The 57550-nt window shown below is 70.4% G+C and carries 48 protein-coding genes and 1 pseudogene (2 of these 49 only partly in view); 26 read left to right on the top strand and 23 right to left on the bottom strand.

The genetic code is table 11. From position 1 onward, the window contains the following. Nucleotides 1-840, top strand: the 3' portion of a protein-coding gene (locus WME90_RS11830; protein ID WP_437281203.1) for a hypothetical protein. The gene continues 555 nt to the left of window position 1, outside the view; 840 of the gene's 1395 nt are visible here — the last part of the coding sequence; its start codon lies off the left edge, out of view; the stop codon is at nt 838-840. 174 nt (nt 841-1014) lie between these two features. Here WME90_RS11830 and WME90_RS11825 read toward each other — a convergent pair whose 3' ends face one another. Beyond that, nucleotides 1015-1233: a heavy-metal-associated domain-containing protein gene (locus tag WME90_RS11825; protein WP_437281202.1), complete on the bottom strand. Its 219-nt coding sequence runs from the start codon at nt 1231-1233 to the stop codon at nt 1015-1017. Between the two features lie 231 nt (nt 1234-1464). Between WME90_RS11825 and WME90_RS11820 the strand changes: the two genes are divergently transcribed. From WME90_RS11820 to WME90_RS11800, 5 genes are all read left to right on the top strand, one after another. Continuing rightward, nucleotides 1465-1836: a cupredoxin domain-containing protein gene (locus WME90_RS11820; RefSeq protein WP_437281201.1), complete on the top strand. Its 372-nt coding sequence runs from the start codon at nt 1465-1467 to the stop codon at nt 1834-1836. A 299-nt stretch (nt 1837-2135) separates the two neighbouring features. Then, nucleotides 2136-2531 (top strand): four-helix bundle copper-binding protein, encoded by a 396-nt coding sequence (locus WME90_RS11815; protein ID WP_437281200.1) that lies wholly within the window; start codon nt 2136-2138, stop codon nt 2529-2531. Nucleotides 2532-2767: 236 nt separating this feature from the next. Then, complete coding sequence (smpB, locus tag WME90_RS11810) at nt 2768-3256, top strand: SsrA-binding protein SmpB (protein WP_437281199.1); 489 nt, start codon at nt 2768-2770, stop codon at nt 3254-3256. A 140-nt stretch (nt 3257-3396) separates the two neighbouring features. Then, nucleotides 3397-4908: a pyridoxal phosphate-dependent decarboxylase family protein gene (locus WME90_RS11805; protein WP_437281198.1), complete on the top strand. Its 1512-nt coding sequence runs from the start codon at nt 3397-3399 to the stop codon at nt 4906-4908. 185 nt (nt 4909-5093) lie between these two features. Then, nucleotides 5094-5975, top strand: coding sequence for a hypothetical protein (locus WME90_RS11800; protein WP_437281197.1), 882 nt, complete (start codon nt 5094-5096; stop codon nt 5973-5975). Nucleotides 5976-6061: 86 nt separating this feature from the next. On the opposite strand, the gene WME90_RS11795 is transcribed toward WME90_RS11800, so the two are convergent. From WME90_RS11795 to WME90_RS11755, 9 genes and pseudogenes are all read right to left on the bottom strand, one after another. Then, nucleotides 6062-6922, bottom strand: coding sequence for a heme-binding protein (locus tag WME90_RS11795; RefSeq protein WP_437281196.1), 861 nt, complete (start codon nt 6920-6922; stop codon nt 6062-6064). Nucleotides 6923-6954: 32 nt separating this feature from the next. Continuing rightward, nucleotides 6955-8049, bottom strand: a complete 1095-nt coding sequence (locus tag WME90_RS11790) for a ferritin-like domain-containing protein (protein ID WP_437281195.1) — start codon at nt 8047-8049, stop codon at nt 6955-6957. A gap of 52 nt (nt 8050-8101) precedes the next feature. Next, nucleotides 8102-9895, bottom strand: a complete 1794-nt coding sequence (locus WME90_RS11785; RefSeq protein ID WP_437281194.1) for a GMC family oxidoreductase — start codon at nt 9893-9895, stop codon at nt 8102-8104. Then, complete coding sequence (locus WME90_RS11780) at nt 9896-10759, bottom strand: lipocalin-like domain-containing protein (RefSeq protein ID WP_437281193.1); 864 nt, start codon at nt 10757-10759, stop codon at nt 9896-9898. It lies immediately after the preceding gene. Beyond that, complete coding sequence (locus WME90_RS11775; RefSeq protein ID WP_437281192.1) at nt 10749-11801, bottom strand: sugar phosphate isomerase/epimerase family protein; 1053 nt, start codon at nt 11799-11801, stop codon at nt 10749-10751. The genes WME90_RS11780 and WME90_RS11775 overlap by 11 nt, the downstream gene beginning before the upstream one ends. A gap of 61 nt (nt 11802-11862) precedes the next feature. Further along, the gene (gene iolE, locus WME90_RS11770) at nt 11863-12783 is read right to left on the bottom strand and encodes a myo-inosose-2 dehydratase (protein ID WP_437281191.1); all 921 of its coding nucleotides are present in this window, start codon (nt 12781-12783) and stop codon (nt 11863-11865) included. A gap of 109 nt (nt 12784-12892) precedes the next feature. After that, entirely contained in the window at nt 12893-14899 is a 2007-nt protein-coding gene (locus WME90_RS11765; protein WP_437283596.1) for an amylo-alpha-1,6-glucosidase, read from the bottom strand. 651 nt (nt 14900-15550) lie between these two features. Continuing rightward, nucleotides 15551-16663: pseudogene (locus tag WME90_RS11760) on the bottom strand (ferritin-like domain-containing protein); the annotation flags it as partial. A gap of 14 nt (nt 16664-16677) precedes the next feature. Further along, complete coding sequence (locus WME90_RS11755; RefSeq protein ID WP_437281190.1) at nt 16678-18531, bottom strand: GMC family oxidoreductase; 1854 nt, start codon at nt 18529-18531, stop codon at nt 16678-16680. Between the two features lie 537 nt (nt 18532-19068). Between WME90_RS11755 and WME90_RS11750 the strand changes: the two genes are divergently transcribed. After that, on the top strand, nt 19069-19731 hold the full coding sequence (locus WME90_RS11750; RefSeq protein WP_437281189.1) for a hypothetical protein: 663 nt from the start codon (nt 19069-19071) through the stop codon (nt 19729-19731). A 95-nt stretch (nt 19732-19826) separates the two neighbouring features. On the opposite strand, the gene WME90_RS11745 is transcribed toward WME90_RS11750, so the two are convergent. Further along, nucleotides 19827-20258 (bottom strand): DUF1810 domain-containing protein, encoded by a 432-nt coding sequence (locus WME90_RS11745; RefSeq protein ID WP_437281188.1) that lies wholly within the window; start codon nt 20256-20258, stop codon nt 19827-19829. A gap of 150 nt (nt 20259-20408) precedes the next feature. Here WME90_RS11745 and WME90_RS11740 point away from each other — a divergent pair, with 150 nt between their 5' ends. Beyond that, nucleotides 20409-21569: an amidohydrolase family protein gene (locus WME90_RS11740; protein WP_437281187.1), complete on the top strand. Its 1161-nt coding sequence runs from the start codon at nt 20409-20411 to the stop codon at nt 21567-21569. Nucleotides 21570-21802: 233 nt separating this feature from the next. Here WME90_RS11740 and WME90_RS11735 read toward each other — a convergent pair whose 3' ends face one another. After that, nucleotides 21803-22288, bottom strand: a complete 486-nt coding sequence (locus WME90_RS11735; RefSeq protein ID WP_437281186.1) for a DUF6691 family protein — start codon at nt 22286-22288, stop codon at nt 21803-21805. Next, nucleotides 22285-22719 (bottom strand): YeeE/YedE family protein, encoded by a 435-nt coding sequence (locus WME90_RS11730; RefSeq protein WP_437281185.1) that lies wholly within the window; start codon nt 22717-22719, stop codon nt 22285-22287. The genes WME90_RS11735 and WME90_RS11730 overlap by 4 nt, the downstream gene beginning before the upstream one ends. 307 nt (nt 22720-23026) lie before the next feature. On the opposite strand from WME90_RS11730, the gene WME90_RS11725 reads away from it, so the two are divergent. Together WME90_RS11725 and WME90_RS11720 are read left to right on the top strand one after the other, a co-directional pair. Beyond that, nucleotides 23027-24826 carry a protein kinase domain-containing protein gene (locus WME90_RS11725; RefSeq protein WP_437281184.1) on the top strand — a complete coding sequence of 600 codons (1800 nt, stop codon included), beginning with the start codon at nt 23027-23029 and terminating at the stop codon, nt 24824-24826. A 4-nt stretch (nt 24827-24830) separates the two neighbouring features. Next, nucleotides 24831-27731 carry a TonB-dependent receptor domain-containing protein gene (locus WME90_RS11720; protein WP_437281183.1) on the top strand — a complete coding sequence of 967 codons (2901 nt, stop codon included), beginning with the start codon at nt 24831-24833 and terminating at the stop codon, nt 27729-27731. A 9-nt stretch (nt 27732-27740) separates the two neighbouring features. Here WME90_RS11720 and WME90_RS11715 read toward each other — a convergent pair whose 3' ends face one another. Beyond that, on the bottom strand, nt 27741-27881 hold the full coding sequence (locus WME90_RS11715; RefSeq protein WP_437281182.1) for a hypothetical protein: 141 nt from the start codon (nt 27879-27881) through the stop codon (nt 27741-27743). Nucleotides 27882-28156: 275 nt separating this feature from the next. Between WME90_RS11715 and WME90_RS11710 the strand changes: the two genes are divergently transcribed. Together WME90_RS11710 and WME90_RS11705 are read left to right on the top strand one after the other, a co-directional pair. Beyond that, complete coding sequence (locus tag WME90_RS11710; RefSeq protein ID WP_437281181.1) at nt 28157-29908, top strand: ATP-binding protein; 1752 nt, start codon at nt 28157-28159, stop codon at nt 29906-29908. Then, nucleotides 29892-30269 (top strand): response regulator, encoded by a 378-nt coding sequence (locus WME90_RS11705; protein ID WP_437281180.1) that lies wholly within the window; start codon nt 29892-29894, stop codon nt 30267-30269. Before WME90_RS11710 ends, WME90_RS11705 begins: the two co-directional genes overlap by 17 nt. A 79-nt stretch (nt 30270-30348) precedes the next feature. On the opposite strand, the gene ribB is transcribed toward WME90_RS11705, so the two are convergent. The 5 genes from ribB to WME90_RS11680 form a co-directional block, all read right to left on the bottom strand. Continuing rightward, nucleotides 30349-31488, bottom strand: coding sequence for a 3,4-dihydroxy-2-butanone-4-phosphate synthase (gene ribB, locus WME90_RS11700; protein WP_437281179.1), 1140 nt, complete (start codon nt 31486-31488; stop codon nt 30349-30351). 58 nt (nt 31489-31546) lie between these two features. After that, on the bottom strand, nt 31547-32527 hold the full coding sequence (locus WME90_RS11695) for an ABC transporter substrate-binding protein (protein WP_437281178.1): 981 nt from the start codon (nt 32525-32527) through the stop codon (nt 31547-31549). A gap of 300 nt (nt 32528-32827) precedes the next feature. After that, on the bottom strand, nt 32828-34069 hold the full coding sequence (locus WME90_RS11690; RefSeq protein WP_437281177.1) for a methyltransferase: 1242 nt from the start codon (nt 34067-34069) through the stop codon (nt 32828-32830). Nucleotides 34070-34259: 190 nt separating this feature from the next. Beyond that, complete coding sequence (locus WME90_RS11685) at nt 34260-35765, bottom strand: glycoside hydrolase family 30 protein (protein ID WP_437281176.1); 1506 nt, start codon at nt 35763-35765, stop codon at nt 34260-34262. A gap of 250 nt (nt 35766-36015) precedes the next feature. After that, nucleotides 36016-36219 carry a hypothetical protein gene (locus WME90_RS11680; protein ID WP_437281175.1) on the bottom strand — a complete coding sequence of 68 codons (204 nt, stop codon included), beginning with the start codon at nt 36217-36219 and terminating at the stop codon, nt 36016-36018. 93 nt (nt 36220-36312) lie between these two features. Here WME90_RS11680 and WME90_RS11675 point away from each other — a divergent pair, with 93 nt between their 5' ends. The 7 genes from WME90_RS11675 to WME90_RS11645 all read left to right on the top strand — a co-directional run bounded on the left by WME90_RS11675 (nt 36313) and on the right by WME90_RS11645 (nt 44899). Then, the gene (locus WME90_RS11675) at nt 36313-38364 is read left to right on the top strand and encodes a serine hydrolase domain-containing protein (RefSeq protein WP_437281174.1); all 2052 of its coding nucleotides are present in this window, start codon (nt 36313-36315) and stop codon (nt 38362-38364) included. 371 nt (nt 38365-38735) lie between these two features. After that, nucleotides 38736-39296: a pyridoxamine 5'-phosphate oxidase family protein gene (locus WME90_RS11670; RefSeq protein ID WP_437281173.1), complete on the top strand. Its 561-nt coding sequence runs from the start codon at nt 38736-38738 to the stop codon at nt 39294-39296. 69 nt (nt 39297-39365) lie between these two features. After that, nucleotides 39366-40772, top strand: coding sequence for an amidase (locus WME90_RS11665; protein ID WP_437281172.1), 1407 nt, complete (start codon nt 39366-39368; stop codon nt 40770-40772). 307 nt (nt 40773-41079) lie between these two features. Next, nucleotides 41080-41247 carry a hypothetical protein gene (locus WME90_RS11660; protein ID WP_437281171.1) on the top strand — a complete coding sequence of 56 codons (168 nt, stop codon included), beginning with the start codon at nt 41080-41082 and terminating at the stop codon, nt 41245-41247. A gap of 31 nt (nt 41248-41278) precedes the next feature. Continuing rightward, the gene (locus WME90_RS11655) at nt 41279-42487 is read left to right on the top strand and encodes a pyridoxal phosphate-dependent aminotransferase (protein WP_437281170.1); all 1209 of its coding nucleotides are present in this window, start codon (nt 41279-41281) and stop codon (nt 42485-42487) included. Between the two features lie 185 nt (nt 42488-42672). Beyond that, nucleotides 42673-43509, top strand: coding sequence for a hypothetical protein (locus WME90_RS11650; protein ID WP_437281169.1), 837 nt, complete (start codon nt 42673-42675; stop codon nt 43507-43509). Between the two features lie 202 nt (nt 43510-43711). After that, nucleotides 43712-44899, top strand: coding sequence for an ATP-binding protein (locus tag WME90_RS11645; protein WP_437281168.1), 1188 nt, complete (start codon nt 43712-43714; stop codon nt 44897-44899). A gap of 41 nt (nt 44900-44940) precedes the next feature. Here the strand turns inward: WME90_RS11645 and WME90_RS11640 are convergent, their stop codons facing one another. From WME90_RS11640 to WME90_RS11630, 3 genes are all read right to left on the bottom strand, one after another. Then, nucleotides 44941-46509, bottom strand: coding sequence for an FAD-dependent oxidoreductase (locus WME90_RS11640; RefSeq protein WP_437281167.1), 1569 nt, complete (start codon nt 46507-46509; stop codon nt 44941-44943). Nucleotides 46510-46525: 16 nt separating this feature from the next. Further along, on the bottom strand, nt 46526-47674 hold the full coding sequence (locus tag WME90_RS11635; RefSeq protein WP_437281166.1) for a polysaccharide pyruvyl transferase family protein: 1149 nt from the start codon (nt 47672-47674) through the stop codon (nt 46526-46528). Between the two features lie 519 nt (nt 47675-48193). Continuing rightward, the gene (locus tag WME90_RS11630; RefSeq protein ID WP_437281165.1) at nt 48194-49048 is read right to left on the bottom strand and encodes an SDR family oxidoreductase; all 855 of its coding nucleotides are present in this window, start codon (nt 49046-49048) and stop codon (nt 48194-48196) included. Between the two features lie 173 nt (nt 49049-49221). Here WME90_RS11630 and WME90_RS11625 point away from each other — a divergent pair, with 173 nt between their 5' ends. The 6 genes from WME90_RS11625 (at nt 49222) to WME90_RS11600 (ending at nt 56280) form a co-directional block, all read left to right on the top strand. Then, nucleotides 49222-50136 carry a LysR substrate-binding domain-containing protein gene (locus WME90_RS11625; RefSeq protein ID WP_437281164.1) on the top strand — a complete coding sequence of 305 codons (915 nt, stop codon included), beginning with the start codon at nt 49222-49224 and terminating at the stop codon, nt 50134-50136. 166 nt (nt 50137-50302) lie between these two features. Beyond that, nucleotides 50303-51622 carry an ATP-dependent 6-phosphofructokinase gene (locus WME90_RS11620; protein WP_437281163.1) on the top strand — a complete coding sequence of 440 codons (1320 nt, stop codon included), beginning with the start codon at nt 50303-50305 and terminating at the stop codon, nt 51620-51622. Between the two features lie 65 nt (nt 51623-51687). Continuing rightward, the gene (locus tag WME90_RS11615) at nt 51688-52173 is read left to right on the top strand and encodes a hypothetical protein (protein WP_437281162.1); all 486 of its coding nucleotides are present in this window, start codon (nt 51688-51690) and stop codon (nt 52171-52173) included. Between the two features lie 304 nt (nt 52174-52477). Then, the gene (locus tag WME90_RS11610; protein WP_437281161.1) at nt 52478-53983 is read left to right on the top strand and encodes a hypothetical protein; all 1506 of its coding nucleotides are present in this window, start codon (nt 52478-52480) and stop codon (nt 53981-53983) included. 7 nt (nt 53984-53990) lie between these two features. Then, nucleotides 53991-55409 (top strand): hypothetical protein, encoded by a 1419-nt coding sequence (locus WME90_RS11605; protein WP_437281160.1) that lies wholly within the window; start codon nt 53991-53993, stop codon nt 55407-55409. Next, nucleotides 55402-56280 (top strand): class II glutamine amidotransferase, encoded by an 879-nt coding sequence (locus WME90_RS11600; RefSeq protein WP_437281159.1) that lies wholly within the window; start codon nt 55402-55404, stop codon nt 56278-56280. The genes WME90_RS11605 and WME90_RS11600 overlap by 8 nt, the downstream gene beginning before the upstream one ends. Nucleotides 56281-56353: 73 nt before the next feature. Here WME90_RS11600 and WME90_RS11595 read toward each other — a convergent pair whose 3' ends face one another. Then, the gene (locus tag WME90_RS11595; protein ID WP_437281158.1) at nt 56354-56728 is read right to left on the bottom strand and encodes a zf-TFIIB domain-containing protein; all 375 of its coding nucleotides are present in this window, start codon (nt 56726-56728) and stop codon (nt 56354-56356) included. 345 nt (nt 56729-57073) lie between these two features. On the opposite strand from WME90_RS11595, the gene WME90_RS11590 reads away from it, so the two are divergent. Next, nucleotides 57074-57550, top strand: partial view of a glycosyltransferase family 39 protein gene (locus WME90_RS11590; protein WP_437281157.1) — the start only. It continues 1239 nt past the right edge of the window; only the first 477 of its 1716 coding nucleotides appear in the window; the start codon lies at nt 57074-57076; its stop codon lies off the right edge, out of view.

Here is a 57550-nt window from a genome sequence, read left to right as displayed (position 1 = left end):
GGCGGCTCGGCCGAACGCGGGGTGCGCGACAGCGGGCCGGACGAGCGCGGGGCGCGCGGCAACGGATCGGCCGAGCGCCGCTCGCCGGACAAGGCCAGGTGGGCGCGGGATGGGGCGGCGCAGCGCGGCCGGACAGGCGCCGGGGGCGCTTCCAAGACCCGTGCGCCCGCGGCCCATCCAGCAACAGGCGCCGCCACGCGAGAGCAGCGCGCGGCCGCCGCCGCGGACCCCGCGCAGAACGAGGCGGAGCGCAGCGCCGCGTTCGCCGAGGCGAAGCGCTCGCCTGCCGCCGGAGAGGCCAACGCCTCCTCCTCCCGCAAGGCGTCACGACAGCCACAGCACGCCGAGACGCGCAGCGCGGCGCCGACTCCGCCGGCGCCGGCGCCGGAGGCGACGGCGCCTCCCGAGCCGCGCCGGGACGCCGCGTGGGTGCCTCCCCCGAGCGCCGCATTCCCGCGGAAGAAGAAGCCCGCGCTCACCGCCAAGGAGGCAATGAAGGCCAGAGTTCAGGCGCAAGCCGAAAAGAAGGCGGGAAAACAGGCACCGAGCCGATCGGCCGAGCGCACCGCGGACCAGCGCGCGGACGCCGCCCATGAGGAGCCCATGGCGCCTGCTGCGGCAAAGCCCCGTGACGCCGCTGCGACAAAGCCCCGTGACGCCGCTGCGGCGAAACCCCGTGACGCCGCTCCGGCGAAACCCCGAGACGCCGCTGCGGCGAAACCCCGAGACGCCGCGCCGAGGTCAGCACGGCGCGACCAGGCGGAGCCGGCGGCGGGCGCACCGGCCGCGAAGCCGGGGCTGCTCACGCGGCTGGTGAACCTGTTCCGGCGTTCCGGCTAGAAGCCCGGCCTCCGCGCCCAGGATACTTCGTGGCGATCGCTCCTCGCTGGCCGGTCCGCGGTCCTTGGAACCGGCTCGCAGGCGAGAAGACACGCCCTCCAGTCTACCATGACGGCCCGCCGGAGCGCGTGACGTGATCCTCATCAGGCCACGAGCCCCGGGCGCGGCGGGCGCTCAGGCGGCCCGGGGGCGCACGTCGTAGCCGGCCCCGCGCACGGCCTCGACGAGGGCAGCCACGGGCGCGCTCGCGGGGTCGTGCTGCACAACGACGATGCCCTCGCGCAGGCGCACGTCGATCTCGTCGACGCCGCCGAGCCGGCGAAGCGCGCTGTCGATGTGACGAATGCAGGACGGGCAGCTCATCCCGCCCACCTGGAGCGTGGTCTCTTTCATGACGCCTTCCTTTCGGCGACCCACGGGCCGCTCATCCCCGAAGACGCGGCCATCGAGGTTCATTACACGGCGAAGGAGCCGCCGCGTTCGTCGAAGGAGCCGAGCGATCCCGCTGCGCCCCTGAGCTCCCTCCGGCTGCGCCGATCCCGGCAGGCGAGCCGAGCTCCCACGCTCGACTGTAATGCCGCGGAGGCCTGCGCGTCTTCCCGCGGCACCTGAAAGGAGCTTCTCATGAAGATCACGCACGCAATCTTCTCGATCGCGCTCGGCATCACCTCGGTCGCCTCGGCGCTCGGCTGCTCGCAGCCCGCGAGCGCCGAGCCACAGAAGGCCCCGCGCGTGGTCGAGATCATGGTCCACGGCGCGTTCGTGCCCGACAAGATCGCCGCGGTCGAGGGCGAGCGGCTACAGCTCAGGCTCGTCCGCCACGACAGCGGTGAATGCACGAGGGAGGTCGTCTTCCCGAGCCTCGGCATCCGCAAGGAGCTGCCGACCGGACAGCCGGTGACCATCGACCTCCCCGAGCTGAAGGCAGGGGAGCTGAAGTTCGAGTGCGGCATGGGGATGATCAAGGGCACCATCGCCGTCGCGCCGAGGAAGTGAGCAGCGGACGGACGCGCTCCCTCCCGTCGTCCCTCTAGGATCCGATCCGCCCAGCCCTGGTCCAGGCGCCGCCCTGGGAGCAGCCCAGACGCACGAACGCGCAGGATGGCACGAACGCATCCGGGATATGGGATGCTCGTTCAGCCTCCTTCCGAGCCGCGGTTGCGGAGCGCTCCGACATGACGAGCCCGGTCGGCTCGGCAATTCTGTTGGATCGCCGGCCGGCCTCACCTCGTGCGAGCGCGCAGGAGATGAGCTCACGAGACACCGAGAATCCTCGTTGAACAAGGGAGGGATGCATGCCGCACAAGGGGACCACCGTGGTCGACGCTTTCGTGGACACGGCCAGCGAGGCCCAGAGCTGTCAGTTGATCTGCGTCCAGTCGATCCAGCACTGCCTCCAGATGGGAGGCGCCCACGTGGAGCCCTCCCACATGCAGCTCATGCAGGATTGCGCGGAGATCTGCGAGACGGCCGCGACGTTCCTGCTGCGTGGATCGCCGCATCACAACCAGGTCACGGCCGCGTGCGCGAGCGTCTGCGAGCTCTGCGCCGAGAGCTGTGACAGGTTCAAGGGGGACGCGCAGATGAAGGCCTGCGCCGAAGAGTGCCGCCGCTGCGCCGCCGCGTGTCAGCACGTCGCACAGATGCGGCCGGGTGGGGCTGCCGTCGCGGGGCTCGGCGGCGTCCGCTGAGGCCAGCGAGCACGGCGCGCTGGCGGACAGCCGCCCGGACGCCCTCTTCGATACCTAGGCAATCCGAGTTTACGAGCGGCGACGACACCCGCTGTTGAGGCGACCCCGCCCGCGCTCAGCTGATGACGTCGCGCGTCCCTCGCTCCTCGCGCGCAAAGGTTCGGGATAGCCGGACAGGATGGCTTGCGCGGCCGCACGGTCGCCGGGGCACGGGCGCGTCGTGCTAAGATGCCCTCGTGCCGAAGGAAAAGGCCAGACCGGGCGAGACGCTCATCGCGCGCAACAAGCGCGCAGGCTTCGATTACGACCTCGGCGACCGGTTCGAGGCGGGGATCGTCCTCAAGGGGAGCGAGGTGAAGATGCTCCGCGCCGGCAAGGCCGATTTGACCGACTCGTTCTGCACGGTCCTCCGGGGCGAGGTGTTCTTGCACGGTGTGAGCATCGCCGCGATGGCCAGCGCCGCCTTCGGCCACTTGCCGAAGGGCGCCCGCAAGCTCCTCCTCCACCGGCGCGAGATCGAGCGCATCGACCTCTCGATCGGCCGCGAGGGGATGACCGCCGTGGCGACCCGGCTCTATTTCAAGAGCGGTCTGGCCAAGGTCGAGATCGCGCTGGCGAGGGGGAAGAAGAGCCACGACAAGCGCGAGACCATCAGGGAGCAAGACGCCGAGCGCGAGATGCGCGCGGTGGTCGCGCACGGAGAACGAGGGTACGGACGCGCGTGACATTCCGGCCAGCTCGCGGATGACCGAGCTCGGGCGTCGATCGCAGGCCGGCGCCCCCTGACGACGCGGTTCGTGTTGCTGGACGTCTTCGCCGGAGCGCCGCGCGACCCGGAGCGCGCGATGAAGTAGGATGGCGCGCGTTGGCCCGCCGGAACCGCCCGCAAACAAGCCCGCCCCCGCTCGAGCTGCCTGGCGACGTCATGCGCGAGATGGTCGAGCTCGCGATGGACCGCATCGTGCAGCACGTCGAGAGCCTGCCGGAGCAGCCGATGCACGCGACGCGGGGAGGCAAGCGGCTCGCGCGCTCGCTCCGCGAGCCGCTGCCGGAGCGCGGCGTGCCTTATGAAAAGCTCCTCCGCAGGCTCTTCGGAAAGCTCATCCCGATGAGCCTGAACACCGCATCACCCGGGTACATGGGGTATATCCCGGGCGGCGGGCTCTTTCACGCGGCGGTGGCCGATCTGATCGCCGGCGCGGTGAACAGGTATGTGGGCGTCTTCCAGGCCGCCCCCCTGCTCGTGCAGATCGAGGCCAACGTGATCGCCTGGTTCTGCGCCATGCTCGGCCTACCCGAGGGCTCCGGGGGGATCCTTACGACGGGAGGCTCGCTCGCGAACCTCGTCGCGGTGATCACCGCGCGCCGCGAACGCCTCCCGCCGGACTTCCTGCGAGGGACCCTCTATGCGTCGGAGGAAGCGCACCACTCGGTGACGAAGGCCGCGCTCCTCGCCGGCTTTCCGCCGGAAGCCGTGCGCGAGATCCCCGTGGACGGGCGCTTTCGCATGCGGCCCGACGCGGCGGCGGAGGCGGTCGCGCGCGACCGGGCGCGCGGGCTCTCGCCCTTCCTGCTCGTCGCCTCTGCGGGCACGACGGGCACCGGCGCGGTCGACGATCTGCCCGCCCTCGCCGACCTCGCCGCGGCCGAGCGCCTCTGGCTGCACGTCGACGCGGCGTACGGCGGCTTCTTCGCGCTCACCGAGCGAGGGCGCGCGGCGATGCGCGGGATCGAGCGCGCCGACTCGGTGACGCTGGACCCGCACAAAAGCCTCTTCTTGCCGTACGGGACGGGCTGCCTCGCGGTGCGCGATCGCGAGGCGTTGCGGCGCGCGCACGCGCTCTCCGCGTCGTACATGCCGCCGATGCAGGCAGAGGACGATCTCGTCGACTTCTGCGCGATCAGCCCCGAGCTGTCGCGCGACGCGCGCGGGATGCGGGTGTGGCTGCCGCTGAAGATGCACGGGGCCTCCGTCTTCCGGGCCGAGCTCGACGAGAAGCTCACGCTTGCGCGCGGCGCGGCCGACGCCCTCCGGCAGATGGCGCACGTCGAGGTCGTGGCGGAGCCCGAGCTGTCGCTCCTCGCGTTCAGGGCGCGCCCGCCCGGCGTCGACGACGGGCCGGCGCTCGACGCGCTGAATCGGCGCCTCCTCGCGCGGGTGAACGCAAAACAGCGGGTGCTGCTCACGGGGGTGGTGGCCGGGGGGCGCTTCCTGCTGCGGATGTGCATCCTGAGCTTCAGGACGCACGCGGACCGGGTGAACACGGCGCTCGCCGACATCGCGTCGAGCCTCGCGGAGGTGCTGGAAGAGCCCCGCGACGGGCGGCTCTCGCCCGCGCGCGGGGGCGATCAGCGCGGAGGAGCGGACGACGACTGAAGGGACGCAACAGCCCCGCTCGTCCGGCGCTGGCTCAGCTCGGTCGAGAGCAATCATGAGGTTGTGGCCCGATGAACAGCCAACACGCTCGACCCCCACCGACGAGGAGACGCCGAAGCTCTTCATGGCTCTCACGCTGGCCTGGCTCCGGCGATCCATCTACGATCGGATCAAGGAGGTTCTTCATGCACACGCATCGATCTGTCTTGCCCGCGACGCTCCTATCGGCCGTCGCCGTCGCGATGTCCGCCGTGCCCGGGTGCGGGGACGACGAGACGCGGGCGCGGACAGGCAGCGACTTCCTCTCCACCTATGCGAAGGCCCTCTGCGACCGCACGTTCGCGTGCTGCGACGCGGCGACCCGGGCCGCGCATGGCTTGGACGCGAGCTCCGCCGACGCGTGCGCCTCGGAGCTCGAAGCGATCCTCGTTGCCGTCAGCGACGGGGGCAACGTGAAGGGCACCTTCGTCCCGGAGAAGGCGGAGGCGTGCCTCGCCGAGGTGGACGCGGCCCCCTGTGCCGAAATTGAAATAGTGGGCGTGCTCTTGGGGGTGAACGCCACGTCCACGCCGTCCTGCCGCGATGCGTGGGACGGCTCCGTGCCCGAGGGCGGGACGTGCAGCACGAACTGGGACTGCGTCCGGGACCGCTGCGTGTACACTTCCGACGCGAGCGGGCAGGCGACATCGGCGTGCAGAGCGAGGGGGGCGGTCGGCGAGCAATGCTCGTCGAAGTTCGATTGCGAGGAGGCGCTCCGGTGCGACCAGCCCTCGCCGCCCGACGCGGGGATGTGCGCGCCACGGCTCGCCATGGGCGGGTCGTGCAAGGGAAGCCTCGACTGCCAAGAGGAGCTTCGCTGCGGCGAGGACGGGACGTGCCAGGCGCGCGAGCAGGCGGGCGGTCCATGCGCGTCGGACGACGACTGCGCCGCCGGCACGGCGTGTGATGGCGCCGAGTGCACGCCGCTCGGCGCCGCCGGCGCGCCCTGCTCCGCCGATTCGGACTGCGCGTCCTTCACGTGTGGTGAGGCGACCGGCACCTGCGCCGACGTCTGCAAGGAAAGCTGATCTGGATCTCACCGGCGCCGAACGGGCCAGACTCGCGGAGGCGCTGGAAGAGCTCGACGGGCGGCTAGCTTCGGAGCGCAGGTAAACTAAAATGCCTTGACCAGCGTTCCCACCGTGACGTGCGGGAAGCTCAGGCCACCGAAGCTCAGCAGCGCGGTCTGCGAATACTGCAGCTGCAACACCGTGGCGCCCGAGCAGGTCCTGACCCGCTCGATGGCGAACACCGACTCCACCGTCACGGTGTTGGCGTTGCTGACGATGAAAGGGATGTTCACCACGCCGCCCGGGGAGCTCGTGGTGATGAGCCGGGTGATCTGGATCGGCTCCTGATTCTTGAGCGCCTCACGCAGCGCGCTGTTGGGATCGTCGATGAGATCCTGGGTGATGCCGGCGGGCAGCGGAGCCGTGCGGAAGCGGGTCGAGCGGCCGAGATCGTACTCCGGGAAAGGGTTCTTCGTGCCCGCCGGGGGCGCCTCGCCGCCGATCTTGAAGGGCACGGTGTTCGCCGGCGGGATCGTGGGCGGCAGCTCCGCGATCTCCGAGCCGCCGACGAGGCAGATCGAGTTGCCGTGGGGGATGGTGGCCAGCCGCGCGATGCTGCCGCTCGCCGCCGGCTCCTGCGTCGGCGGCACGTTGAGCCAGGTGCCGGGCTCGATGTGAAGGCCCGCGCCCGTCGCGGCGTCGGTCACCCGGTGGAGGTAGGTGACCCCGCCCATGGCGATGTCTGCCTGGCGGCTACCTCGGTTCATCACGGGAGCGCCGATGGCCGTGAACTCGATCGTCTCGCGCAGGAGGTTCAACTGGAGAAAGAACCCATTGTCGCTGCCCGAGAACTGCGGGCGCGCGATCAGGCTGAAGCCGGTGCCCTCCCAGAAGCCGGGGAGATCCGCGAGCGGCCCCAGATCGACCTGCTCGCTGCGCGGCGACGAATCATAGCTGGCTTTCATGAGTTCTCCTCTCTGATCGACAAGCTCAGGGATCACGAACGCACTGCGCCGGCGGCCGCCGGCTCGAAGGTGGGGGCCGCGTGGAGCCCGCCGGCGCCCGGGAGCGGATTGCGCAGGAGCAGGTCGAGCCGGTCGCGGACGCGGTACATCGCTGGCACGGCGTCGAGCAGCAACCGCGGCTGCCCGGTATAGGCCGCGGTGAGCAGGCGAAGCAGGCCCGCGTAAGCCTCGTTGAACGCCACCGCCGCCGCGCGCAGCTCCGATCCAGCCTCGTAGTCCTCCAGGTGGACGTTTTTCTTGATCGGGTAGACCGCGTCCCATTCGACGTGCAGCGCCGGGCCGGTCGGCTCGCCCGGAAGGTCGGCCGTGCCGCCGGCCTTGCGGTAATAACGCCCGAGCAGGAGCTGCTCGAAGCGGTAGTAATGCGACAGCTCGCCCTCGCGGTCGTAGATGCTCAGCCCATGGCCTTCCCCCTGCTCCGCGATCAGGCGAATCGCCGCGCGCGCCGAGGCCAGATCCGTCACCGTGAGCAGCTTGCCGCCGGCCGCGTAGTAATACTCGGAGGAGACTTGCCGCGACCGATCCCCGATGAACAGCGCCCCCGGCTGCGCCGCGTCCAGGTACTCCATCCCACGCAGGATCTCGTCGTAGAACTCGCCGATGCTGTAATAGCTCCCGACGATCTCGTAATAGCCCGGAGCCGCGCCAGACGGGCACGCCGCCGCCGCGTCGGCGCCGCGATGCCGCGAGGCCTCGTCAGGCGCTTTGCGGGGACGCTCGATCTTGAGGAAGTTGTTGACGGCGTCGACGGAGAGGCGCTGCACGTCGACCTGGAAGTCCGTCTCGCCGTCGGGGAGCACGGCGGGGTAGCGCGGCACGAAGTCGGGCCGCGTCAGGTCCGGCGTCCCGCCCACGGCGTTCAGCAGGTTCGCGGCGAGCGTGAGGTGCAGCATCTCCTCGACCACCACCGCGCGCAGGATCTGGACGGCGTCCAGGTTGGTCCCGGGGCGGATCGAGTAGAGCGCCGTCAGGTAGGGAGGCAGCGTCGCGTGCTCCAGCTGCAGCGCGGCGTGGAGATACGAGTGAAGCTGCGCGATCGACGTAATGCGGGACGTTGTCTTCGACAAACTCAAGGTGTCCTCCGATCGCTCGACATCGCCGGACGTCGCCGGCGGCAGATCACGTCGATCCGAGCTGCGCGATGAGCCGATCGGCGCTGCGGATCGCCAGCGCCGCCAGCGTCAGCGTGGGGTTCGAGGTGCCCATCGTGGGGAAGCTGCCGCTGCCGATCAGGTAGAGGTTGCGGTGCTCCCACGAGCGCTGATCACGGTCGACGACGGACTGGCCAGCGTCATCCCCCATGAGGTGCGTGCCCGCGAAGTGCCCCATTCCATGGTAATGGAACACTTGGTCCTGCCAGCTCACCGACGGAAACCAGCTGCCCTGCTCGGGATCCGTGCAGTCGATGACCCCGGCGCGGCGGAACACCTCGCGATAGACCGCCGTGGCCGCGGCCATCCCGGCAAGGGTGTAGTCACCGATGCGGTATCGAATCACCGGACGCGGGTTGCCCAGCGGATCGAGGCAGCGCGGATCGATGCTCACGCCGTTGTCGGCGTCGGGGAGCTGCTCGATCGCCAGCGAGAACCGGACCTGGCGCGACAGGGTCGACACAAGGTGCTCGCGGAGCCGGCGGCCGAACAGCCGATCGCGCTGCACCGCCGCGGCCACCGTCGTCTCCGGCGCTCCCGCCGACGCCTTCCAGCCGTCGTTTCCGATATCGAAGCGGAACGCGGCGTGTCTGGCGCGGAAAGCGCCGCCGCGCAGCTCCTCGATACCCGATGTCGAGAGCGGGCCGCGAAAGGCGCCGATCGGGACGGGCGAGAGCCCCCAGGCGTAGAGGGTCGGGTGGTCCATCAGGTTCCGACCCAGGAGCCCGCTCTTGCCGCCGAGCCCCGAGGCGAGCATCAGCTTGGCGTTCTCGACGGCGTGGGCCGCGAGCACGTAGGCGCGCCCCGTGACCCGCTCGACGAGGTGGCGCGGCGACGACGGGTCGTCGTAGCGCTGGCACTCGATGCTCTGCACCGCGCCGCTCTCCGGGTCGACGTGGATCCGGGACGCCACCGCCTGCGCGCGGATCTCCAGCCGGCCGGTCCGGCGCGCCTGGACGAGCGTCTTCTGCGCGTTGTACTTGGCCTGGATGGGACAGATGGGCGTACACGAGGTGTTGCCCGAGCAGCGCTCGCCGAGGTCGGTCGCGATCGCCGCGCCGTCCCGCTCGTCGACGGCCCCGACCGGCCGGTAGTCGCCGCGAGGGATGGAGTTGCGCGCCGCTGGATAGCTCCGCACCTTGAGCGTGAACCGCTCCTCTCCGAGCGTCACCGCCATCCCGTCGACGGCCCGGGCCAGCACCTGATCCGAGTAGCTCGGCGGGATCCGCCGCATCGGATAGTCGTAGCCCTCGGGGAAGGTCAGGCCGTGATGGCGCTGATCGGCGACGTCGGCGGCGACGCCGATCTCACGCTCGGCCCGGCGGTAGTACGGCTCGATCTCATCATAACCAAGGGGCCAGTCGCGACCGACGCCGCGGAGCGAGCGGAGGCGAAAATCTTCGGGGAGCATCCGCAGCGACACGCCGAGCCAGTGCAGCGTCGAGCCGCCCTGGAGGCGCGAGTAGCTGCTCCCATAGAGGTGCGGGCCCTGCTGCACGAAGTAGCCGTCCTTGCGGCGTAGATCACCGATGTCCGGCTGAGGCGCGTTGGCCGCCGGCGGCCACGCCGACTCCGCGCCCTTCGCGCTCGCCTCGTAGAAATGCTCGATGTGCCGCGCGTAACCGTCATAAGTCCACGCCGTCGCCGGCCCGGCCTCCAGCAGGAGCACGCGCAGGCCGGCGTGGGTCAGGTGCTTTGCCATCAGCGCGCCGGCCACCCCGGCGCCGACGATGACAACGTCGTAGTGTTCGTCGTTGCGCATCTAGCGCTCCTCCCGCGGCGGTTCGGCCCACGAGCCAAAGCCCTGCTGGCGCGCCCCTGGCGGATGGGCCCCGGCGGCCACCCACTGCAGCGCGGCCTGATAAGCTTCCACCGAGAGCACACGGTCGTTGTCCAGAGGTGACGCCCCGTACGCCGCGCGCCAGGCGTCGGGCAGCCTGGACCACGTGCCGCAATACCACATGCGAATCAGGTTCTGCGCCACCGGCCCCAGCTTTGGATCGTCGAGGAGGGTCGAGACGACCGCCGCCTCCCGCTCGGCCCCGGCCGGGAGCCGCTTGTACGCCGCCAAGAGCTCCTCGACGGTGCCCGCCGGCAAGACCGCGTCGAGCGCGCGGAGATGGCCGTCGGCCACGCCGGTGCCGAGGAGCTGGAGCCGGCCAAAGCCCGTCAGGAGCGCGGAGAGATCCAGAAACCGCGCTGCCCGCGCGCGCGCCGCCTCCTCGCGCATCCACGCCATCTCGTTGACCACCGCCGCCGGCGGGGTGCGCAACACCAGCCGATCGCCGTCGAGCGTGAACGGGCGGACCTGCTCGGCGCCGGACCAGTTGGGGTACAGGCTCGCGTCGATGCGATGAACCACGCTGTCGCGCTGCACCTCGTAGCTGCCGAAATACGCGAGGCAGGTCGAATAGGCGGCCGCGCGCGACTCGGCGTCGCCGCCGAGCGGATCGCTCGTCGGCAGCCCCGGTCGCCGCGACGCCGTCATCTGCACCGCCATCCGCCCGTCGCCGCCGTACATGAGGATGCCAGCGGCGTCGTCGCCGAACGGGTACGTGATGCTCCCGTCCTGAGCGACGCGCCGCCAGGACAAAAGCCGCCATGTCCCCCTGAGATCAACCGCCATGATGGCCGCCCCTGGTGGAGATCGCGCCGTCGCGGCCCTCGGCCGAGAGCTGGTGCAGCTGCTCACGCGTCGCCGCCAGCGCCTGCGCCGCGATGGTGTAGGCATCGGGGTGGCGGCTGTCGGGGGTATCCTCGCCGGGGATCCAGAACTTCCGGCGGGTCAAGCGCAGCGACCCCACGAAGGCCGGGATCGCGTTGAAGATCTCGACGGCGATCGGTCCGGAATAGGCCTTGAGGATCGGCCGCAGGAAGTCGCTCCACGGGATCCAGCTCCGGCGCAGATCGCCGCGATCCGGCGGCGATACCTGCACGTAATGGAGGCGCCCGTCAGCGGCGAGGCGGTGGACCTGTTCGCTGAACACCGCCGGGCCGGCGCCGTCCAGCACCTCGTGCGCGCTGTCGATGCACACGCCCACCTGGCGGCTCGGGACGTCGGCCAGAAACGAGATGAGCTGCGCGAGCGTGTTCGGCCCCGGCGTCTCCCAGTGGGTGATCGGCTCGATCGCCAGCTTGACGTTCTTCTCCGCGGCGTGGCGCCCGAGCGCATCGAGGATGGGCCGCGCGGCGCCATAACGATCGACCAGCGCGTCCTGCAAGGCGTCGCTCCAGATGCCCTCGCCGAAATCGGTGACGGGGTAGACGCCATAAGGGAGCACGATGGGGCCCATCATGATCTCGCCGCCCAGCGCGGCGGTGATGTCGACGCGCGACTTGAGATACGAGAGCGCCTCTTTGCGCTGCTCCGGATACGGCGAGGAGGGATCGTAGGTGCGGGTCGCGCCGACGTTGGTCGTCAGCCGCACGTCGGCGAAGCCGGCGTCGTCGATGGCGCGGCGCAGGGCAGCGTAGCTCGCCACCTCCGCCTCGCGATCCGCGTCGTGCGTCGGCGCGATGGGGAATTCGAAGCCGGCATATCCGAGCGCCCGGAGCTGCCGGATATGCTCGATGATCACCTTCTGGTACGCGGCGTCGGCGGGCCGCAGGTCGGTGGTGAACATGAAAAAGCTGATGTAGATGTCCCTCGTGGGCGCGGCGGCGATCATGCGTCGTCCTTGCTCCCTGGTGCTCAGGGTGTGGAGTCAGTGGTCGCTCGATCTCGGGGCGTCACAGCCCGATCACCTCGCGCAGGTAGGCGCGCGCCATCTTCGCGTATCCCAGCGGGGAGCCCTTGGCCGGATCCTGCTCCGCCTCCACAACGAGCCACCCCTCGAAATCGGCCTCGGCGAGCGCCTCCAGGATCGGGGGGAAATCGACGCTCCCCTCGGCGTCGCCCGGGACCGTGAAGACGCCCTTCAGGATCGACTCCTTGAAGGACAGGTTCTGCCGCAGCGCCTCCTCCATCACGGGGCGGCGGATGTTCTTGAGGTGGACGTGCTTGACGCGCCGGCCGTGGGCCTGCACGAGCGCCAGCGGATCGTCGCCGGCGAAGGTGATATGGCCGGTGTCGACGAGCAGGTTCACGAGGCCGGGCTTTGTCATCGCCATCAGGCGATCGACGTCGGCGCGGGTCATCACGCCGGTCCCCATGTGGTGGTGGTAACAGAGGCGCATGCCCGCGTTATGGGCGATCCGACCGAGGTCGTTGAGGCCGTTGGCCAGCGCGTCCCACTGGCCGTCCGTGAAGATGGGGCGGTTCGGGACAAGGGCGATCGGCTGCTGGTGCGACGAGCCTCCCAGCTCGGCCACGACGAGGTCGGTGCCGCCCATGGCCTTGATGAAACGGAGCGACTCCTCGAAATCGGCGATCGTCTTTGCGTGCATCGCCTCGATGGTGAAGTACGTGCTGGTCCAGGGCTCGGAGACGCACAGGCCGCGCAGATCGAGCTCGCGCTTTAGGACCGCCGTGTCCGTCGGATACTTGTGCCCGACGCTGCACCCCTCGAAGCCGGCGAGCGCCATCTCGCTGACGCACTGGCCGAACGGGATGCCGATGTCGATGTCGAGGAAGTCATCGTTCCACCACCCCGTCGGGGTGATGCCGAAACGGATCCTCTCGCGCTTGAGCTTCGCCTTCGTCGTGTGCATCGGTCGACCCTCCTCTCGACTCCGTCAGATTCCGCCAGATTCCGTCAGATTCCGTCGTTCGCCTTCCTTCCCCTGGATCACCTCGGGATCTCCTCGTCGCGTCGTCGGTTCAAGCGAGCTTCCGGACGGGCGACGCCGCCTGGTCGAGGAGCGTGAAGGCGCGGAGCGCCTCGCCGACACTCCACGCCTGGGCGATGCAGCCGCGCGGCGCGAAGGGGGCGTCACCATCGAAAATCTCGCTGATCGAGCCCAGACCGGCGGCGTTGATGTGGTCGCCCATCGGCGCGAGCAGCCGGCGGGCTGCCTCGGGATCGCGGTAGACGCGGAGGTGCGCCTCGATGAACGGGCCGATGAGCCAGGCCCACACCATGCCCTGGTGGTAAGCGGAGTCGCGGTGCTCCTGATCGCCACCGTAGAACCCGTGATAGGCCGGCTCCGACTGGGCGAGCGAGCGCAGCCCGTGCGAGGTCAGGAGCGCACGCGCGCACGCGTCGACAACGGCGCGCTGTCGCTCAAGGGAGAGCGGGCTCTCGGGGAGCGACACGGCGAAGAGCTGGTTCGGCCGGAGCGCCGCCTCGGCACCGGCGGGCCCGTCGAGGACGTCGTAGCAGTAGCCCGCGGCGGCGTTCCAGAAGCGCTCGAAGGACGCGAGGGCCTTCTCCGCCATCCCCTGATACGGCTCGGCGGGCTCGCCGAGGCGGGCGGCGAAGGCGGCCATCACCCGCAGCGCGTTGTACCAGAGGGCGTTGATCTCGACAGGCTTGCCGATGCGCGGCGTGATCACGCGATCGCCGACCTTTGCATCCATCCAGGTGAGCTGGACGCCGTCCTGCCCGCCGCGGAGCAGGCCATCGCCCGCGTCGACCTGGATCCCGTAGCGGGTGCCTCGGATGTGCCAGTCGACGATCTCCCGGAGCACCGGGAACAGATCGCGCAAGAGCGCATCGTCGCCGGTCGCCTCGTGACACGCGCGGATCGCCTGGAAGTACCAGAGGGTGGCGTCCATGGTGTTGTATTCGGGGAGCGCCGCGCCGTCGGGGAACCGGTTGGGCAGCATCCCCTGACTGACGAACTCCGCGAACGTGCGGAGGATCGGCGCGGCGATGCTCGCCTGTCCGGTCGAGAGCGCGAGGCCGGGGAGGCTGATCATCGTGTCGCGGCCCCAGTCCTCGAACCAGTGATAACCGGCGATGATGCTCTTGCCCGGGCTGCCGCCGGAGGTCCGCGCGCGGTCGACGACGAACTGGTCGGCGGCGAGGACGAGCTGCGAGACCCAGCCGGGTGCGGCGGCCGCGCCCGGCGGCCTCGCCCCACTCCACGCCGAGAGGAGGGCCTGATCGCGCGCGCGGCGGCGCGGAAGGGCCTCCGGATCCACGGAGGTGATGCCATCTCCGGCGGCGGCGAGGAACACCACCGTCTCGCCGGGCAGGAGGGTCGCCTCGAAGGTCGCGACATGGATATTGTCGTCGCGGTCGAGGAGCCCGCGCGCCGTCTCGGCCGGGAGCGCGAAGCCGCGGTAGAGCTCCGACGTCGGGGTGGCCGCGCCGCCTTCCAGCTTGAGGAACAGCGGCAGCGCGTCGCCGGCCGTGACGACGCGAACGCCGCCCGAAACAGCGCTGATCTCGGCTGGCCACGCGACGGTGCCGGTGTTGTGGAAGACGCGGTTGTTGGCGATGGCGCGCGCGGTGAAGCGCAGCGGCTCGCGAGCCTGGAGCACGGTGTAAGCGACGTAGGTTGTATTCTGGCCCTGCTCCATCCAGACGCGCTTTTCGAGCAGCGCGTCGGCGCAGGCGTAGCGCCAGCAAGGGATCGAGCCTTCGAGCGAGAAATGCTCGATGTTGACAAAGCCGCTCGGCGCGACGGCGCCGCTCGCCCAGCGGTTGCTCGCGAGGTCCCAGGCCACGCCGCGGTAGGTGACCACCTCGTCGAGCTTGACCAGCATCAGCCGCCGATCGACGGGCGGCCGGAGCGCGGCGACGAGGAGCCCATGGTAGCCGCGCGTGATCGAGCCGGCCACCGTGCCGGAGCCATAGCCGCCGATGCCGTTTGTGACGAGCCACTCGCGGCCTTCGGCGATCCCCAGGTCGCCGCAGATCTCCCTCCCCATCCCGACCATGCGCTGCCCCTCCGGGTCTTCGATCGCTGACAAAACCGGCTCGACGCGCCCCTCGAAATCGCCGAGGGCTCCTCCGTCGGCCTCGCTATTGGCCGGTCCCTCGCGGCACCACCTCGATCCGCTCCCCGCGCCGCGCTACCGCTCGCCGACGACAGGCAGCGACCGGCGCGCCGGGGTGTCCTCGGAGGACGGGATGCGCGGCGGTGCGGCCCACGACCCGAACCCCTGCGGCTTGGCTCCTGCGGGGTGACCGCCGATGGCCGTCCACAGCAGCCCCTCCACGTACGAGGACGACGAGACAACGAACGTCACGTCCTTCGGCGCGGGGCCGTAGGCTTCGGTCCAGGCCGTGGGCAGCTCGTACCAGACGCCGGAGTACCACATCTTGATGATGTTGCGGGCGATCGGCCCGAGCTTCTCGTGGCCGAAGATCTCCCGCCGCAAGAAGGCGTCACGCGCCTGGCGCTCGCTCCCCTGCCCCGCCCCGCCGTGGATCGCGAGCAGCTCGTCCACCACGGCGGCGCCGACGACATCATCGGCGGTCTTCAGATAAGCCTCGGCCTGCCCGGTACCCTGCAGGTCGAACACCGCAAATGCCGTCACCTCCGCGGAGAAGGCGAGGAATCGATCGAGGCGGCTCGACACCGCGCTCGCGGCGGCGACCGCGGCAGGAGCGTCCGCGACCGAGTAGAGCTCGAAGGTCGGCGCGGCGGTGAACTCGCTGTTCGGCAGCGGGTTGCGGATCAGCTGGGTCACCAGGTTGCGGAATTCGAACATCTGCGGCACGGCGCTCATCAGCAGCGCCGGCTCGCCGTTGTAGGCCCGCGTCAGGGTCTCGAGGAACTTCGCATAAGCGCGGTTGAAGGCGACCGCCATGTCGTACAGCTCGGAGCCGGCCGGCAGCTCGGCCAGCTTGACATCCGTCTTCAATGGATACGCGGCCTTCCAGTCGACGGTGAACGTCGGCCCGGTCGGCTGGCCCGGGTCGTCACCCGGCTGGTAGTAGCGGCCCTGGGTGAGCTGGTCGAAGCGGAAATAGTGCGACAGCTCCTTTTCCCGGTCATAGATCGTGGACTCGGTGCCCTCGCCCTGCTCCATGATCAGGGTGATGGCCCGGCGCGCGCTGGCCAGATCGATCACGGGCAGCAGCTCGCCGCCGCCGGAATAGTAGTACTCCGAGGTGATCTGCCGCCCGCGATCGCCGATGAAGATCGTCTCGCCCCGGGCCTGCGCCTCCGCCTCCAGACGCACGAGGCCGTCCTCGATGGCGGCGTAGAATTCGCCGATGCTGTAGAACTGCATCTCGCAGTCGTCGGGGTGCGCACCCAGCACCGTGGCGCCGGCCGGGGCGGCGCGGCGGACGAGCCGCCCGCCTCCCTTCTTCGGCCGCTCGATCTTCTTGAAGGTCTCGACAGCCTCGATGCCGAAGGGGGCGATGTGGACCTGGAAGTCGGTCTCACCGTCCGGCAGGTAGGCGGGGTAGTTGGGCACGAAGCCCTTGACCGTCAGATCGGGCGTGCCCTTGACGGCGTTCAGCAGGTTCGCCGCGAGGGTCAGGTGGAGCATCTCCTCCACCGCCACCACGCGCAGGATGTGAAAAGCGTCCGGGTTGGTCCCCGGCTTGATGGAGTAGAGCGCCGCGAGGTACGGCGGGATCGTGGCGTGTTCCAGCTGGAGCGCGTGCTGCAGGTAATGGTGCAGCTCGGTGATGGTCTCGATCTTGTTGCGCGGCACGGGAGGCTCGGATCGTCTGGAGTAGGTCATGGGCGTGCCTCGCGTCAGTGGAGCTGTTTGAGCATCGCGCGCGTGCTCCGGTAGCAGAGCGCGGCGAGGGTGAGGGTCACGTTGGCGGTGCCGACCGAAGGCATGCTGCCGGCGCCGACCAGGTAGAGGTTGTCGTGATCCCAGGAGCGCTGGTCGGTGTCGACGACCGAAGTGCTCTTGTTCGATCCCATGATGTGGGTGCCGGCCAGGTGGTTGCCCCCCCGGATGGCGTACCCCTCGCCCTCGTAGGCGACATAGCCATAGTCGCCGGGGTCGTACCGGGAGAAATCCACGACACCCAGGCGCGCGAACATGGTCCTGGCGAACTGTCGCGCATAAGCGGCGCCGCGCATCGTGTACTCCGGCACCGTGAACGAGACCACCGGGCGCATGTTGCCGAGGCGGTCGGTGTAGCGAGGATCGACGGCGACGCGGTTGCTCTCGCTCGGGAGCACCTCGAGCATGAACGCGAACAGGAGCTGGCGCGAGATGCGGTCGACGAGCCCGCGGCGCAGATCGTCCCCGAAGTGGTTGTGCTCGTCCACGAGCTCGGCCAGATCCGTGAAGGGCGAGCCCGTCGCCCACCCCCAGCCGTCGTTGTGGATATCCACGCTGAACGCCGCCTGACTCCGCCGGAACGACCCCGTGCGCAGGTCGATGATGCCGCCCGTACAGCTCGTGCCGCGCATCGTCCCGCAGACCTCGGGCATCAGCCCCCAGCTCAGCAGATAGGAGTGGTCCATGAGGTTGCGGCCCATGAGCCCGCTGCTGCTCCGGAGGCCGGAAGCCAGCATGAGCCGCGGGGTCTCGATGGCGCCGGCGGCGAGCACGAAGATCTTGCCCTTGATGGTCACCGTCTCGTGCTCGGACGACCGCGGATCCTTGTAGACCTTGACCTCCAGCGCCGTGACGCGCCCGCTCTCGGGATCGATCACCACCTTCGAGGCGACCGCCTGGACCATCAGGTCGACCCTCCCCGTCTGGAGCGCCTTCGCCAGCGTCTTGCCGGAATGATAGCGCGCCTGCACAGGGCACAGCGGCACGCAGTTCGTGTTGCCCTGGCAGCGCTCCCCCTCCTCCACCTGATGGGTGTTGACTGCGCCCACCGGCACGTAGCCCTTGCCGCTGTCGTAGGCGGGATTGGGGACTCCGTTGCGCGCCTGCGGGTACGCGCGGATCCGGATGGAATACGCCTGGTCGTGAAGCTTGACCTCGGTGCCGTCGATGCCCTTGCCGACCCTCTGGTCGAGGTAGGACAGCGGAAGGCCCTTCATCGGGTACACGTAGCCTTCGGGGAAGCGGAGCCCCAGGTAAGCCTGCTCCTCGACGTCGGCAGAGACGCCGATCTCGCGCTCGGCCACCTGGTAGTCGGGCTCGATGTCCTCGTAGCTCAGCGGCCAGTCGACGCCCTGTCCGAACAGCGTGCGGACCTTGAAGTCGTCCGGCAGCATGCGGGGTGTCTTCGCCTCCCAGTGCATGGTCGTGCCGCCGAGCAGGCGCGTATAGCCGGTGTCGGTGACGTAGGGGCCGGATTGCACGACGTAGGGAGCGGGGTCGGTCTCGCCGGGCTGGAGCTTGCGGAGCTCCGGGCTGCGCGGCATCCGCGCATTCGGGTTCTCCGGAAACGGCGACTGGTTGTCCTTCGACGACGCGGCGAAGAAGTTGGTAAGATAGGACTCATAGCCGGACGTCGACCGGTCTGTCCCCGTCCCCGCCTCCACCACCAGCACCCGCTTGCCGGCTCGGCTTAGCTCGTTGGCCACGATCGCGCCGGCAATGCCGGTGCCCACGATCACGGCATCGTAACCGTCATCGGCGGACGCCGACTTGGCGTCCCTCTGCAGCGCCGCGTCAATTCTGAACAGCACGTCGCGCCCTCCCCCTGTATAGGATGTCCCCCTAACGTCCTAAATCAGAAGCCCTCGACCCCTGTCAACACCTTCCTTGGTTCGGTCTCGTGACACGGGGTTCGACGCTTGTTTCACGGCCATGAGAGCGGGTCGATGCGCCATGTAGCCGTACCTCAGCGCTCACCCCGACGTCCGTGCGCGGATGCAGCGCATTCAGTCCTCCTCGCCGCAAGTGGAAAACAATTTCCACCTGCGAAAAAACAATATCGAGGAGTTCCAAAGAGTTGGCGGCAATGTCCGGCAAGGACGGCGGCGAGTGGTCCTCGGGAGACGCGCCTGTGCCGTCTTGGTGGTCACGGATCATCCAGGGCGCGGCTTCGGAGCGCGCTGCGCATGGGGCACGAGTTACGGCGACGCCTGACCGGACGCCGGGAGCTTCCATCGCGTACCGCGGCAACGATTGAAGGCGGGGTCCCGCAAGCACGGCGGGATCTCGGGGCAACTCACCGAATCGGCGTGGTATTCTGCGGGGTCAGACGGACGGAAGGAGGCAACGTGCTTCGACTTCACCTGGCTCTTGGGCTCACGGCTCTCATGGTCGTAGGGTGCGGCAACGATGTACACGAGGCGAGCGGCACGGCTGGTGCTGACGGCAATGGCCCTGGCGCCGCCGGCGCCGGGGGCGGTGCGGGCGGATCTGTCGCCACCACCGGCAACGGCGGTGCCTCCGGCTCGACGGGAACCGTCGGCGCCGAGGGCGGCCACGGCGGCATCGGCGCGGGCGGCGACCCGAGCGGCGCCGGGGGCGGGGGCGCGGACGGGGCGGCCGACCCGTGTGGGGGAGCGTTGCCGATCGCGTGTGGCGATCGTTTGAATCACAGCACGACGAGCCAGGGGCGCGCGAATGTGTGGTCGGGCTACAACCTGACCGCTCGTGGCGAGTCGGGGCGGGAGACGGTCTATACCTTCTCCTCGACGGCCGAGTGCACAGTGACCGCAAATCTCGATAACCTCACGACGGATCTGGATCTCCTGCTGCTGTCCGCCTGCGACCCCATCCGGTCGAACGCGATGGCCTCCTCGACCCCGCTGGATCTACAGACCGTCGAGACCGTGAGCTGGACGAGCGCGCCAGGCCAGACCTTCTACGTGGTGGTGGACGGCTACGCCGGGGCCGAAGGCAGCTACACGATCTCGGTCGACTGCGCGTGTCGGTGATCTGGACAGCAGCCGGGTTTGCAGCCGCTGGCCTCGCTTCCAGGGAGCGCTGATGGGATAGCGTGGTGCGGGCGCGCAGAGCGACCGGAGCGGCCTTACCGCTGCGACTCGAGCAGCGCGAGCGTTCGCGGATCGGGCTCACCACCGCAATACTTGTCGAGCGCCGCGAGGAACGTCCGTTCCTGGGGAGCCGCGCGGGCGAACAGGGTCATCGACGAGCGGAATTTCATGTCGTCGGGGCTATCGAAGATGTCGCGCAGCGAACGCCCCTCGACCTGGTTCACGAGGCGGGTGCACTCGACCAACCTCGGACCGAGCGTAGGGTGCCGCAGATAGGCTTCGGCTTCGGCCTTCGAAGCGATGCCATACGTCCGAGCCATGGCGCTGTGACCCAGGCCCCGCAGCTGGGGAAAAATGAACCACATCCAGTGGCTGGTCTTCTCTCCTCTGCCTAGCTCGGCCAGGACGCAATCATAGACCGGAGCCTGCGCTTCCACGAATCGTTGCAGATTGAAGGGATCCGTCATGGGTGCTCCTCGACGTCCAGAGTAGCATTCGATCGTTGCCCGAGGCGCCGACAACGCGGCCGTCGACCCGGACCGAGCCCGAGGCGTTCATCGCCGAGAGCGGCCTCCTGCACGCCATGCTCGTTTATGCTCACGTCCAGAGGTCGCCTCATGTCCCGCTCGCACATCGCAGCGCTCCTCCTTGTTATCCTCCTCCCGGCCGCGTGCGCTCGCGGACCGGCCTCGCCAGGCGCACAGCCGGTCGCGGCGCCGTCGCAGCCCGCCGACATCGCGGCGCTGCGGCTCGCGGACTGGCAGCCCATACCGCAGCTGGCGCTCGAGCGCACCCCGATCACGCACCTGGCCGTGCCCGCCGTCGATGTCCACACGCACCTGCGCCGGGTCGTGGACGTGGCGGCCGAGGTCGTGCGCATGAACGCGATCCATGTCGAGACGATGGTCAACCTCGATGGCTTTTCCGGCGAGCGCCTGGTGCGCGAGCTCGATCGCTTCGACCGCGCATATCCCGGGCGCTTCCTGACTTATGCCAACCTCGACCTCACGCTCGTGGGCGCGCCGAGCTGGGGCGAGCGCTTGGCAGCGCAGCTCGCGACCGACTTCGAGGCCGGGGCCAAGGGGCTCAAGATCTTCAAGGACCTCGGGCTCACCGTGCGCACGCCCGAGGGCCGGCGCGTCGCGCTCGACAGCCCGGAGCTCGAGCCGGTCTGGCGCACGTGCGCGCGCTACCGCCGGCCCGTGCTCTGGCACGTGGCCGACCCGGCGGCGTTCTTCGCCCCGCTGGACGCGAAGAACGAGCGCTGGCACGAGCTGCGTGAGTCCCCGAGCTGGTCGTTCGCGGACCGGGCGCGCTTTCCCACGCGCGCGCAGCTCTTCGAGGAGCGCAATCGCGTGCTCGAACGCCACCCCGACGTCACCTTCGTGGGCGCGCACATGGGCAGCTCGTCCGAAGACCTGAAGCAGCTCGCGGCCTGGCTCGATCGCTTCCCCAACTTCTACGTCGACATGTCCGCCAGCGCCAGCGAGCTGGGCCGGCAGCCGCACGCGGCGCGCCGCTTCTTCGTGCGCTACCAGGACCGCGTGCTCTTCGGCACCGACCTCAAGAGCGCCAACACCGCGGGCTACGAGGTCTACGCGCGCTTCCTCGAGACCGAGGACGACTACTTCGGCACCGAGGCCGCGAACGGCCGCCAGGGGTTCTGGATGATCTACGGCATGCAGCTGCCCGCGCCCGTGCTGCAGAAGATCTACCGCGACAACGCCCGCCGCCTGCTCTGGCCCGCAGATCCCGATCGGCCCGCGGCACGCCCATGACGCGAGCTCGCGCGCGGCCGGCGTGGTCGAGCGCACGCGCTGGCTGCGACGTCAGCGGCTCCTCAGGGGTCGACGAGGAGCTCGCCTATCGTGCCGGTGTTCCGCCCGGCGCCACACGCGATGTTCCGCCCAGCGCAATACGCGATGTTCCGCCCTCCGCACCACGAGATGTTCCCTCGGTGTTCCATGCGTCGTGCGTCGTTCCGCCCGTCGCGCGTCGGTTCACTTGCCGTTCATTCCGTCGTCTGCTCGCGCGTGTCCGCCCTGGCCGTGGCGAGGCGCTCGATCACCATGCCAGCGGCCATCGCCACGACGAACGCGAGGACGGCGCGCGAGCCGGTCGCCAGCGAGACGAGCGCCGGCCCGGGGCAGTACCCGACGAGCCCCCAGCCGACGCCGAAGAGCGCGGCGCCTGCGACGAGGCGCGCGTCGATGTCGTTGCGCGTCGGGACAGCCGCGCGGTCCGCCAGGAGGGGAAAGCGCGGAGCACGGGCCGGGCCGGCCGCGTCGACGCCCACCCCGCGCCGCCGCCAGCGAAGGACGCGATAGGCCAGGAAGTGCACGGATATGGCGCCCGCCATCACGAAGGCGAGGCTCGGGTCCCAATCACCGGCCACATCGAGGAAGCCGATGACCCTGGACGGCTGGGTCATGCCGGAGACGCCGAGCCCCACGGCGAACAGCAGCCCGGCGAGCAGCGCGACCACGCCCTGCGTCATCGCGCCGCCCCGAGCACGTGCCGGCTGACGTACACGGTGATGGCCGCGGTCGCCATGAACGTGAGCGTGGCGACGAGAGACCGGCGCGACAGGCGGCTGAGGCCGCAGACTCCATGGCCGCTCGTACACCCGTTGCCGAGCCGCGCGCCGCAGCCGACGAGCAACCCGGCGGCGATCGCGAGGCCGAGCGAGCCGCCGCCTCCCGCCGAGGGGAAGGCGCGCGGGTGCGCGGCGACGAGCGCGAGGCCCCCGAGGACGAGGCCCGCGACGAACGCCGCGCGCCAGGCGGTCTCTCCACGCTTCCTGAAGAGGATCCCCGCGAAGATGCCGCTGATGCCGGCGACCTTCCCGTTGGCGAGGAGGAGGAGAGACGCGCCCAGGCCGATCAGGAGGCCGCCGACGAGGGGGCCTATCGCAGTGAATTCATTCACGATGAGACCTCGCTGCGCGAACGGCGGACAGCATAGCAAAGCGCGTCATCCACGGAAGGCGGGCCGCCGCGCGGCGCGTAACGCCAGAGCCCGCTTGGCCCATGCCGGCCAGCTCGGCCGGCTCGCGCGCCCCTCGCCCCCCGCCGCCGCTCGCCGCGCAACCGCTGCTGCGAGCGGCGGCGCACACCCCGCCTGGATCGCCGCCCGACAGGACAGGTGGGGCTGGGAGCGGGCATATCGTACACAGCGCCGATGGGCGGCCGAGATTGTGCCGGGGCCCAGGGGTGCTCGTGTATACTGACGGCCGATGGCCCAGGCAGGCTCGGACGCAGCGGAACCGGCTTCATGGCGCAGGATTCCGCGCGTCGGGGACGTCGTCGGCGGCAAGTACCGCATCGAGCGCGTGCTGGGCCGCGGCGGAATGGGGATCGTCGTCGCGGCGCACCACCTCTCGCTGCGCCACCGCGTCGCGCTGAAGTTCCTGCTGCCCGAGGGGCGCACCACGCCGGGCGCCACGGAGCGCTTCTTCCGAGAGGCGCAGGCCGCGGCGGCGATCGCCAGCGAGCACATCGCCCGCGTCATCGATGTGGGGCAGACCGAGGACGATCTGCCCTATTTCGTGATGGAGTACCTGAATGGCATCGATCTGGAGGCGCTCCTGGAATCGCGGGGCCCGCTGCCCGTGGAGCAGGCCGTCAGCTACGTGATCGAGGCCTGCGAGGCGCTCGCCGAGGCGCACTCGCTCGGGATCGTCCACCGCGATCTCAAGCCGGGCAACCTCTTCCTGGCGAGCCGCAAGGACGGCTCGACCCTGATCAAGGTGCTCGATTTCGGCATCTCGAAGGCCTCCGAGGAGGGCGTGCTCGGCTTGAACGCCCAGCTGACCGCATCCGCCGTGGTGCTCGGCTCTCCGCGCTACATGTCGCCGGAGCACATCCGCAGCACCCGGACGGTGGACGCCCGCAGCGACATCTGGGCGCTCGGCATGACGCTCTATCAGCTCCTGACAGGGCGGCTGCCGTTCGAGACCGAGTCCGTCTCGGCGCTGTTCGTCAGCATCGTGACCGACACGCCCGTGCCGCCGCGCACCCACCGGCCAGAGATCCCGCTCGCGCTCGAGTGGATCATCCTGATGTGCCTCGAGAAGGATCCAGCGCGCCGTCCCCAGACGATCGATGAGCTGGCCACGCTGCTCGAGCCGCTCGGGTCGGAGTCCGCGCGCCAGACGGTCGCGCGCATCCTGCGCAGGGCGATGGGGAACGAGACCGTCGACGCGCCGCGGGCGCCGAACCGCCCGCGGGTCATCGACGAGGAAGCCGAGACCCTGACCGGACCGATCGGCCCCACGCGTGCGTCCCACCACACCTTGAGCGAGCGGGCGAAGGAGCGCGCACCGTCGATGCCGCCCACCCAGGCGTCGGTCGCTCCCCCAGCGCTCACGGCGGCGGCCTCGCTGTCGGTGCCGCCCGCGCGGGTGTCCGTCATTTCCCTCGCGCCTGCGGCGGCCTCGCCGTCGGTGCCGCCCGCGCGGGTGTCCGTCATTTCCCTCGCGCCTGCGGCGGCCTCGCCGTCGGTGCAGCTCGCGCAGCCGTCGGCTGCCGGACCTCTCTCCGCGAACGCGCCGCACCCCGAGGAGCCGCAGGCGCTGACGGCGGCGCTGTCCGGGTCGCGAGCGAGCGTGCCCGCGGGGAACCCGCCGGGGCGGCGCCGGGGGAGCGCGGTCGCGCCCGTCGCCGCGGCGGCGCTCGTCGCGCTCCTCGGCGGCGTGGCGGCGACCGCGTGGCTCGGACGTGGGGAGGCGCCGGCCGCGGGCGCGCCGCCTGCCGGCCCCGCGGCCTCGCCGGTCGCCCCGGCGCAGGGCGAGCCGTCGGCGCTCTCGCCGGAGGATCCCGAACCTTCGTCCCTTTCGCCGTCCGAGGTCGCCTCGCCCCCCGCGGCCGCGGCGGCCGCCGCGACGAGCGGGTTCGCCACGGCCGGCGCCGCGCTCGCGCCGCTCGGGTCCGCGAGGGCCCGCCCGCGCGCGGTGCTCGCGCCGTCGGCGCCGCCCGCGATCGGCGGCGAGCCGGCGCCGACGACGAGGGCGACGCGCCTGCGCGAGCACCGCTAACGGCATGCATCGAGCGCCCTCGAGCACGCGCGCTCGCTGGTGGAGGCTCGCCGCGCTGCCCGTGCTCGCGGGCGCGCTGCTCCAGGCCCCCGCCGCCCGCGCCGACGGCGAGGGTCAGGCCGACGAGGCCGACCTGCACTTCGAGCTGGGCCGCGATCTCTTCAAGCAGGGGCGGTTCCAGGCCGCCCTCGAGCACTTCCTCGCGTCGAACCGGCTCGTGCCGAACCGCAACGTGGTCTTCAACATCGCGCTCACCTACGAGGAGCTGGGCCGCTTCGCGGACGCGCACAGGTACTACGACGACGCGCTCGAGGGCGAGACCGACCCGGAGATCGTCGCCGACCTGAACGCCGCGCTCCAGCGGATCGCGCCGCGCGTGGCCGTGCTCCAGATCGTCACGTCGCCGCCCGGGGCCAGGATCTACGTCGATCGCAAGGATCTCGGCGCGCGCGGCACGGCGCCGCGCCGGCTCGCCATGGCCGAGGGGCGCTATCGGATCCTCGTCGAGCTCGCGGGCTACGAGCCCGTGGCCGTGGACGATATCGCGGTGAAGCTGGGGCAGAGCGAGGAGGTGCTCATCGTGCTCCGCCGCATCGTCGGCACCGTGCGGGTGGACGTGCGCGGCGCGAGCGAGGCCGCGGTGCACGTCGACCACGAGGGCGCGCCGCCCGCCTGCACCGCCCCGTGCGATCTCGATCTGCCGCCGGGCCGCCACGTGCTCCACTTCTCGCGCGCGGGCTTCCAGGCGGCGCCGCAGCCGCTGACCGTCGCCGCGCACGAGACGGTGCCGATCACGGCGACGCTCAGCCCGCTCACCGGCTCGATCCTCGTGCGCGCCGACGAGCCCGACGCGCTCGTCGAGATCGACGGCCACCCCATGGGCTTCACGCCGTCGGTGATCCAGGGCGTCCCCGTGGGCCGGCGCCGCGTCCGCGTCAGCCTGCGGGGCTTCGCGCCCGTCGAGCGGACGATCGACGTGGCGGCCAGCCAGCAGGCGGAGCTGCGCGACGTGACGCTGGAGCCGCTCCGGGAGGTGTCGTCGGCCTCGCGCGCCGTCGAGCGCCTGGAGGACGCGCCCGCATCCATCAGCGTCATCGAGCAGCAGGAGCTGCGCGCCTTCGGGTACCCGACCATCGCGGAGGCGCTGCGCGGCACGCGCGGCGTCTACCTCTCGAACGACCACGTCGTCTACTCGACCGGGATCCGCGGGCTCGGCGAGCCGCTCGACTACGGCAACCGGCTCCTCGTCCTCTCCGACGGCCACTCGACGAACGACAACGTGCTGAACGCCTCGTTCGTGGGCTCGGACGCGCGCGACGACCTCCACGACGTGGATCACATCGAGATCGTCCGCGGCCCTGGCTCGCTGCTCTACGGCACGGGCGCGCTCTCCGGCATCGTCAACCTCGTCCCGCGCGGGCGCGACGAGCCCACGAGCGCGCACGTGACGGCCGGCACCTACTACGACGGCGTGGGCCACGCGCGCGCCGGCTTCCACTACGCCGCCCGCAGGGACGCGGGCGTGCGCGCGAGCGTCACCGGCGCGCGCTCCGACGGGTTCGACGTCCCGGTGGCGCTGACGACCCCTGGCGAGGGCCCGCCCGTGCAGATCGCCGAGCACGCCGAGACCTTCCGGGCCAGCGGCGCCTCCGGGCGCGCCTGGTACGGGCCGTTCACGGCGCAGTGGATGTATCACACGCGCGATCAGCGCATCCCGACCGGCTACGTGGGCACGCGGCTCAACGACCTCGGGACGACCTACGATCACGCCTACATGATGGCCGAGCTGCGCTTCGAGCCGCGGCTCGCGCCCGACCTGCAGCTCATGGCGCGCGGCCACGTGAACCGCTTCGTCTGGCGCGGCGTCTACACGTTCGACGATGCGGCGATCTTCGAGCAGCAGCACGGCACCTGGCTCGGCGCCGAGCTCAGGGCGGCGTGGACGCCGCTCTCCTGGCTGCGGATCACCGGGGGCGGCGAGGTGCAGGCGCACCCCGAGTCGACGCTGGGCAGCGTGTTCGCGGACGGCCGCGTGCGCACGAAGTCGGTGCCCTTCGGCTTCAGCGCCGGCTACCTCATCGTCGATAGCTCGCCCGCCCCGTGGATCCGCCTCTCTACGGGCGCGCGCCTCGACGTCTACAGCACGTTCGAGCCGATCGTCGTGCCGCGCACCGCGGTCATCCTCCGGCCCGCGCCGGGAGGGGTCCTGAAGATCATGGCCGGGCGCGCCTTCCGTACCCCGAGCGTCTCCGAGCAGTTCTACGCCGACGGCAAGACGCAGGTGCCCGCCGTCGACCCCGCGCGGAAGCTCAAGCTCGAGCCGGAGTCCGTCGCGTCCGCCGAGATAGAGTACTCGCAGCGCCTCGGCGACGACTGGACCGCGCTCGGCGCCGTCCACGCGAGCAGGCTGTCGCACGGGATCACCGTCGGCAAGGACAGCCCGGATGTGGTGCGCTACATGAACCGCCGCCAAGACGCGCTCGTTTCGGGGTGGGACGTCGAGCTCCGCCGCGAGTGGCGGCAAGGCTGGATGCTCGCGGCGACGTACGGCTACCAGCGCGGCAAGCTCACGGGGGGAGAGCGGCTGATCAACGCGCCGGAGCACCTCGCGTCATTTCGCAGCGTCGTCCCGGTGGTGGAGCGGCTCGCCTCCGCGGCGCTCCGGATCAACCTGGAGGCGCCCCGGCGCATCGCGAGCACCTCGGGCGACGAGACCGCGGGCGCGATCGTCGCGGACCTCACCGTGTCCGGCGAGATCCAGCGCTTCCACGCCCGCTATGTGGTTGGCATCTACAATGCGATGGACACGCGGTACGACTACCCGACCGCGGAGAGCTACCTCTCGGCCACGAGCCGGCAGAACGGCAGGACCTTCCTCGCCGAGATCACCGTCAGTTATCCATAGTTCCACGCGTCAGAGCATGTCGCCCGCGCCGGGGGCGGCGAACCAGGGCAGGGGCCGACCGCCGGCCGGCTCGTCGCGCTGCGTCGTCCTCGGGAGCGGTGCCGTCGCGCCCACCTTGACAACCTGACGGGCCCCCGCACGATCCGTCATCGTGGGGGACCATGCGTACCCGGACCGACGATCACACGGAGCCAGGCGCGCTCGTTGTCGACCACGCCCGCCACCCGGGGCTGGGCGAGCCGGCGCCCTCGCGGCGCGCTGAGCGCGCGGGCGTCGGGCCGCACGGGGCCGCGTCGGGCTGCCCGCCGGAGCAGCGTACGGACAATCTCGGGACGAAGGCCACTCGGCCAGGAAGCGCCCAAAGAGACCAATCGAGCAGGGTCGCGATCGAAATCCCGACGGACATCGCTCGCAAGTGGCAGGAGATGACCGATCTCGTCGCGGAGATCCTGCGCGTCCCGGCCGCTCTGATCATGAGAGTCGAGCCGCCCGAGCTCGTCGTCTGCGTCTCCAGCGAGTCGAAGGGGAACCCTTTCCAGGCCAATGAACGCGCGCCTCTCGACACCGGGGTCTACTGCGAGGCCGTGCTGAAGACCCGAATGCCGCTGCTTGTCCCTGACGCCTTGAAAGACGAGCAGTGGAGGTCGAACCCGGATGTCGAGCTCGGGATGATATCCTACCTCGGCTTCCCGATCACCTGGCCCACGGGGGATATCTTCGGAACCATCTGCGTGCTGGACGACCGCGCGAACCATTACAGCAAGACCTACCAGACGCTCGTCGCGCAGTGTCGCGATGTGATCGAGATGGACCTGAAATCCATGTTCGCCCTCGATGCTCGCCTGACAGAAGAAGCCCGGGCAAAAGAGCGGCTGGAGCGGCAGGTCGCCGAGCGCACCGCCGAGCTCAGCCATGCCAACGCCCAGCTCAGGCAGAAGATCGCGGAACACGAGCAGACGGAGGCGGCGCTGCGGAAGGTCGCGGAGGAGCGCAGGCGCGCGGAGGAGGCGTTGCGCACGAGCCAGGAGCTCCTGCGCGCCATCATCGACAGCTCGACGGCCATCGTCTCCGTCAAGGGCGTCGAGGGGCGCTACATCCTCGTCAACCGCCGCTTCGAGGAGCTGTTCGGCGTCACCCGCGAGGCCATCGTGGGGAAGAGCGACCATGACGTGCTCTCCCGGGAGCACGCCGAGGCGCTCCGCGCGTTCGACCAGCGGGCGCTCCTCGCTGGGACGGCGCTGAAACACGAGGAGGTGGTGCCCCAGGACGACGGCGCGCACACCTATCTCACCATCAAGTTCCCTCTGCGCGACGCCGCCGGCGTCCCGTACGCGGTGGGCGGCATCTCCACGGACATCACGGAGCGGAAGAAGATCGAGGCGGAGCGCGCCCTGCTCCTGGAGCACGAGCAGAGGGCTCGGGCCGCCGCCGAAGCAGCTGTGCGGATGCGCGACGACTTCCTGTCGATCGCCTCCCATGAGCTCTATACCCCCATCGCGGGCCTGAAGCTCGCCGTGCAAGGCATGATGCGTGAGCCGACGACGCTCCCCGCCGGCGCGGCGAAGCTGGCCGGCATGGCCGAGCGGCAGTGCCAGCGGCTCGTCAGGCTCGTTGGAGATCTGCTCAACGTGGCTCGGATCCAGGCAGGCAAGCTCGATCTGGAGCTGGGAGACGTCGATCTCCGGGCGCTCTCGCGAGAGGTCGTGGAGCACTTCGAGGTGGAGCTGCAGCAGGCCGGAAGCACGGTGATATGGCGTGCCGACGCTCCCGTGGTGGGCATGTGGGACAGGGCCCGTCTGGACCAGGTGGTGACGAACCTGGTGCTGAACGCCATCAAGTATGGGAGGGGCAAGCCGATCGAGATCAGCGTCGCGGTCGAGGGTGAGATGGCCAAGCTGGTCGTCGCCGATCGCGGCATCGGGATCGATGCGAGCTGCGCGCCGTACATCTTCGAACGCTTCGAGCGAGGCGTCTCGGCGCAGCACTACGGCGGTCTCGGCCTGGGGCTGTACATCAGCCGCCGGATCGTGGTGGCCCATGGTGGCTCGATTCGGGTCGAGAGCGAGCTCGGCGCCGGGGCTACCTTCATCGTGGACCTCCCCCTGCGCCGGGGCCGCCACGCTCTGCCGACCGAGGTGCCTCCGCCGGTCGGAGGTCCCGATGAGCCCGCAGCATGATCATCGCGATGGTGTCTTGATCGTCGATGACGACAGCGGGTTTCGCTCCGTCCTAGAGGAGGTCTTGCAGGCGTCTGGCTACGAGGTCGTCTGCGCGGAGAACGGCAGGGTGGCGCTGGACCTGCTCCGCGGCGGCCTCCGCCCGAGCATCATCCTGCTCGATCTCATGATGCCAGAGATCAATGGCTGGCAATTTCTCGCGCTCAAGCGACAGGAGCCCGCGCTGGCGAACATCCCGGTGGCGATCCTGTCGGGCGTCGACTCTCTGGATGCCAGAGCGGCCACCCTGGACGCGTGCGCGCTGCTCAAGAAGCCGCTCGATCTCGACACCCTCCTCGCCGTGGTCGCGCGGACACGATGAGCTCGTGTCGGGGAGCTCGTCGACGCGCCGGAGCACCTCGCGTCGTGCCGCGGCTTCGTCGCTGGTCGAGCGGCTCGCCTCAGCCCTGCAGAACGGGGGACCCCGAGAGGCCGTCCGCCGTCCGCCCGCGCCGCGGCGGCAGCGCGCCGTGGACCCCGACCTGCGCCACGGGCTCGCCCGTCTCGAGGTCGATCTCCTTCTTCGGTCCGTCGGGCCAGGGCGCCCTCGAGTCGAGGAGCGTCACCCGGCGAACTCCGAGCGCCACGAGCTCGCGCGCGGCGACGGCGAGCTCCAGCCCCGTGGTCTCGTCGGCGAGCGCGGCTGTCGCGTCGGTCGGCCGGGGCATGTAGACCACCGCGCCAGCGCCGACAGCCTCGATGTCTCGCAGGGCGTCGAACAGCTCGGCGTCACCGAGGAGGTCGGAGACGAGCGCAGCGCGGTGGGTGTACACGATGGCGGGGCTCCCGGCGGGCGTCGGCGCGCCGTGCGTCAGGAGGAGCAGCTGCCTTTCGCGGCGTATCGTGTACGTGTGCGCCCGCCACTCGCCGCTCAGCCCTGCAGGCCGAAACGGCGCGCTCCGGACGCGCGCGGCGACGTCCTCGCAACGAACCCGGTGACGGAGGAGATCGTCGATGGAAACGAGCGGCAGCCCCTGCCGCGCCGCGAAGCGCGCGAGATCCCGGCGGCGCGCCATCGTCCCGTCGTCGTTCATGATCTCGCAGATGACGGCGGCCGGCAGCGCCCCGGCGAGCCGCGCCAGGTCGACCGCGCCCTCGGTGTGCCCCGCGCGCTCGAACACCCCATCTCGGCGCGCCCGCAGCGGGAACACGTGACCCGGCGACACGACGTCTCGCGGGGACGCGTCCCGCGCGACGGCGGCCGCGACGGTGCGCGACCGATCGCGGGCGCTGATGCCGGTCGTGACGCCCTCGCGCGCCTCGATGCTCACCGTGAACGCCGTCGACCGGCGGGCGCCGGGCCGGGTCGCCATGAGCGGAAGCCCGAGGCGGTCCACCTGCTCTTCGGTGAGGGCGAGGCAGATCAGCCCGCGGCCGTGGGTCGCCATGAAATTGATGGCGGCCGGCGTCGCGTGCTCTGCCAGGACGACGAGATCTCCCTCGTCCTCGCGCGCCTCGTCGTCGACGAGGATCACCATGCCACCGGACCGGAGCTGCTCGACGGCAGCCTGAACACGCAACGTGGATGTCGAAACGACCATGGCTCCCTCTTCGATCAGCGGGCGCGGGCAGCGTGTCGCGGCCGCCCCGCCAGCGCCGTCAGCCCTTCGGTTTGCCGTTCGCGTCCCACGCCGCCCAGAGGCGCTCGACGCCGACATCCTTCAGCGCTCGGTTGAGGAAGCGCCGATCGGTCCAGGGCTCGACCTCGAACGTGCTCCTGATCAGGCCGTATTTCTTCGAGTCGGCGACCGCCGACTTGTACCGGGCGATGGCGTACTCGTCGAGCAGCGGGCTGGCGTTCTGCTTCATGTCCTCGCCCTGCTGCGCTTCCTTGTAGTTCGCGAAGGGCGTGCCCGACTTCGACCACAGCTGGAAGGCCTGCGTGCGGTTCTTCTCGTCCGCGAGCCACGCCGCGGACTTCACCGCGAGCGTGATGATCTTCTGCACGACGTCGGGGTATTCGTTGATGAAGTCCTCCCGCGCGATGATGCCTGAATTGCTCGGGTAGCTCGGGGAATCGCCCTTCGTCGTGTAGACGATCTTCGCGATCCCCTGGTCGCGCAGCGAGAGGTAGTCCGTGCCGCCGAACACCGCGTCGATGTCCTTCGTGGCGATCGCCGCCTTCGCCGTGGAAGCATCCATGCTGATGGCCCGGATGTCCTTCTCGGTCAGCCCGTGGCCCTCGAGGATCCGGTTCGCGGACAGCTGCGAGGCCGTGCCCTTCTGGAAGGCCACCTTCTTGCCGCGCAGATCGCGGACCCCGGTGATCGGCGAGTCGGAGGGCACAACCAGGTAAGCGTGTCCGCGCCGGCTGGCGCTGGCCAGGAGCCGTGTCTTGAGGCCGCTCGCCCGGCCGACAACCGAAGGCAGGTGACCGTGAGTCCAGATGTCGAGGAGGTTGTTCGCGACCGCCTCGTTGACGGCTGGACCGGCGCCGCGGAAGAAGTTCCACTTCACCTCGATGCCGTCCTTCTTGAACTCCTCGGCCAAGGTCCCCTGGAGGTGCAAGAGGGAGAAGAAGCTCCCTCCGGTGACGGGGCGATTGCCCACGCCGACACCGGGCACACCGACGCGGATCACGCTGGGCGCTGCGGCCCGGGCCCTGCCTGTCAGAAGCGCTGCCGACACCGCCGCTGCGGCGCCTCCCAAGAACTGACGTCTTTGCATGGTGCCCCGATGTGCACCGTGCGTGCCATTCCATGAAACCCTCGGAATCAAGGGTCTGTCGCGGGGCGCTGTTTCCAGGGAAGCACCCGATCCGCAGGGCTGCTGGCGGGCGGTCCATGGGGACGGCCCCGACACCCGGCGCCGTGATGTGCGCCCCGCTCTACGGCCCTCGCACGGCCCTCCCACGCGCCGGGCGCGCCGCGGAGGGCGGCGTCAGCCGCCGAGCCCTCCCGGCCGGGCGCTCGCGAAGATCGCGACGTTCCTCGGCGTCACCGCGGGCTCGAAGACGATGGCCGCCTCGACCTCGTGCCCCTGCTCGCCGAGGGCCACCGCGCGGTCCAGCGCGACCGCGACCTCCGTGAGCCGGGCCAGGAGCGCGCGCGGCAGCGTGAGCCGGCGCATCCGGCCGAACGCCGCGCGCGCCGCGACCTCGCGCTCGCGGAGCTCGGCCTCGGTCGCCGGGCAGAGGCCCCGCAGCGCGAGCGCCCTCGCCGCGAGCTCGCGCAGCCCGCCGTGCGCGCGCCGCCGGTTGATCCCGCGCATCTCCTCGCCCAGGGCGACGTCGAGCCCGCGGCCGCGGAGCAGCGAGAGCAGCGCGTGCCGCCGCTCGCGCGCCAGGAGCTCCTCGTCCAGGCTGGCCTCGACCCCCTCGCGGCGCGCCGTCAGGTTGGTGAGGCCCAGCGCCTCGCGCCGGAGGACGAGCCCCGCCGCCCTGGCCGCGGCCGAGAGCGGGGCGCGGGCCGGCGCGCCGATCTTCTGCAGGCAGCACGAGACGAGCGCGAGATCGCAGGGCGCCTCGGCCGCCGCGGTCACCGTGCGGTCCCCGAGCTCACCGCAGGCGTGCAGGCCGACCGCCAGGTCGTCCGGAGCGAACGCGAGCGCCTCCTGGCAGGCGTCGAACGCGATGAAGCGCGCCCGGCCCCCGGCGGCCAGCGCGGAGGCCGTCACGACGCGGTCGGGCTCGCGCTCGAGGCCGACCGCGTCGCGATCGAAGCGCGCCGCCGCCAGGCGGGTGAAGTGACCGTGCCCCGCGCCCACGTCGACGAGGCGGCGGGCGCGGGTGGCCATCGGGGCCACCGCGCCGAGCAGCGCTTCGAGCTGGAGCCGCTTGCGCGCCGGCACCGCCCGGAGCTCGTCCAGGGACGCCGGCGGGAGCGGCTGGACCGGCCGCCGCGGCAGCCTCGCGGCCTGGTCCGCGGCGTGCGCCAGGGCCAGGAGGCTCGGGGGCGCGCCGTCGAGATCGTCGATGCAGGCAGCGAGCCCGTCGGCCTCGCAGCGGGCGAGATCGGCGTCGGAGAGCGAGAGGAGGAAGCCCGTCCAGCCCCGCGCCTCGCACCAGGCCGGCGGCGCGCCCTCGTCGACGCGCGCCTCGACGATATCGAGCGCCGGCACCAGCACCTCGAGGGCGCGCGCGAGGCGCTGGGCGACGGAGGGAGGCGTGGGCGACGGGGGCATGCGCGGACCGGAGGCGGGGCAAGGACTACCGGATCCGCGCCGCGCCAGGAAGGCGCCTCGGGGGCATCGCCGGGCGCCGGGGATTTTTGAGAGGCGCGCTAAACTCGGCCGGAAGTCGCGACCCCGGGTGCGCCGGCGCACACCGGGGTCGCGTCGCGATGGGTCGACCCGGGTCGGGTCGCGCTCGGTCTCACTTCCAGTTGACGGTGGCCCACCCGTGGGCAGGAATGCTGAACTGGAGCTTCTTGCCAGCGACGGCGAGGGTGGTCGTCTTCGCTGAACCGCCGCTATTGTACAGGATCGTGACGATGGTGCCGTCCGCGTTCTTGAACGCCAGCGCATCACCGCCCGTCGTGTTGACGCGCATCGCGCCAGGATCGACGTACTGGGAGATGTGACGGAAGACGTAGTAGGCAGGGGTCAGGATCAGCTGCTTCTTGGCTGCGTCCACGTTGAGGAGCGCGTTCTGGGGCCACGGCCGCTGCGAGTCGATGTTCTTCCCCACCGGGTCCAGCACCATGTTCCAGGCGTTGTACGAGTTCACCCCCGCCTTGATCCAGTCGCGGATGAGCCCCCAGCTCTCCTCGCCGTAGAGGTGATCGTTCGCCGCCGTGTCCGGGTTGAACTTCGGCACACCCGGAGGGTTCCAGTTGTAGTTGCCGCACTGGTGCTCCGTCTGCACGATCGGCAGATTGCGCGATTTCAGGCCGTTTACGCTGCCCTTCATGTTCCACTGCAGCCCGAAGCCCTTGACGTACTTCATCGCGGTGGCATCGCCTGTCACGGCGCTGAGGATCCCCGGGTCAGCCTGGTCATTGGACATCGTGCCGAGGAAGATCTGAGCCTTGATCCCGCGTTCGTCGAACGTCGGGCCAAGGTAGGTGCCGATGAACTTGGCCATTTGCGCGCCCGTCCAGGCGCAGCTCGGATACCTCGTCTCGTAGGTCGGCTCGTTCTGGGGGTGAACCGCCTCGATGGTCATGCCCTCTTCGGCGTACGCCTCCACGAACTTCGCGAAGTACAGGGCGTGCGCCTTGAGGGTGGTCGCGTCGTCCTTCATCTTGCCGCCATCGAAGGCGCTGTTGCTCTTCATCCAGGTGGGGGGCGTCCAGGGGCTGGCCCAGAGGTGGAGGCCAGGCCTCACGGCGAGCGCCGCCTTGATGTACGGGATCAATTTCTGCTTGTCCCGCTCGATGGAGAAGCTCTCCATCGTGTTGTCATTCTTCGTCTCGTTGAGGGTATAGCGGTCCATCGCATAGTCGCTGGCCCCCATGGGGATGCGTCCGAATGCGAACCCTGCGCCGTCCCGCGAGTCGAAGAGGAGCTTGATGGCGCGCTGCCGCTCAGCCTCGCTGAGCATCGAGAGCATGTTCCATCCCATCTCGTTGAAGGAGCCGCCGAAGCCATCCCATCGCTGGAGCGTCGACGCGTCGTCGACGGTCACGTCGGCATTGCCGTTCGTCACTTCCGTCGGCGTGCCGGTCTTCCAGTAGTCGTTCTGCCCGGAGGTGATCAACGTGGGCTCGACCACGGGGTCCTCGCCGCCGGCGCCGGTAGACTCGCCGCCGGCGCCGCCGTCTCCGGTCGGGTCGCCGCCGGCGCCGCTCGAACCCGTCGAGCCGCCCGTGCCCGCACCGTTGGTGGCTGTCTCTCCGCTCCCGCCCGTACTCGCACCCGCGCTCGCGCTCGCGCTCACGCTCCCGCTCGCCCCCGCACCCGCACCCGATCCGCCCGAGCCCTCGGGTTCTTCCGATCCGGTCGAAGAACCGCAACCCACCAAGAAAAACGCGATCAAAACGCCGACGGTCGAACCTCGTGCCCTGTTCATCGCAAAAATCCTCCATCCCAGGGGTCCGACCCCTCGGCGGTGCCTGCAGCGAGCATCAGAAAGTGGCCGTCCTATATGCCCAGAAGGCCCGACGGTGATCGGGCGGGAGGGACAAATCTCACGACATCGCGACCGTCTCGGCAGCACGAAGTAGCGGTTGGTGTGCCTCGGCGACGTTCGCGGCCCCCGGACCGATCACGTCGAATGCGGCGAACGCGCTCGGCTCGCCCGCCCCCTCCCCTTCGGCCCAGCGCCGGCGCGTTCGGATCGGCTGGCCCCTGCACACCGCTCGCGCCACGAGCAGCGCCTCGGCCTCGATCACATCTGCCCCCGCTTGGCCGGGCGCTCGCGCGTCCCTATCGCCCCGCCGAGCCGGCCGCGCCCGACGTGAAGAGGCGATGGTAAGGTGCTCGCCATGCGAGCGCTCTCCTGCCTCTTGGCCGCATCTCTCCTCGCCTGTGGCTCGAGCGAGCCAGTCGCTGTCTCGCCCACGCCCGCCCCCGCGCCGGTCGCCTCCAGCGCCGCGCCTGCGCCGATCGTCGCGGGCGCGGCGCCGGTCAGCCCGGGCCCGGCCATGGATCGGCTCGCCGCCGACACGCCGAAGACGACCGTCGCGGGAAACACGTTTGTCGCGCCTGCCGGGTGGGGCATCACCGTGCGCGGGCCGGCGACGATCCTCGATCCGCCGGAGAGCGACTCGCACATCGCGCTCGTCGACGTGCAGGCGAGCGACGCTGACGCCGCCGTCGCGGCGGCGTGGAAGGCGTACCGGCCCGATGCGAGCTGGCCTCTCAAGGTGGCCGGCGACCTGCCCGACAAGGACGGCTGGTCGAAGAGACGCAAGTACACCTACCAGACATCGCCGAACGAGCGCCGCGACGTCTTCGCCAGCACCATGCTCGCCGGGGGCACGTGGACGGTGGTGATCTACGACATGAGCCAGCCTGTCGGCGAGAAGCGGGCCGGCCAGGTCAGGGCGATCCTTGATCGGCTGCTGCCGAAGGGTCGCGAGCGTGAGTCGTTCGCGGGCAAGGTCGCCAGCAAGCTCGACAAAGAGCGGATCGCCGCGCTCGGCGCGTTCGTCGAGACCGCGCAGAAGCGGCTCGGCGTGCCCGGCGCCTCGCTCGGCCTCATCCAGGACGGCAAGGTCGTGTTCGCCGGCGGCTTCGGCGTGCGCGAGCTCGGCAAGAAGGCGCCGGTGGACGCCGACACGCGCTACATCGTCGCGTCGAACACAAAGGCGCTGACGACCTTGATGCTCGCCAAGCTCGTCGACGAGAAGAAGCTCACCTGGGAGACGACGGCGACGAGCCTGCTGCCGAGCTTCAAGCTCGGCGACGCGGACACGACGAGCCGCGTGCTCGTCAAGCACCTCATCTGCGCGTGCACGGGGATGCCGCGGCAGGATCTGGAGGGGCTCCTGCAGTTCAAGGGGGTCAAGCCCGAAGGCGCCATGGCGGTCCTCGGGACGATGCAGCCGACGAGCCGGTTCGGCGAGCTGTTCCAGTACTCCAACTCGCTCGCGGCGGCGGCCGGGTTCATCGGCGGCCACGTCGCGTTCCCGAAGCTCGATCTCGGCGCCGCGTACGACCGCGCGATGCAGGTGCTGGTGCTCGATCCGCTCGGGATGAAGGCGACCACGTTCGACTTCGCGCGCGCCCAGCAGGGCAACTACGCCGTCGCGCACGCGCCCGACGTCGACGGCAAGCCGGCGCTCGCGGTGAACGCCGCCAACTACTTGGTCATCCCGGTGCGCCCGGCGGGCGGCGCGTGGAGCACCGTCAACGACATGCTCAAGTACGTGATGATGGAGCTCGCCGAGGGCAAGCTCCCGAGCGGCGCACAGTACATCTCGAAGGACGCGCTGCTCGCGCGGCGGGCGCCGCAGATCGCGCTCGGCAACGACGCGACGTACGGGATGGGGCTCATCGTCGACCGCACCTACGGCGTGACCGTCGTGCACCACGGCGGCGACCTGATCGGCCATCACAGCGACATGCTGTGGCTGCCCGAGCACGGCGTCGGCGCGGTCATCCTGACCAACGGCGATCCGGGCGGGCTGATCCGCACGGAGTTTCGTCGCAAGCTGCTCGAGGTCCTGTTCGACGGCCAGCCGGAGGCGGACGCGCGGATCGCGGCGGACGGCAAGACGTTCTTCGACGAGCTCGCCGCCGAGCGCAAGCTGCTCACGGTGCCGGCCGACCCGGCGCAGGCCGGAAAGCTCGCGCCGCGCTACGCGAACCCGTCGCTCGGCGAGGTCGTGGTCACGCAGGCCGGCGGCGCGACGGTGTTCGATTTCGGAGAGTGGAAGAGCGAGGTCGGATCGCGCAAGAACCCCGACGGCTCGATCTCGTTCCTGACGATCGCCCCCGGCGTCCTTGGGCTCGAGTTCGTGGTCGGCGCCGGGCCGAAGCGCACGCTCGTGCTCCGCGACGCGCAGCACGAGTACGTGTTCGAGGAGCGCTGACCGCGGTGGATCGAGGCGGAGATCGCTTCAGCGGCTTTTCGATTCCAGCATTCCAAACAGGCAAACACGCATAAATTCAATGGAGCACGAAACCCAAGGTTCCACCGGCGAGCAAGCTCCAAGGGGAAGGGAATGCGGGAAAGAGAAAAAACCGCAAGGGCGCAAGGGGCGCAAGGGACGAGAGATGAGAGATCAGAGATGAGAGATGAGAGATGAGAGATGAGAGATGAGAGATGAGAGATGAGAGATGAGATATTCTGCTGTCTTCCCCTTGCGCCCCTTGCGCCCTTGCGGTTTTCCTTCTCTTCTGTTGATTTCCCCAAGGCTCTAATGTCATCGGTGTTCTAGCGATCTCACGCCCACGAGGATCCATGGGACGAACCTTCTCCGAGCTGGACGACGATCTGACCGGCTTCCTCGCCGCGCAGCGCCTCTTCTTCGTCGCCTCCGCCCCTTCGGGCAGCGGCGGGCACGTCAACCTGTCGCCAAAGGGGCACGACACCTTCCGCGTCCTCGACCCGCGGACCGTGGCCTACCTCGACCTGACCGGCAGCGGAGTCGAGACCATCGCGCACCTGCGCGACAACGGCCGCATCACGTTGATGTTCTGCGCGTTCGACGGCCCACCCCGCATCCTGCGCCTCCAGGGCCGCGGCGAGCCCGTCTTCCCCGACGACCCGCGCTTCGGCGCGCTTTCGGACCTCTTCCCGCCGTTCCAGGGCGTCCGATCGGTGATCCGCGTCGAGCTGGAACGCATCGCCACGTCGTGCGGCTACGCCGTGCCGCTCATGGCGTACGAGGGCGAGCGTGACACGCTGTCGAAGTGGGCCGAGCGCAAGGGGCCGGAGGGCCTCTCGCGCTATCGGCTCGAGAAGAACACGACGAGCATCGACGGCCTGCCAGGCCTGCCGCCGCCGTCAGGCGACGCGTGATCCGTGGGCTGCGCCCACTCACGCTGTCAAATCCGTTACATGGGACAAAACGTCCGTTATAATGGACGAATGTCGCCCACCTCACTCGTGCAGGCCACCGCCGTCGAGCTCCTCGCGCTCTATCGAGCCCGGAGCGCGTCCCCCGTCGAGGCGCTCCGCGCCGTCCTCGCCCACGTGGAGCGCCACGGAGGTCCGCTGAACGCGTTCGCGCTCCTCGACGAGGAGCGGGCCCTCGAGGCCGCGCGGGCGTCCGAGGAGCGCTGGGCTCGAGGCGAGCCGGCGGGGCGCCTTGACGGGGTTCCTGTCTCGGTGAAGGACCTCCTGCTCACGCGCGGCTGGCCGACCCGTCGGGGCTCGCGCACCGTGGACGCGGCCGGTCCCTGGACCGAGGACGCGCCCGCGGTCGCCCGCCTGCGGGAGCACGGGGCGGTGCTCTTCGGGAAGACGACGACGTCCGAGTTCGGCCTGAAGGGCCTCGGCGACAGCCCGCTGACCGGGATCACGCGCAACGCCTGGGACCCGCGGCGCACGCCGGGCGGCAGCAGCGCGGGCGCCGTCACGGCGGTGGCGGCCGGCTTCGGGCCGCTCGCGGTCGGAACCGATGGCGGCGGCTCGATCCGCGTGCCGAGCGCGTTCTCGGGGGTGGTGGGGTGCAAGCCGACCTTCGGCCGGGTGCCAGCGCACCCGGCCAGCGTGGTGGGCGTTCCTCCGCACGTGGGCCCGATCGCGCGCACCGTCCGCGACGCGGCGCTGCTCCTCGCGGTCCTCTCCGGTCCTGACGATCGCGATCCGTTCCGGGCCCCGCCGCCGCGCGAGGACGCGCTGGACCTGGGCGCGCTCGACACGGTCGACGCGTCCGACGCAAAGCGCCTGCGCCGCGTGCGCATCGGCGTGAGCGCCACGCTGGGGTACGTCGATCTGCCAGGCGAGACGCGGGGTTGCTTCGACGCTGCGGTCGCGCTGCTGGAGCGGCTCGGCGCCGAGGTGGAGGAGGCGGCGCCGCCGTTCGACGACCCGGGGGGCGTGCTGCGCACGCTGTTCGCGGCGCGCGCCGCGCACACGGTGCGGGAGCTCGGGCCGGAGCAGCGCGCGCTGCTCGATCCGGCGGTCCAGAGCGCGGCCGCCCAGGGAGAGGCGCTGAGCGCGGTGGCGTACCTCGAGGCGGAGCGACAGCGCACGGAGCTGGCCCTGGCGATGGCCGCGCTCCACCGCCGCTTCGATCTATTGGTGACACCGACGTCGGCCGAGCCCGCTCCCCTTGTCGACGGCGGCGCGCTCCCCGCCTCCTTCGCCGCGCCCTTCAGCCTGACGCGCCAGCCGGCGATCAGCGTGCCGATGGGCCTCACCAGCGCCGGCCTGCCGCTCGGTCTTCAAGTCGTGGGGCGCCACTTCGAGGAAGCGCTGGTGTTGCGCGCCGCGCTCGCGCTCGAGCACGAGAGCGCCCCCCTCCGCGCGCCGCCGCTCCGCGCGGGCTGAGCGGCGCGCCACGCCGCAATCGGGGCGCGCCGGAGCTCTTCAGAGAACCTCGCCGCCCGCACCTGGCTGCCCACCGGTGAGGTCCTGCGTGCCGCGCGCGGCCGTCGAGCTCGTGATCGCTCACGAGCTCGCCCATGTCCGCCGTCGCGACTCCCTCGCCCCACGCCTTCACACATCGATTCTGGGCCCGCGCCTCGCGCTCTTCCTTCTTGCAGCTGGCCCGCGACGGTGGCCTCCTAGATCCCGGGGACGAATGTCCGGACAACGGGATGACTGCGCCGGCCATGAGAGACGTAGGCTCGAGAACATGACGTCCGAAGGCGTCGAGCACCGCGCCTCGGCGTGGTCCGACGGCGCTGGCATGGCCGTCGACAACGCCGGTGTCTCGCAGCGCTCACGCGGCGTGGACACATCGCTCGATGTCTCCCGGCGCATCATGGGAATAAACTCCTTCGCCCCCATCCGCCCCGGTTGATGCTGATTGACCACAACGAGAGGAGCACTCCATGCAGCGTCGAGCGACAGCGAGCTACGCACCCACCGACCCGTGTCGCCGGCCCGGCGCGCCGCCCATCGACATGGCGCTGAACCATGGCACCTACTGCTCCGAGCGGTGCGCGGACGTCCTGCGGCGCCACGCCGGCAACGCGTCGCTGCGGGGCTACCCGGCGGCAGACAACGGAGACCTCCGGCGCGCGATCGCCGCGGACGCGGGCGTCAGGCCGGAGAACGTGCTGGTGGCCAACGGCAGCGGCCCGCTGCTCAAGACCTGCATCCCGTTCCTGATCGAGCGCGAGATCAGGCGCTCCGCGACGCGGACCCTGCGCTTCTTGCTGAAGCGCACGGCGTACCCCATCATCACAACGCGGCTCACCTACTCCAAGGTGCCTGCGTCCGGCGTCCGCGTGGGGCTGCGGTGCGAGCTGCTCCCGCTCGGCCCGGAGAACGGCTTCGCCCTCGACATGAACATGCTCGAGTCCCGCCTCTCACGGCAGGACGGACTGGTCTACCTCTGCAACCCCAACAACCCCTCGGGGAACGTCCTTATCACGAGGCAGGAGCTCGAGCCGCTGCTCGCCCGGTTCCCGGGCTCGCTCTTCTTCATCGACGAGGCGTACGTCCACTACCTCGACGAGAGCCCGAACACCCGGATGGCGGACCTCGTGCTGCGCCATCCCAACCTGATGGTGCTGCGCAGCTTCTCCTTCGCCTACGGGCTCGCGTCGGTGCGCGTGGGGTACGCGGTGGGCGACGCCAAGGTGATGGCGCAGATGGAAGCCAAGATGACGCCGCACCGCGTCGGGCAGCTGGCCGCAGAGCTCGCGATGGCGTCGCTGGAGGACAGCGGCCACCTCGGGTTCGTCCGACATCACAACGCGAGAGAGCGCGCCAGGCTGATGGCGGCCATCGGCGCGCATCGCGCTCTGGAAGCCTACCCGTCCCAGACCAATTTCATCCTGTGCCGTGCGCGCGGCGTGTGGTCCGGGGCGAAGATCCACGACGCGCTGCTGGCCCGAGGCGTGAAGGTGAAGGCCTTCGAGCCGTTCGGCGACGAGCGATACGACGAATACTTCCGGGTGACCGTCGGCCTGCCGGCGGAGAACACCTTTTTCATCGAGCAGCTCGACGCCCTGATGAGCCCACGCCGCAGGGACGCGCCCTCCACGACGGCGGCGCCGGCCGTGCACCAGGTCGCGCTCTCGGAGCTTGCTTAGCCGAGGACGCCCCCGGAGCCTCCGGGCAGCGGCCGCCGCCTGCACGACGCCCAGCCGCCGGGCGCGCGCCGAGCGTGCGCCCGTTCGCCTCACGGAGCCTGCGATGGATGGACACGCACTCACGGCCCCGCCCTCGCGTTGGGAAGACGCGGCGAGGAGAGCGATCGTGATACCATGGCGGGCCGATGCTCCCTCGCGCTCTCGCCCTCCTCGCCCTCTGGACATGCGGCTGCGCCCCGGCGCTCTCCACGCTCCAGCCAGCCCACGTGGCCGAGAAAGGCCACGTCCAGGCCGAGCTCGGGCTCGACATCTCGATCCCGACCGGCACCCTCGCCTCGCTCGTCGACGCCGGCGTCGTGCTGGCCGACGTCGCGGAGTCACGGGAGCTGTCCGAGGGCGAGCGGCAGATGCTCTTCGAGGCGGGCGGCGCGCTCGCGTTGAATCCGCCCTCGGTCACCCCCCACCTCGGGATCGGCTACACCGCGCTCGATCGCTGGGAGCTCAACCTCCGCTATACAGGCAGCGCGTTCCGCCTGGGCACCCGCTACCAGCTCCTGAAGAGCGACAAGGACGGCGTCGATCTGACGGCCGGCGCCGGCGTCGGCCGCTATGTGATGGAGTTCCCCGTCGGGAGCATCCTTGGCATCGTCGAGCTCGAGGACTTCACGCGATGGCAGATCGACCTGCCGATCCAGATCGGGAAGGCAGGCACCTGGTACCGGGTCTGGGGCGGCCCGCGCCTGATGTTCACGACCTTTGACACCGCGCTCGTCCTGGACCTGCCCGCCTTCACGGGCTATCCGGGCGAGCGGGAGCTCGCGTCGTTCTCAGGCACCGGCCTCTACGTGGGCGGCCAGGCCGGCGTCGCGCTCGGCTATAAACACGTGTTCTTCGGCTTCGAGCTGACGCTGGCGGAGATCTTCTCGAGCGGCGAGCTCGCGCTGCTTGGCCAGCGGGCGGTCGCGCTCGATCTCGACAGCTTCATCGTCTACCCGTCGATAGGGCTGATGGGTGAATTCTAGAGCACCGGGCGATCGCTCGACGGAGCGCGGCCGCGTGTTCCGGCGGGAGCCGCTCGAAGCCGATCTCGTTCGACCGCTCGACGCCCCATCGCGGCGCTGCTCGCCTGGTCCTCGCTCACCTCGTCTACCTGGTCGGTCCGGCTCGTGTTTCTCCTGGTAAGCATTGCAGGATCGATGACAATTGCGGATTGCGCCGTGCCGAATGACGAGGTGCATCCACGTCGATGGGGGGAGAACGCGCGTGAGCCACACATTGTCGAGGATCACGGTCCTGCTCCGTGAGCGCAGCGAGGAGATCATACGCCAGTGGATAGTGCGTCTGCGGAGCGAACCGAAGATCCCACGGGCCCGTGAGCTCACCGATGAGGACTTGAGAGATTACACTCCGAAGCTCCTCGACGACCTCATTGATTCACTCGTGCAGAGCGCGCAGCCGGACACGCCGGGCGGCGCCAGCGGCCCGGAGATCGGCAGCTCGGAGGCCGCCAAGGTCCACGTCTCGCATCGCATCGCCCAGGGCTACACCCTCGCGGAGGAGCTGCGCGAACTCGGCGTCCTTCGCTCCGTGATCGTGAACCTGTGCGCGCGGGAGGGGGTGGTGCTTGGCGGCGAGGAGGCCCAGCTCGTGCACTCGGCGCTCGACGAGGTGATGATCACCGCGGCCGTCGAATACGAGCGGGTGAGCTCGGCCGATCTCCGCCGTGACGTCGCCCTCCACGAGCTGTTCATCGCGGTCCTCGGGCATGACCTGCGCAATCCGCTCTCGGCCATCCGGTTCGCCACCGCCGCCCTGTTCAAGCGCGAGGACGTCACGACGGCCGTGGCGAGGCTCGTCCAGCGAATCGCAGCGAGCAACGAGAGGGCGGTGCGGATGGTCGAGGAGCTGCTCGACCTGACGCGCATCCGCTCCCACCGTGGTCTTCCCGTCGAACCGGAGTCCGTCGACCTCCGCGCGATTTGCCAGCGTGTGGTCGAGGAGTTCGAGCTCGCCCACCCGGAGCACACCATCCGCTTCACGGCCCACGGCGACGGGCAGGGCATGTGGGACCCGGGCCGGATGGGGCAGCTCATGTCGAACCTGATCGGCAACGCCGTCGACTACAGCCCGCCGGACGAGCCGGTGCAGGTGGAGCTGCGCGGGCACAAGACTGTCGTCGTGATCGAGGTGACGAACCGCGGGACCCCGATCCCGCCCGAGCTGCTGCCCGTCATCTTCGATCCGTTCCGCCGGGGCGAGCAGAGCCACCGGGACCCACCACAGTCGAAAGGACTCGGGCTGGGGCTCTTCATCGTCAAATCGATCGTCGACGCGCACCGCGGCTCCATCCAGGTCACGAGCACGCTGGAGGAGGGCACCACGTTCCGCGTCAAGCTCCCCCGTTCGTCGTAGCGCGGTCGTTTCGCCACCGCGCGCCCTGGCGCGGCGCTGGCTCATACCGGCCTCAGCGCCGGCCAGGCCAGCTCGATCCCCTCGCGGACCAGGAGCGCCTGGAACTCCTCGCGGAGCGAGCTCCGGGCGCGCACCTGCCGCGGCAGCACGCGGCGCTCCAGGCAGAACGTCGCGAGCAGCCCCGCCGCCTCGCCGATGCTCCACTCCACGGGATGGACCCGGTAGGCGCCGTTCGTGATGTGCGTGACGCCGAGGTTCTTCCCGCCCGGCAAAAGGTTCTCCACCCGCACTGGGATGAGCGACCCCAGCGGTATCTGGAACGGCCAGCAGCCGAGATCGAGGTACCCGGCGCCCCCGACGCGCGGGTGCAGATCGATGCGATAACACCCGATTCCGACGCTATCCTCGAACGTCGCAGGGCCGTCGGGCCGCAGCGGATACGCGATGTGCTGCTCGAGCACCGTGAGCTCGGCCCGGATCCGGCGGGACTCGCGGATGTAGGGCGCAGGCGCGAGGCCGTCGGCCGTGCCGCCGACCACGTCCCCGCGCAGGCGCATGCCCGGATAACCGAGCCCGCCGTCCGGGCGAGGCGCCTCGGTCTGCATCCAGTACAGGAGGCTCAGGCTGAGCTGCCGCGCGGCCTCCAGGTGCCGCGCGGCCTCCACCTCGTCGACGCCGCAGACGGGCCCGAACCAGTAATCGTTCTGTGGCCAGTTCACGATGGTGACGTCGCTCGGCGCGAACCCCGCTTCGAAGACGGTTCTGTCGAGGATCCGCCGGAAGCTCCACCAGGGATGGCGGTCTTCTGCGGCGAACAGACCTCGTGTCAGAGGCTCGAGCGTCTCGGGTCGAACCGCCGTCCAGTCCAGCAGTCGACCCGGCCAGCCGGGCGGCTCGAGGGAACGCCAGCGCTCATACTGAGCGGGCCTGTCGATGGTATGGTCCTCTCCAGGGTGGTGCTCGATCGCAAAACATACGGTGATCGCCTGCTGGGCCCTCGGATCGGCGCGCTCGGGGGCGTGCGGCTCTCCGGTCTCCGCGCGCGACTCTGCCCCGAGCGCGTGCTCCACGCCCGCGAGCGAGAGGAGCTCGCCATGCGGCGTGGCATCGATGAACAGGTCGGCCGTGACGAGGTAATTGCGCCCCGATTCCAGCCCTCGGACCACGACGCCGGTCACCCGATCACCGTGCGTCCACGCCGAGATGGGCCGGTGAGAACGGAGCGCGAGGAGGCGCCCGTTGAGCTGATACGGCGCGATCATCTCGTGCAGGACCGCCACCGCGACCCGCGGATCGTGGCACAGGCGGCTGACCCAGCCGTTGCCGGGGTTGAGCTCACGGAGCGACCTGGCCGACGCGGTGAGCGGTAGATGCCTGCGGTAGTATTCGCGGATCCCCTGGCGCAGCGCGCGGTAGCTCCGGGTCGCCCCGATGTCCTCGATCCAGGGGTGCTCGTCCGGAGGGACCGCCTGGTTCGTCAGCTGGCCCCCGAGCCAGTGAGTCGCCTCCGTCATGACGACGCGGCGGCCCGTCCGGGCCGCCGCGAGCGCAGCCGCGCAGCCGCCGAGCTCTCCGCCGATGACGGCGACGTCGGTCCGGATCACGTCCATCGCGAGCTCCTTGCGCTCACGCGCTCTTCCGCTCGGGCTGCGCCGCTTGAGCTCGCCGCGCGAGGAGCTCGATGAGGAGCTGGTTTGTCTCCCTCGCCCTGGCCTTCAGGCCGGGGAGCAGACGGCGGATCTTCGCGCGGATCTCGTGGCGCGTGTCCCACGAGCGATCGAGCCTGGCGATGAGCTGCCCGGAGCTGATGCTCCCGAGAGGAGGGGTCTCCATCTCGAGGTCCTCGATGAACCCGGCGACCTTGGACGCGTACGGCAGCGCGACGAACGGTATCTCGCGGAGCGCCGAGAAGATCAGGAAGTGGAGGCGCATGCCCACCACGAACTCGAGGTGCCCGACCAAGCCGAGGATCTGCTGCGGCGTGTACCGGCGCCGCAAGACCTCTGCCCGCTCGGCGTTCTTCATGTGGGCGACGACGGCGTGGCTGTGCTGCACGTCCGTCCGTTCCATGGACACGAACACGACGTCCGCGTCGAGGCGCTCGACGACGAAGTCGGCGGCGTTGGCGAGCAGGCCATAGTACTCGTCGGGGTCGATGTCGGGCGCCGCCGGGCCCGGCTCCCTGACGGAGAAGCCGACAAGGTGCCGCTCGAACTCGACCCCTTCGGCCCGGATGGCCTCGGCCGGCAGCTGCTCCTCGCGCAGCAGCAGGGCCGGATCAGCCGTAAGGTGAATCTCGCGAGTCACGCCCACGTCCTCGAGGAGGCGATGTCCCTGCTTGTCTCGTACGGTGACGATGTCCGCGGCGTTCAGCGCCGCCCGTACAGCTTGCTTCGCGCTCGGGTCCGACAGCGGCCCGGCGCTCACGGCGTAGACCACGACCGGGATGCCGCGCTCTTCCGCGATGAGCGCCTCTCTCAGATAGACCGGCGCGTCCCGGTCGTACAGGATGCCGCCCCCTCCGAGGACGAAGAGATCGAGGCGCTCGATCTCGGCGGTCGATTCCACTCGTGTGAGGTTACGGACGGGGACGACGCGCTCCACCCGGTGGCGCATCCTCGTGTCCTCCGGGCACAACGAGAACACGGTGATCTCCGCTGGAATCGACTCCCGGAGCTGCGTGACGATACCATCGAGGATGGCCTCGTCGCCCAGGTTCATGCCGCCGTAGGACCCTGAAATCCCGATTCGGAACGGTTGGTTCGCCTTGGCCATCGTGGGCTCCTCCAGCAAGCGCCGCCGCTCGATCGCCGCGCCGTCACGTCGGGTCGAGCGCGGCTCTCCGCCAGCTGCGACCTGCTCGGCGGTCCGAGATCGTCAGCGCAGTGCGGGAGCTTGCCACCGCGGCTGCGAGGCGCAATGTCCGCCGGCGGAGGATGTACCATGGGGCACGCGCAGGCGCGGACGACCCGGATTGGCTCGAGAGAGCCAGGCGACGAGGCGCGCCCGGCCAGGGAGCAGCGGGCGGGGCGAGCCGCGGCGCGGGTCGCGCCGGCCGTGCCCGTGGTCGATGTCGTGGACGAGGCCTGTCAGCAATCCTTTCCTGCGAGCGACCCGCCCGCGTGGACGCCCGCGAGAGCTGGCCCGCCGTGCGACGAACGGACAGATCCTGCCATGAGGCGATCGCGGCGGACGCTAGCAGCGCCTATCGGCCGAGCGCCGGAGACGAAGGCAGCGGCAAAGGGTTGAAGAAGATGCCGTTCGGCGGACGCTCCCCGGCTCAGTCCAGCCACCTCAGCGGAGCGCGGCCGCGTGGTCCTGCGCGAACTGCTCGAAGCCGATCGGCTCCCGCCCGGTGACGTCCTTCACCGCCGAGGTCACGCCTGCGCCGATGCCGCTCCGGTAGAGCCGGTTGAGATCGATCATCGCGTCGGCATAGAGCTCGGGCATCCCGCCGGCGACCATACCGGCCTTCGCCGCCTCGTCGGACACCGCCACGTAGCGCACCTCCTTGCCGAGCACGCGAGAGAGGAGGTCCGCCGCCTCGCCGTAAGAGAACGCCCTAGGTCCAGAGAGCTCGTACGCCTTGCCTTCATGGCCCGAGGTCGTCAGCGCCAGCGCCGCGACCCGCGCGATGTCGCGCACGTCGATATGGCTGATCTTCGCGTCGGCCGCGGGCAGATAGAAGGCGCCCTGCGCCCTGATCGAATCGGCCATGTAGGTCACGAAATTCTGCATGAAGCCGTTCGGCCTGAGGAACGTCCAGGCGAGGCCTGACGCCTCCACCGCGCGCTCTATCGGCCGGTGGATCTTCGCGAACGAGTACGCCTCGTCCGCGGCGCGCCAGACCGAGAGCTTCACCAGCTTCTTCGCCCCGGCGGCCCTGGCCGCTTCGACGACGCGGATCTCCGCTTCGACCTGCCCGATACCGCCGGCGCCCAGCAGAAACACGGTGTCGACGCCGGCGAGCGCCGGCCCCAGCGTCTCCGGCTTCGCGAAATCGAGGACGACGGCGTCGTGCCCCGCGGCCTTCGCCCTCTCGGCCTTGTCGCCGGAACGGTGGGCGACGCGGGGCTTCACGCCCATGGACTTCAGCTCATCGAGGAGGGCGCTTCCGACAGTCCCCCCGGCTCCCGTCACGAGAATCATGCGTGATTCCTTCCTGATCGCGTGCGTTTTGGTGCAATGGTGAAAGGGTGCAATGGTGCAATGGAGGCGCGATCCGCAGCCGCGTCGCGCAGCTCGCCTGCGCTAAGCCCGGAAGACAATGCGCGCCGACACCATTTTTGACAATAGGCCACATCGGCGCCAGACTGGAACGGGTGGAGTACCAATCCGGCCGCTCGCTCGAGGAGCTCGCCGCCTTCGTCGCCGTCGTCGAAGCCAACGGGTTCACCGCGGCTGCCCGCGCGATGCGGGCGCGGAAGGCGACGCTCAGCGCGCGGGTGCAGGAGCTCGAGCAGCGGCTCGGCGTCTCGCTCCTCGTCCGGACCACGCGCTCCCTGCGCCTGACCGACGAGGGGCGCGCGTACTTCGAGCACGCGCGAAGGTCGCTCGCCGCCGCGCGCGACGCCGAGGCCGTGGTCGCGCTGGCCAGGTCGAAGCCGAGCGGACAGCTGCGGATCACGACGTCGGCCGCGCTCGCGGGGACGCTGCTGGAGAGCGTCGTCACGCCGTACCTGGCCCGTTACCCCGATGTCTTCGTCGAGCTGGACACCTCGGTGCGAAGGGTCGACCTGGTGCGGGAGGGCTTTGACCTCGCCATCCGCGTCGGCCCGCTCGACGACTCCTCGCTGGTCGCGCGGCGGCTCGGCGCGGCGACGGGCGGCTATTACGCGAGCCCCCGTTACGTCGACCGCCGCGGTGCCCCGGCGCGCCCCGAGGAGCTCGGCCAGCACGAGACGATCGTGGTCGCGCACGAGGAAGGGCCCAAAGAATGGCCCTTCGTCGCTGGATCGAGGGCGCGGTCCATCGCCGTGCGCCCGCGCCTCTCCGTCGGCAGCTTCGAGCTCGCGGTGCAGGCCGCGGCGGCCGGCGCTGGCATCGTTCGAGCGCCCCGCTACTTCGTCCGGCCGTTTCTATCGAAGAAGCGGCTCGTCCAGGTCCTCAAGGAGTGGACGCCTCAAGGGTTCGACGTCCACGCCGTATTCCCGCCCGGCGGCGCGCTCGTCCCGAAGACCCGTGTCTTCCTCGACATGCTGGCGGACTGGTTCACGAGGAACGGGAGCTGCGCATGACGCGCCGCCCATCGCGGCGCCTGGCGAGGGGACGGAGCTCGCGCGGCGTTACGACAGCTTATCGCTCCTGAAAAGCGGTCGAAACGTGCGGCGTCCGATCATGGCTGCGTCCCCGCGGCGGTGCTCGCCGGAGGGGCGCCGTTCTCCTCACCTGGAGGCATTGCGCGTGGTGACCCCTGCCGACCTCGCCATCAAGGATCTCGGCCCCTGCCGCCACCCGTCGCCCGTCGCCGAGAAGCTCGGCGAGAAGGCCACGGTGTACGTCGGCGCGGCCGACAAGGTGCTGTTCGACGATCGCCTGTCCGCCGTCCTCGCGGACGCCTCCGGCGCGCGGCCGCCAGCGTTCGAGCTGGCCGGGCCGCGCAACCGCGTCTTCTGGGATCCGAAGGAGGTGCGCGCCGGCATCGTGACGTGCGGCGGGCTCTGCCCCGGCGTCAACAACGTCATCCGCGGCCTCGTGCTCACGATGGCGCAGAGCTATGGCGTGCCGGAGATCTTCGGCTTCCGCTACGGCTACGAGGGGCTCGTCGCCCGCTTCGGGCACGCCCCGATGCGCCTGGATCCCCGGAGCGTCGAGGAGATCCACCGCATGGGCGGCACCGTGCTGGGCACCTCCCGCGGCAACCAGGACCCGCACCAGATGGTGGACACGCTCGAGGCGCTCGGCATCAACGTGCTCTTCGTCATCGGCGGAGACGGCACCCTCCGCGGCGCGATGTCGCTCGTCCGGGCCATCGAGGAGCGCCGCCTGTCGATCGGGGTCGTCGGCGTGCCCAAGACCATCGACAACGACATCAAGTTCATCGACCGCAGCTTCGGCTTCGAGAGCGCCTTCGCCGCCGCCGTGGACGTCATCCGCAGCGCGCACGTGGAGGCCTCGGGGGCGAAGAACGGCATCGGCCTCGTCAAGCTGATGGGCCGGCACTCGGGCTTCATCGCGTGCGCGGCGGCGCTCGCGTCGGCGGACGTGGACGTGGTCCTCATCCCCGAGGTCCACGCCGAGCTCGACGGCCCGTGCGGGCTGCTCGCGCACCTGGAGCGCCGGCTCGCCCGCCACGGCAACGCCGTGATCGTCGTCGCCGAGGGCGCGATGCAGGAGCACTGCACGTCGAGCGCGGAGCCCATGGCGACGGACCTCAGCGGCAACGTCAAGCTGAAGGACATCGGCCTCTTCCTGCGCGATCGCATCAACGCGCACTTCCGCGCGCGCGGCGTCGAGGCGACCCTGAAGTACCTGGACCCGAGCTATCATATCCGCAGCGTCCCCGCGTCGCCGTCGGACAGCGTGTATTGCTGGAACATGGCCCGGAACGCGGTCCACGCGGCCATGGCGGGCAACACCGAGATGCTGATCGGCCGGTGGCACGGTCGCTTCGTGCACGTGCCGATGCCGCTGGCCGTCCGCATGCGCAAGCAGGTGGACCCGACGGACGACCTGTGGATGGCCGTCGTGGAGGCCACGGGCCAGCCGCTGTCGTTCGCTTAGCCCTCTTGGCCCTGTCGGCCTTCGCCGCGCGCACCGAGGGCTCGCCCCGTGCCATGATGGCCGCCATGAAGACACCGCTGCTCTCTCGCTCGCTAGCGCTCGCCGGCCTCGCCTGCCTCGCCGGCTGTCCCAAGGAACCCACGGCCCAGGCCCCGTCGGGGGCAGAGTCCGCGCCCACGGCCCAGGCCCCGTCGGGGGCAGAGCCCGCGCCCGCGGCCCAGGCCCCGCCGGGGGCAGACTCCGCGCCCGCGGCCCAGGCCCCGCCAGCGACCGACGACGCGCGCGGCGCGGCGGCGGAACCTCGGTGCGAGGCGGACGCCGATTGCGTGGTGTCCTGCGCGCGGGCCGGGCAGTGCTGCGACCAGCTGTGCCCGCCGTGCAACCAGGCGTTCCACCGCGACGCGCTCGCTGCGCTCCAGAAGTGGCGCTCGGCGAGCTGCGCCGCCGAGAGCTGCCCGGTCGCCAAGTGCATGGCGCCGAAGGAGGACTCGGTCGCTCGATGCAAGGCGGGAGCGTGCGTGGTCGAGCGCGTCCCACACGTCGACCGATGAGCCGACCCCCGGGCTGAAACCTGCCCGACACCTCCACGAAATCCAGGCGACACCTTCGCAGAGCGCCCACGGAGCGTTTTGCCACAGCCTGCATCCGCGCCACACCGATCGAGCTCGACGCCAGCGGGCGGCCTTCTCCGGCCTACTTCATGTCGAGACCGCCGTTCGTGGCCCTGCGCTTGCATTACGCAGCGCGCAGGGCGCGGGAACATCGCGCTCCCGGCGGCGAGCTCTCCTGGAGCCCACGGCGATCGCCGTGCTGGAGGCCGGATCGGCCCTCGCCGGGATCGCAGGGGGAGGTCCCTTGGGCATCGAGATTCAGCATGATCACTTCAAGACCGTGGATTATCGGCTCTTCAAGGCCCGGCTCCAGCAGAACCTCGCGGCGCTGGAGATGGTGCTCACCCGGCCGGGGTTCGGCCACGGGGAAGCGACGATCGGCACCGAGCTCGAGTTGTTCCTCGTCGATCGCGAGGCGCGCCCCGTGCCGATCGGGGCGGAGATCGTGCGCGCCGCGGCGAGCCCGATGATCACGCCGGAGATGGGCGCGTTCGACATCGAGCTCAGCACGCAGCCGGTGCCGCTCGCCGGCAGGCCGCTCTCGGCCCTGCGCGAGCAGATGCGCGCGACCGTCGAGGCGATCCGCGAGCGCGCGGCGGCGCGGGGCGCGCGCGTCGTCCCGGTCAGCATCCTGCCGACCTTCCAGCGGAACGACTTCAGCCCTGCGACCATCACGAACCTGCCCCGGTATCGCGCGCTCGCCGCGGGGCTCTGCCGGCTGCGCAAGGCGCCCTTCCACATCCAGATCGACGGCGCGGAGCCGCTGGAGCTCACGTCGGACGACCCCGCGATGGAGGCGGCGAACACCGCCTTTCAGGTCCACCTCCGGGCCGCGCCCGACGCCTTCGCGCGGCTGTTCAACGCCGCCATGATGATGACCGCGCCCGCGCTCGCGGCCTCGTGCAACTCGCCCACCTTCCTCGGCCACCGGCTGTGGCACGAGACGCGGGTGGCGGTGTTCAAGCAGGCCGGCGACGATCGCCCGCCGGCGCCCGACGCGGACTGGAAGATGCCAGCCCGCATCGGCTTCGGGACCGGCTGGGTGCGCGACGGCGCGGCGGAGCTCTTCATGGAGAGCGTGGCGCTGCACGAGCCCATCCTCCCCGTGTGCAGCGACGAGGATGTCGTCGGCTGCGCGCGCGCCGGCGGGATACCGCAGCTCCACGAGCTCCGCCTGCACCACGGCACGGTCTGGAACTGGAATCGACCGGTGTACGATCCCGCCGACGACGGCCACCTGAGGATCGAGCTGCGCGCCTTGCCGTCGGGGCCCACGCTCGATGACATGCTCGCGAACGGGAGCTTCCTCCTCGGAGGCATCCTCGCCCTCGCGCCCTCCATCGGAGAGCTTTTGCCGTCGTTCCCGTTCGAGCTCGCCGTGAGGAACTTCTACCATGCAGCGCACTACGGCCTCGACGCCGAGCTCGTGTGGCCGTCCGGGCCTGGGGCCGCGCCGAGGGGCGTCCGGGCGCGCGATCTCCTCCTCTCGCTCTTGCCGCGGGTCGAGGAGGGCCTCGTGACCGCGGGGGTCGACGGGGACGAAGCCCGCCATTATCTGCGCATCTTCGAGGCGCGGGTCGCGAAGGGCGTCACCGGCGCCACATGGCAGCTCCGCGCGCTCTCGGCGCTGGAGATGGGCTCCGCGTCGCGCGAGGAGGCGCTGAGGAAGATGCTGGAGCGTTACATGGCCGAGGTCGACTCCGGCGAGCCCGTGCACGCCTGGGGGACCCCGCGCGCGGGCGCGACATGAGGTCGCCATGAGCCAGGACGCCACGAGATCCCTCGCGAAGCAGCTCGACGCCCGGCTCGCCGCGCCAGGCGCGATGGATGCGGCGCGGTTCGAGGCGTTCCTCGAGGCCCAGCGGAGGCTCGGGCTGGTCCACGGCGCGCGCCCGCTGTGCCGCCACCTTCGGCCGTACCTCATCGCCGAGCAGGACCTCGCCGCGATCGCGCGCGCGGCCGAGGAGATCGCCTCCGCGCTGGAGAGGGTCGCGCAGCGCGCGATACGGGACGACTCCCTGGCGGAGCAGGTGGGGCTCTCCGCGGACGAGCGCGCCCTCGCGGCCATCCGCCCGGGTGCGGGGCCGTTTCACACCGTCGGGCGCCTCGACATGCTGGTCGCCGACGGCGGCTTCTCCTTCATCGAGTACAACGCCGACTCCCCCGCCGGCATCACCGACCAGCTCCTCATCGAACAGACGCTGATGGCGCTCCCGCACCTGGCGCCGCTCCGGGGCGGGCAGGGCCTGCGCACGCCGGCGCCGCACCGCGCGCTCCTCGGCGCCTTGCGCGAGGGCTACGCCGCGTGGGGCGGGCGCGAGGCGAGGCCCACGATAGCCATCGTCGACTGGGCCGCGGTCGACACCTCGGCCGAGCTCAAGGTGCTCGCCGACCTGTTCTCGGCCGAGGGGCACCGGACGTGGATCGTCGATCCGGACGAGCTCGCGTACGACGGCCGCCGCCTCTCGGCGGGCGGGGAGCGGATCGATCTCGTCTGCCGGCGCGTCATCACGCAGGAGCTCGTCGAGCGGCGCGGCCTCGATCACCCGCTGATCCTCGCCTACCGCGACCGCGCGGCGTACGTGGCGAACTCGTTCCAGACAAAGGCCCTCAACAAGAAGGCGGCGTTCGCCGCGCTGAGCGACCCCGAGTTCTCGGGCCTGTTCTCGCCCGCGCAGCGCGCGGCGATCGCGGAGCACGTCCCCTGGACGCGGGTGGTGAGCGCGGGCCGCACCGCGTGGCGGGGCCGCGAGGTGGATCTCGTCGAGCTCCTCCTCCGAGAGCAAGAGCGCTTCGTGTTGAAGCCGAACGACGATTACGGCGGCAAAGGCGTGCTGCTCGGGTGGAAGACGCCGCCCGACGTGTGGAGGGAGGCGGTCCGGTGCGCCGCCGATCAGCGCTCGATCGCGCAGGAGCGGAGCCGCTCGCGCACCGCGCGATTGCCGACGTTCCGCGACGGAAACGTGGAGGAGGAGGAGGTCTATTTCGACCTTTGCCCCTTCGTCTTCACCCGCCGCGTGGAGGCCTCCATCGACACCTTCGTCCCGCGCATGGATGGCGCCATGGTGCGGCTCTCCGCCTCGGAGGTGAGCAACGTCTCCGCGGGCGGCGGGGTCACGGGGCTCGTGATCGTCGACGGCGCGCGCGCGCCGCGGGAAAGGGCCCGTCATGTGTGAGCTCCTTGGCATGGTGTCGAACGTGCCGACGGACATCGTGTTCTCGTTCACGGGGCTCGCGCTCCGCGGCGGCCAGACGGGGCCGCACGCGGACGGATGGGGCGTCTCGCTGTATGATGGGCTGTTCGCGCGGACGTTCCTCGAGCCTCACCCCGCCTACTCGAGCCCGCTCGCGCGGTTCATCCGCGAGAACCCGATCCACACGGCCCTCGCCATCGCGCACGTGCGCAAGATGACGCGCGGGGGAGCGGCCCTGAAGAACACGCACCCTTTCATGCGGGTCCTCCATCGCCGGCACGTCGTGTTCGCGCACAACGGCACCTTGCCGACGGTCAGGGATCGGAAGCTCCACGTCGAGACGCCGGTCGGCGACACGGACAGCGAGCACGCCTTCTGCGTCCTCCTGGAGGCGATCCGGACCGCGTACGGCGCGACCTACCCGAGCGACGCGCGGGAGCTCGGGCGCACGCTGTACGAGCTCGGGAACGAGCTCGGCGCCGATGGAGTCTTCAACTTCCTGTTCGCGGACGGCGAGCACCTCTTCGCCCGCTGCGGCGATCACCTGTCCTGCATCCTGCGCCAGGCCCCGTTCGGCGAGGCCACGCTCGTGGACGCGGATCTCAAGGTGAATTTCAACGACCTCCACGGCGTGGGCCCTGACGCGCGGATGGCGGTCGTGGCCACGGAGCCGCTCACGCGCGACGAGCTCTGGCGCAAGGCGACGCCCGGCACGCTGTGGGTCTTCCGCGCCGGCGAGCTCCTGGCGACGTTCCCCGAGATCCCCGAGGGCTCAGAACCCGAGGGCTCCGGCCCCGAGGTCCTCGGGCCGGGCACGCTCCCGGGAGCGACCGGACGGACTCCTCAGAGCTGAGCTGCGCGGCCAGGGAGCGCCCATGCCCGCGGCTCTGGACGGCGGCTCGCTGAAGGCGGCACGGCGGCTTGCGCTAGCTGCGCGGGCGCGCGAACAGGTCGCGGAAGAAGTCGCTCAGCGTGTGTTCCTTGTAATCGCGGAACTCGCCGGCATCGAAGTAGACGCCCCCGCAGACGCTGCAGTTCTCGTACCAGATGTGCGACTGCTCCGGGTCGACCATGCGCACCATCGGCGTCGAGCACCGCGGGCAGGGCACCCGCCGGATCTGGTTGTTCTTCCGCCCCACCGCGGGGTCGCCGTTGTCGATCTGCTGGGAGCCCTCCATGGCCTTGAGGGACTCTTTCTCACGGCTGTCGAACCAGATCCCGCCGCACCCCGTGCACCGGTCGACATCGATCCCGCCGAAGGTGACGACATCCATCGAGGCGGTGCATTTCGGACAGTTCACGTCACGCTCCCGTGCGGCAGACGCCGCAATCTGGGGCGACGGTATCAGACGGCCACGATCGCGTGAAGGGCCGAGCGCCCGGCGGTGGCGTCGGCCTCTCGAGAGGCAGCCGAGCGCCCCGGCGCGGCGGGAGACGCGGGAGCGCGCGCGTCGCGCGATCTACGGGGCCGCGAGCGGAGCACACCTTCGACGGCGTTCCATGGTCGAGGTCGCGTGGTAGAGCATTGACACGACCTTCACCTTCGGGGTCTTCTCGCGCCCCGATCCGCCCGTTCCCGGCGTGGGTCGCGGTGGCCCGTGAGGAGAGCCGGCCACCGGCGCTCCCCTTCGCCCCGGATGCTTCCGATGACACAGCCTGCCCCCGACGTAGCGCCCGAGCCTGCATCCGACGAGCCGCAGCGCCCCGGCGTCCCGGCGCCCCATGCCGCTCCGCCCTCCTTGCGGGCCCGCGTCGCTTCCTTCCGGCTGCGCGTCCTGCCGTGGCTCGAGCGCCTCCCGCGCTTCGCCGTGGTGTGCCTGCGCGTGCTCGTCGCGCTCGCCGCGGCGGGCGCGATCGGCACCTATCTCGTGCTCGGGATCATCCACCTTCGATTTCCGTTCGAGATCGAGTGGATGGAGGGCGGCATGGTCGACGAGGTGCGCCGCGTCCTCGAGGGGCAAAAGCTCTATGTGAAGCCGACGGTCGAGTTCGTCCCCTTCCTGTACGCCCCGCTCTACTTGTATGTCGTCGCAGCGTTCTCGAAGGTCTTCGGCGTGGGCTTCTTCTCGGCGCGGCTCACCTCGTACCTCGCCTCGATAGCCGCCACTGCGCTCGTCGCCCGC

The sequence above is a fragment of the Sorangium sp. So ce375 genome (assembly GCF_051473855.1).
Classification (GTDB): Bacteria; Myxococcota_A; Polyangia; order Polyangiales; family Polyangiaceae; genus Sorangium.
This window is presented reverse-complemented; position numbering and strand designations above follow the sequence as displayed.

What these genes read in the sequence shown, in the direction of transcription:
- WME90_RS11690 (WP_437281177.1), bottom strand. Translation starts at nt 34,069, where the DNA reads ATGCCCCCGTCGCCCACGCCTCCCTCCGTCGCCCAGCGCCTCGCGCGC.
- WME90_RS11650 (WP_437281169.1), top strand. Translation starts at nt 42,673, where the DNA reads ATGCTCCCTCGCGCTCTCGCCCTCCTCGCCCTCTGGACATGCGGCTGC.
- WME90_RS11715 (WP_437281182.1), bottom strand. Translation starts at nt 27,881, where the DNA reads ATGACGGATCGTGCGGGGGCCCGTCAGGTTGTCAAGGTGGGCGCGACG.
- WME90_RS11785 (WP_437281194.1), bottom strand. Translation starts at nt 9,895, where the DNA reads ATGCGCAACGACGAACACTACGACGTTGTCATCGTCGGCGCCGGGGTG.
- WME90_RS11775 (WP_437281192.1), bottom strand. Translation starts at nt 11,801, where the DNA reads ATGATCGCCGCCGCGCCCACGAGGGACATCTACATCAGCTTTTTCATG.
- WME90_RS11630 (WP_437281165.1), bottom strand. Translation starts at nt 49,048, where the DNA reads ATGATTCTCGTGACGGGAGCCGGGGGGACTGTCGGAAGCGCCCTCCTC.
- WME90_RS11655 (WP_437281170.1), top strand. Translation starts at nt 41,279, where the DNA reads ATGCAGCGTCGAGCGACAGCGAGCTACGCACCCACCGACCCGTGTCGC.
- WME90_RS11640 (WP_437281167.1), bottom strand. Translation starts at nt 46,509, where the DNA reads ATGGACGTGATCCGGACCGACGTCGCCGTCATCGGCGGAGAGCTCGGC.
- WME90_RS11780 (WP_437281193.1), bottom strand. Translation starts at nt 10,759, where the DNA reads ATGGCGGTTGATCTCAGGGGGACATGGCGGCTTTTGTCCTGGCGGCGC.
- WME90_RS11725 (WP_437281184.1), top strand. Translation starts at nt 23,027, where the DNA reads ATGGCCCAGGCAGGCTCGGACGCAGCGGAACCGGCTTCATGGCGCAGG.
- WME90_RS11720 (WP_437281183.1), top strand. Translation starts at nt 24,831, where the DNA reads ATGCATCGAGCGCCCTCGAGCACGCGCGCTCGCTGGTGGAGGCTCGCC.
- WME90_RS11600 (WP_437281159.1), top strand. Translation starts at nt 55,402, where the DNA reads ATGTGTGAGCTCCTTGGCATGGTGTCGAACGTGCCGACGGACATCGTG.
- WME90_RS11710 (WP_437281181.1), top strand. Translation starts at nt 28,157, where the DNA reads ATGACCGATCTCGTCGCGGAGATCCTGCGCGTCCCGGCCGCTCTGATC.
- WME90_RS11815 (WP_437281200.1), top strand. Translation starts at nt 2,136, where the DNA reads ATGCCGCACAAGGGGACCACCGTGGTCGACGCTTTCGTGGACACGGCC.
- WME90_RS11740 (WP_437281187.1), top strand. Translation starts at nt 20,409, where the DNA reads ATGTCCCGCTCGCACATCGCAGCGCTCCTCCTTGTTATCCTCCTCCCG.
- WME90_RS11705 (WP_437281180.1), top strand. Translation starts at nt 29,892, where the DNA reads ATGAGCCCGCAGCATGATCATCGCGATGGTGTCTTGATCGTCGATGAC.
- WME90_RS11645 (WP_437281168.1), top strand. Translation starts at nt 43,712, where the DNA reads ATGACGAGGTGCATCCACGTCGATGGGGGGAGAACGCGCGTGAGCCAC.
- WME90_RS11795 (WP_437281196.1), bottom strand. Translation starts at nt 6,922, where the DNA reads ATGAAAGCCAGCTATGATTCGTCGCCGCGCAGCGAGCAGGTCGATCTG.
- WME90_RS11820 (WP_437281201.1), top strand. Translation starts at nt 1,465, where the DNA reads ATGAAGATCACGCACGCAATCTTCTCGATCGCGCTCGGCATCACCTCG.
- WME90_RS11735 (WP_437281186.1), bottom strand. Translation starts at nt 22,288, where the DNA reads ATGACGCAGGGCGTGGTCGCGCTGCTCGCCGGGCTGCTGTTCGCCGTG.
- WME90_RS11675 (WP_437281174.1), top strand. Translation starts at nt 36,313, where the DNA reads ATGCGAGCGCTCTCCTGCCTCTTGGCCGCATCTCTCCTCGCCTGTGGC.
- iolE (WP_437281191.1), bottom strand. Translation starts at nt 12,783, where the DNA reads ATGCACACGACGAAGGCGAAGCTCAAGCGCGAGAGGATCCGTTTCGGC.
- ribB (WP_437281179.1), bottom strand. Translation starts at nt 31,488, where the DNA reads ATGGTCGTTTCGACATCCACGTTGCGTGTTCAGGCTGCCGTCGAGCAG.
- WME90_RS11745 (WP_437281188.1), bottom strand. Translation starts at nt 20,258, where the DNA reads ATGACGGATCCCTTCAATCTGCAACGATTCGTGGAAGCGCAGGCTCCG.
- WME90_RS11635 (WP_437281166.1), bottom strand. Translation starts at nt 47,674, where the DNA reads ATGGCCAAGGCGAACCAACCGTTCCGAATCGGGATTTCAGGGTCCTAC.
- WME90_RS11615 (WP_437281162.1), top strand. Translation starts at nt 51,688, where the DNA reads ATGAAGACACCGCTGCTCTCTCGCTCGCTAGCGCTCGCCGGCCTCGCC.
- WME90_RS11765 (WP_437283596.1), bottom strand. Translation starts at nt 14,899, where the DNA reads ATGGTCGGGATGGGGAGGGAGATCTGCGGCGACCTGGGGATCGCCGAA.
- WME90_RS11670 (WP_437281173.1), top strand. Translation starts at nt 38,736, where the DNA reads ATGGGACGAACCTTCTCCGAGCTGGACGACGATCTGACCGGCTTCCTC.
- WME90_RS11825 (WP_437281202.1), bottom strand. Translation starts at nt 1,233, where the DNA reads ATGAAAGAGACCACGCTCCAGGTGGGCGGGATGAGCTGCCCGTCCTGC.
- WME90_RS11605 (WP_437281160.1), top strand. Translation starts at nt 53,991, where the DNA reads ATGAGCCAGGACGCCACGAGATCCCTCGCGAAGCAGCTCGACGCCCGG.
- WME90_RS11665 (WP_437281172.1), top strand. Translation starts at nt 39,366, where the DNA reads ATGTCGCCCACCTCACTCGTGCAGGCCACCGCCGTCGAGCTCCTCGCG.
- WME90_RS11660 (WP_437281171.1), top strand. Translation starts at nt 41,080, where the DNA reads ATGACGTCCGAAGGCGTCGAGCACCGCGCCTCGGCGTGGTCCGACGGC.
- WME90_RS11800 (WP_437281197.1), top strand. Translation starts at nt 5,094, where the DNA reads ATGCACACGCATCGATCTGTCTTGCCCGCGACGCTCCTATCGGCCGTC.